This window comes from Exiguobacterium sp. s6 (genome assembly GCF_018618155.1).
GTDB classification, from domain to species: Bacteria; Bacillota; Bacilli; order Exiguobacteriales; family Exiguobacteriaceae; genus Exiguobacterium; species Exiguobacterium mexicanum_A.
The window spans coordinates 971429-1029099 of sequence record NZ_JACSLN010000001.1 but is presented as its reverse complement, the minus strand read 5'-3'; the positions used below and the strand labels follow the sequence as shown (position 1 = coordinate 1029099).

General features: G+C 52.2%; 55 protein-coding genes and 2 tRNA genes (2 of these 57 running past the window's edge). 9 read left to right on the top strand and 48 right to left on the bottom strand.

The window, feature by feature from the left end; all coding sequences use genetic code 11:
- Nucleotides 1–6, top strand: partial view of a DUF2626 domain-containing protein gene (locus KNP75_RS05265; protein ID WP_021067727.1) — the 3' end only. It extends 258 nt beyond the left edge of the window; only the last 6 of its 264 coding nucleotides appear in the window; its start codon lies beyond the left edge, outside the window; the stop codon is at nucleotides 4–6.
- A 38-nt stretch (nucleotides 7–44) separates the two neighbouring features.
- Here KNP75_RS05265 and KNP75_RS05260 read toward each other — a convergent pair whose 3' ends face one another.
- On the bottom strand, nucleotides 45–665 hold the full coding sequence (locus KNP75_RS05260) for an MBL fold metallo-hydrolase (protein WP_034778027.1): 621 nt from the start codon (nucleotides 663–665) through the stop codon (nucleotides 45–47).
- Nucleotides 666–823: 158 nt separating this feature from the next.
- On the opposite strand from KNP75_RS05260, the gene KNP75_RS05255 reads away from it, so the two are divergent.
- A complete protein-coding gene (locus tag KNP75_RS05255; protein WP_029595254.1) occupies nucleotides 824–1003 on the top strand; it encodes a DUF2759 domain-containing protein in 180 nt (59 codons plus the stop codon).
- 80 nt (nucleotides 1004–1083) lie between these two features.
- Here the strand turns inward: KNP75_RS05255 and KNP75_RS05250 are convergent, their stop codons facing one another.
- The 22 genes from KNP75_RS05250 to KNP75_RS05145 form a co-directional block, all read right to left on the bottom strand.
- Nucleotides 1084–3000: an LTA synthase family protein gene (locus KNP75_RS05250; RefSeq protein ID WP_214797256.1), complete on the bottom strand. Its 1917-nt coding sequence runs from the start codon at nucleotides 2998–3000 to the stop codon at nucleotides 1084–1086.
- Nucleotides 3001–3242: 242 nt separating this feature from the next.
- The gene (locus tag KNP75_RS05245) at nucleotides 3243–4205 is read right to left on the bottom strand and encodes an ROK family glucokinase (RefSeq protein ID WP_034778031.1); all 963 of its coding nucleotides are present in this window, start codon (nucleotides 4203–4205) and stop codon (nucleotides 3243–3245) included.
- A gap of 93 nt (nucleotides 4206–4298) precedes the next feature.
- Nucleotides 4299–4493, bottom strand: coding sequence for a YqgQ family protein (locus tag KNP75_RS05240; RefSeq protein WP_034778034.1), 195 nt, complete (start codon nucleotides 4491–4493; stop codon nucleotides 4299–4301).
- Nucleotides 4490–5512 carry a M42 family metallopeptidase gene (locus KNP75_RS05235; RefSeq protein WP_034778036.1) on the bottom strand — a complete coding sequence of 341 codons (1023 nt, stop codon included), beginning with the start codon at nucleotides 5510–5512 and terminating at the stop codon, nucleotides 4490–4492. Before KNP75_RS05235 ends, KNP75_RS05240 begins: the two co-directional genes overlap by 4 nt.
- A gap of 15 nt (nucleotides 5513–5527) precedes the next feature.
- Nucleotides 5528–6580, bottom strand: coding sequence for a rhomboid family intramembrane serine protease (locus tag KNP75_RS05230; RefSeq protein ID WP_138859253.1), 1053 nt, complete (start codon nucleotides 6578–6580; stop codon nucleotides 5528–5530).
- Between the two features lie 151 nt (nucleotides 6581–6731).
- Nucleotides 6732–7688, bottom strand: coding sequence for an L-lactate dehydrogenase (locus KNP75_RS05225; RefSeq protein ID WP_034778040.1), 957 nt, complete (start codon nucleotides 7686–7688; stop codon nucleotides 6732–6734).
- Between the two features lie 169 nt (nucleotides 7689–7857).
- Nucleotides 7858–8628 carry a DUF92 domain-containing protein gene (locus KNP75_RS05220; RefSeq protein WP_034778042.1) on the bottom strand — a complete coding sequence of 257 codons (771 nt, stop codon included), beginning with the start codon at nucleotides 8626–8628 and terminating at the stop codon, nucleotides 7858–7860.
- Nucleotides 8607–9161, bottom strand: coding sequence for a 5-formyltetrahydrofolate cyclo-ligase (locus KNP75_RS05215; protein ID WP_214753110.1), 555 nt, complete (start codon nucleotides 9159–9161; stop codon nucleotides 8607–8609). Before KNP75_RS05215 ends, KNP75_RS05220 begins: the two co-directional genes overlap by 22 nt.
- A 55-nt stretch (nucleotides 9162–9216) precedes the next feature.
- Complete coding sequence (rpmG, locus tag KNP75_RS05210; protein WP_255313299.1) at nucleotides 9217–9381, bottom strand: 50S ribosomal protein L33; 165 nt, start codon at nucleotides 9379–9381, stop codon at nucleotides 9217–9219.
- Nucleotides 9382–9465: 84 nt separating this feature from the next.
- Entirely contained in the window at nucleotides 9466–11667 is a 2202-nt protein-coding gene (locus KNP75_RS05205) for a 1,4-alpha-glucan branching protein domain-containing protein (protein ID WP_214753107.1), read from the bottom strand.
- Nucleotides 11668–11681: 14 nt separating this feature from the next.
- On the bottom strand, nucleotides 11682–12449 hold the full coding sequence (locus KNP75_RS05200) for a DUF4912 domain-containing protein (protein ID WP_214763225.1): 768 nt from the start codon (nucleotides 12447–12449) through the stop codon (nucleotides 11682–11684).
- A gap of 119 nt (nucleotides 12450–12568) precedes the next feature.
- Nucleotides 12569–13231: a phosphate signaling complex protein PhoU gene (phoU, locus tag KNP75_RS05195; RefSeq protein WP_034778050.1), complete on the bottom strand. Its 663-nt coding sequence runs from the start codon at nucleotides 13229–13231 to the stop codon at nucleotides 12569–12571.
- A gap of 15 nt (nucleotides 13232–13246) precedes the next feature.
- On the bottom strand, nucleotides 13247–14008 hold the full coding sequence (gene pstB / locus KNP75_RS05190; protein ID WP_052090224.1) for a phosphate ABC transporter ATP-binding protein PstB: 762 nt from the start codon (nucleotides 14006–14008) through the stop codon (nucleotides 13247–13249).
- Between the two features lie 103 nt (nucleotides 14009–14111).
- The gene (pstA, locus tag KNP75_RS05185) at nucleotides 14112–15023 is read right to left on the bottom strand and encodes a phosphate ABC transporter permease PstA (protein ID WP_034778052.1); all 912 of its coding nucleotides are present in this window, start codon (nucleotides 15021–15023) and stop codon (nucleotides 14112–14114) included.
- Nucleotide 15024: 1 nt separating this feature from the next.
- A complete protein-coding gene (gene pstC / locus KNP75_RS05180) occupies nucleotides 15025–15969 on the bottom strand; it encodes a phosphate ABC transporter permease subunit PstC (protein ID WP_138859246.1) in 945 nt (314 codons plus the stop codon).
- 83 nt (nucleotides 15970–16052) lie between these two features.
- Entirely contained in the window at nucleotides 16053–16991 is a 939-nt protein-coding gene (locus KNP75_RS05175) for a PstS family phosphate ABC transporter substrate-binding protein (RefSeq protein ID WP_215189984.1), read from the bottom strand.
- A gap of 152 nt (nucleotides 16992–17143) precedes the next feature.
- A complete protein-coding gene (locus KNP75_RS05170; RefSeq protein ID WP_215189983.1) occupies nucleotides 17144–19201 on the bottom strand; it encodes a peptidoglycan D,D-transpeptidase FtsI family protein in 2058 nt (685 codons plus the stop codon).
- A 165-nt stretch (nucleotides 19202–19366) separates the two neighbouring features.
- Nucleotides 19367–19975, bottom strand: coding sequence for a superoxide dismutase (locus tag KNP75_RS05165; protein WP_034778058.1), 609 nt, complete (start codon nucleotides 19973–19975; stop codon nucleotides 19367–19369).
- An 84-nt stretch (nucleotides 19976–20059) separates the two neighbouring features.
- The gene (locus KNP75_RS05160; protein ID WP_215189982.1) at nucleotides 20060–21529 is read right to left on the bottom strand and encodes an alpha-amylase; all 1470 of its coding nucleotides are present in this window, start codon (nucleotides 21527–21529) and stop codon (nucleotides 20060–20062) included.
- Between the two features lie 125 nt (nucleotides 21530–21654).
- Nucleotides 21655–21728 (bottom strand) — tRNA-Ile (locus KNP75_RS05155).
- Between the two features lie 4 nt (nucleotides 21729–21732).
- Nucleotides 21733–21809: transfer RNA gene (locus KNP75_RS05150), tRNA-Met, on the bottom strand.
- A 108-nt stretch (nucleotides 21810–21917) separates the two neighbouring features.
- Nucleotides 21918–23561, bottom strand: a complete 1644-nt coding sequence (locus tag KNP75_RS05145; RefSeq protein ID WP_034778062.1) for a Na/Pi cotransporter family protein — start codon at nucleotides 23559–23561, stop codon at nucleotides 21918–21920.
- 181 nt (nucleotides 23562–23742) lie between these two features.
- Here KNP75_RS05145 and KNP75_RS05140 point away from each other — a divergent pair, with 181 nt between their 5' ends.
- A complete protein-coding gene (locus tag KNP75_RS05140) occupies nucleotides 23743–24219 on the top strand; it encodes a hypothetical protein (protein ID WP_251128194.1) in 477 nt (158 codons plus the stop codon).
- Between the two features lie 15 nt (nucleotides 24220–24234).
- Here the strand turns inward: KNP75_RS05140 and KNP75_RS05135 are convergent, their stop codons facing one another.
- Nucleotides 24235–25866, bottom strand: a complete 1632-nt coding sequence (locus tag KNP75_RS05135) for a methyl-accepting chemotaxis protein (RefSeq protein WP_251128193.1) — start codon at nucleotides 25864–25866, stop codon at nucleotides 24235–24237.
- Between the two features lie 271 nt (nucleotides 25867–26137).
- On the opposite strand from KNP75_RS05135, the gene ispG reads away from it, so the two are divergent.
- Both ispG and KNP75_RS05125 read left to right on the top strand, forming a co-directional pair.
- Nucleotides 26138–27259 carry a flavodoxin-dependent (E)-4-hydroxy-3-methylbut-2-enyl-diphosphate synthase gene (gene ispG, locus KNP75_RS05130; RefSeq protein WP_021065716.1) on the top strand — a complete coding sequence of 374 codons (1122 nt, stop codon included), beginning with the start codon at nucleotides 26138–26140 and terminating at the stop codon, nucleotides 27257–27259.
- Nucleotides 27260–27330: 71 nt separating this feature from the next.
- Nucleotides 27331–27912, top strand: a complete 582-nt coding sequence (locus KNP75_RS05125) for a hypothetical protein (RefSeq protein WP_233004382.1) — start codon at nucleotides 27331–27333, stop codon at nucleotides 27910–27912.
- A gap of 31 nt (nucleotides 27913–27943) precedes the next feature.
- On the opposite strand, the gene KNP75_RS05120 is transcribed toward KNP75_RS05125, so the two are convergent.
- From KNP75_RS05120 to KNP75_RS05105, 4 genes are read right to left on the bottom strand one after another with little or no spacing between them, the layout of a single operon-like run.
- The gene (locus KNP75_RS05120; protein ID WP_215189980.1) at nucleotides 27944–29341 is read right to left on the bottom strand and encodes an NAD(P)H-hydrate dehydratase; all 1398 of its coding nucleotides are present in this window, start codon (nucleotides 29339–29341) and stop codon (nucleotides 27944–27946) included.
- Between the two features lie 59 nt (nucleotides 29342–29400).
- Nucleotides 29401–29811 carry a Fur family transcriptional regulator gene (locus KNP75_RS05115; RefSeq protein ID WP_034778069.1) on the bottom strand — a complete coding sequence of 137 codons (411 nt, stop codon included), beginning with the start codon at nucleotides 29809–29811 and terminating at the stop codon, nucleotides 29401–29403.
- Nucleotides 29798–30661, bottom strand: coding sequence for a metal ABC transporter permease (locus KNP75_RS05110; protein WP_034778071.1), 864 nt, complete (start codon nucleotides 30659–30661; stop codon nucleotides 29798–29800). Before KNP75_RS05110 ends, KNP75_RS05115 begins: the two co-directional genes overlap by 14 nt.
- Entirely contained in the window at nucleotides 30658–31416 is a 759-nt protein-coding gene (locus KNP75_RS05105; RefSeq protein WP_034778073.1) for a metal ABC transporter ATP-binding protein, read from the bottom strand. Before KNP75_RS05105 ends, KNP75_RS05110 begins: the two co-directional genes overlap by 4 nt.
- 189 nt (nucleotides 31417–31605) lie before the next feature.
- On the opposite strand from KNP75_RS05105, the gene KNP75_RS05100 reads away from it, so the two are divergent.
- From KNP75_RS05100 to KNP75_RS05090, 3 genes are all read left to right on the top strand, one after another.
- Nucleotides 31606–33138, top strand: a complete 1533-nt coding sequence (locus KNP75_RS05100; protein WP_214753098.1) for a Ppx/GppA phosphatase family protein — start codon at nucleotides 31606–31608, stop codon at nucleotides 33136–33138.
- On the top strand, nucleotides 33135–35300 hold the full coding sequence (locus tag KNP75_RS05095) for an RNA degradosome polyphosphate kinase (RefSeq protein ID WP_034778078.1): 2166 nt from the start codon (nucleotides 33135–33137) through the stop codon (nucleotides 35298–35300). Before KNP75_RS05100 ends, KNP75_RS05095 begins: the two co-directional genes overlap by 4 nt.
- A gap of 92 nt (nucleotides 35301–35392) precedes the next feature.
- On the top strand, nucleotides 35393–35563 hold the full coding sequence (locus tag KNP75_RS05090; RefSeq protein ID WP_021065708.1) for a DUF1427 family protein: 171 nt from the start codon (nucleotides 35393–35395) through the stop codon (nucleotides 35561–35563).
- Nucleotides 35564–35596: 33 nt separating this feature from the next.
- Here KNP75_RS05090 and KNP75_RS05085 read toward each other — a convergent pair whose 3' ends face one another.
- The 5 genes from KNP75_RS05085 to KNP75_RS05065 all read right to left on the bottom strand — a co-directional run bounded on the left by KNP75_RS05085 (nucleotide 35597) and on the right by KNP75_RS05065 (nucleotide 41249).
- Nucleotides 35597–36202 (bottom strand): hypothetical protein, encoded by a 606-nt coding sequence (locus KNP75_RS05085; RefSeq protein ID WP_235420206.1) that lies wholly within the window; start codon nucleotides 36200–36202, stop codon nucleotides 35597–35599.
- Complete coding sequence (locus KNP75_RS05080) at nucleotides 36162–37064, bottom strand: deoxyribonuclease IV (RefSeq protein ID WP_034778080.1); 903 nt, start codon at nucleotides 37062–37064, stop codon at nucleotides 36162–36164. Before KNP75_RS05080 ends, KNP75_RS05085 begins: the two co-directional genes overlap by 41 nt.
- A gap of 81 nt (nucleotides 37065–37145) precedes the next feature.
- A complete protein-coding gene (locus KNP75_RS05075) occupies nucleotides 37146–38498 on the bottom strand; it encodes a DEAD/DEAH box helicase (protein WP_353047329.1) in 1353 nt (450 codons plus the stop codon).
- 52 nt (nucleotides 38499–38550) lie between these two features.
- The gene (locus KNP75_RS05070; protein WP_034778085.1) at nucleotides 38551–39489 is read right to left on the bottom strand and encodes a sugar ABC transporter substrate-binding protein; all 939 of its coding nucleotides are present in this window, start codon (nucleotides 39487–39489) and stop codon (nucleotides 38551–38553) included.
- Nucleotides 39486–41249, bottom strand: coding sequence for a sensor histidine kinase (locus KNP75_RS05065; RefSeq protein WP_138859231.1), 1764 nt, complete (start codon nucleotides 41247–41249; stop codon nucleotides 39486–39488). Before KNP75_RS05065 ends, KNP75_RS05070 begins: the two co-directional genes overlap by 4 nt.
- A gap of 120 nt (nucleotides 41250–41369) precedes the next feature.
- Between KNP75_RS05065 and KNP75_RS05060 the strand changes: the two genes are divergently transcribed.
- Nucleotides 41370–42323, top strand: coding sequence for a 4-hydroxy-3-methylbut-2-enyl diphosphate reductase (locus KNP75_RS05060; protein ID WP_214753094.1), 954 nt, complete (start codon nucleotides 41370–41372; stop codon nucleotides 42321–42323).
- 47 nt (nucleotides 42324–42370) lie between these two features.
- Here KNP75_RS05060 and KNP75_RS05055 read toward each other — a convergent pair whose 3' ends face one another.
- The 15 genes from KNP75_RS05055 to KNP75_RS04985 form a co-directional block, all read right to left on the bottom strand.
- Nucleotides 42371–43483, bottom strand: coding sequence for a Nif3-like dinuclear metal center hexameric protein (locus tag KNP75_RS05055; RefSeq protein ID WP_215189979.1), 1113 nt, complete (start codon nucleotides 43481–43483; stop codon nucleotides 42371–42373).
- Complete coding sequence (locus KNP75_RS05050) at nucleotides 43483–44199, bottom strand: tRNA (adenine(22)-N(1))-methyltransferase (RefSeq protein ID WP_215189978.1); 717 nt, start codon at nucleotides 44197–44199, stop codon at nucleotides 43483–43485. The genes KNP75_RS05055 and KNP75_RS05050 overlap by 1 nt, the downstream gene beginning before the upstream one ends.
- 97 nt (nucleotides 44200–44296) lie before the next feature.
- On the bottom strand, nucleotides 44297–44635 hold the full coding sequence (gene cccA, locus KNP75_RS05045; RefSeq protein ID WP_021065699.1) for a cytochrome c550: 339 nt from the start codon (nucleotides 44633–44635) through the stop codon (nucleotides 44297–44299).
- Between the two features lie 132 nt (nucleotides 44636–44767).
- Nucleotides 44768–45862 carry an RNA polymerase sigma factor RpoD gene (gene rpoD, locus KNP75_RS05040; protein WP_034778096.1) on the bottom strand — a complete coding sequence of 365 codons (1095 nt, stop codon included), beginning with the start codon at nucleotides 45860–45862 and terminating at the stop codon, nucleotides 44768–44770.
- Nucleotides 45863–45897: 35 nt separating this feature from the next.
- Nucleotides 45898–47718 carry a DNA primase gene (gene dnaG / locus KNP75_RS05035; RefSeq protein ID WP_353049019.1) on the bottom strand — a complete coding sequence of 607 codons (1821 nt, stop codon included), beginning with the start codon at nucleotides 47716–47718 and terminating at the stop codon, nucleotides 45898–45900.
- A gap of 107 nt (nucleotides 47719–47825) precedes the next feature.
- Nucleotides 47826–48674 carry a pyruvate, water dikinase regulatory protein gene (locus KNP75_RS05030; protein WP_052090136.1) on the bottom strand — a complete coding sequence of 283 codons (849 nt, stop codon included), beginning with the start codon at nucleotides 48672–48674 and terminating at the stop codon, nucleotides 47826–47828.
- Nucleotides 48661–49290 carry a transcriptional regulator CcpN gene (ccpN, locus tag KNP75_RS05025; RefSeq protein WP_034778102.1) on the bottom strand — a complete coding sequence of 210 codons (630 nt, stop codon included), beginning with the start codon at nucleotides 49288–49290 and terminating at the stop codon, nucleotides 48661–48663. Before ccpN ends, KNP75_RS05030 begins: the two co-directional genes overlap by 14 nt.
- A 21-nt stretch (nucleotides 49291–49311) precedes the next feature.
- Entirely contained in the window at nucleotides 49312–51366 is a 2055-nt protein-coding gene (glyS, locus tag KNP75_RS05020) for a glycine--tRNA ligase subunit beta (RefSeq protein WP_215189976.1), read from the bottom strand.
- Nucleotides 51359–52252, bottom strand: coding sequence for a glycine--tRNA ligase subunit alpha (gene glyQ / locus KNP75_RS05015; protein WP_483299394.1), 894 nt, complete (start codon nucleotides 52250–52252; stop codon nucleotides 51359–51361). The genes glyS and glyQ overlap by 8 nt, the downstream gene beginning before the upstream one ends.
- A gap of 287 nt (nucleotides 52253–52539) precedes the next feature.
- A complete protein-coding gene (gene recO / locus KNP75_RS05010) occupies nucleotides 52540–53289 on the bottom strand; it encodes a DNA repair protein RecO (protein ID WP_034778111.1) in 750 nt (249 codons plus the stop codon).
- Between the two features lie 3 nt (nucleotides 53290–53292).
- Complete coding sequence (gene era, locus KNP75_RS05005; protein ID WP_029595225.1) at nucleotides 53293–54201, bottom strand: GTPase Era; 909 nt, start codon at nucleotides 54199–54201, stop codon at nucleotides 53293–53295.
- Between the two features lie 35 nt (nucleotides 54202–54236).
- On the bottom strand, nucleotides 54237–54587 hold the full coding sequence (locus KNP75_RS05000) for a diacylglycerol kinase family protein (RefSeq protein WP_034778113.1): 351 nt from the start codon (nucleotides 54585–54587) through the stop codon (nucleotides 54237–54239).
- On the bottom strand, nucleotides 54584–55060 hold the full coding sequence (gene ybeY / locus KNP75_RS04995; protein WP_034778115.1) for an rRNA maturation RNase YbeY: 477 nt from the start codon (nucleotides 55058–55060) through the stop codon (nucleotides 54584–54586). Before ybeY ends, KNP75_RS05000 begins: the two co-directional genes overlap by 4 nt.
- Nucleotides 55038–57119, bottom strand: coding sequence for an HD family phosphohydrolase (locus KNP75_RS04990; RefSeq protein ID WP_034778117.1), 2082 nt, complete (start codon nucleotides 57117–57119; stop codon nucleotides 55038–55040). Before KNP75_RS04990 ends, ybeY begins: the two co-directional genes overlap by 23 nt.
- Before the next feature lie 18 nt (nucleotides 57120–57137).
- Nucleotides 57138–57671: the 3' portion of a PhoH family protein gene (locus KNP75_RS04985; RefSeq protein WP_034779973.1), read on the bottom strand. It continues 423 nt past the right edge of the window; the window shows 534 of its 957 coding nt (coding positions 424–957); its start codon lies beyond the right edge, outside the window; it ends in the stop codon at nucleotides 57138–57140.

Below are 57671 nucleotides of genomic sequence, written 5' to 3'. Positions count from 1 at the left end.
ATGTAAAAAAAGATTGTCTCCTCGTGAGACAATCTTTTTTTGATTCATCGCTCGAAAAATGGATTTGTCCGAATCTCGGCCTCGAGCGTCGTCTTCGGCCCATGTCCGGAATAGAGCACGGTCTCGCCTGGTAACAGCTGTCGCATCCGATCGATCGATCCGAGCAAAGTGGCCTGGTCGCCACCGTATAAATCGGTCCGTCCGACCGACTGTTTGAAAATCAAATCCCCACAGAAGGCGATGCGTTCCGTCGGGATGTGGAGCGTGACGCTGCCCGGCGAATGACCAGGCGTGTGATGCAACTCAATCGTGAAGGCACCGATTTCGAGCGTTTTACCTTGATAGACCCGTTCGGCCGGACGCATCGATGCGCTCGGCAGATGGAACTTCGCCGCCCCGTTCTTCTCGTCGTCCATCAACCACGTCCGTTCCGCTTCATGGACGTACACCGGTACGGCGTAACGATCACGCAGGGCATCGATGCCACCGATATGATCAAAATGGGCGTGTGTCAACAAGATGGCGTTCAAGCCACCGAAGCGTTCGACCGCCTCAAAGAATTTCGGATCGTCCGTACCTGGGTCGACGATGAGGACCGTCCCGTCTTTCTCGAGCACGTATCCGTTCTCTTGGGCCAAGCCCGATGTGATTTTTACAATATTCATTCAGAACACCTCCACATCCCATTCTAATCGATATTGTGGCAAAATTGTAGCGGAGGCTTTCTTTGCTCGACAGCGTGTACATTATCGGATAAAATAATAATGATATTTCAGTGAAATTTTTATGAATTTCATGACGTATAATAAAGGGGGAACTCGTCATGCATTTGTATGAACCATTTGGATGGATCTCGCTCATCGTTGCACTCGTTGCAATCTGGGGAATGGCCCGTTCGTTTAAGAAACGCCAATTCTTTCCACTGGCTTTCGCCGCGGTCACTGTACTCGTATTTGGATTCTTCGGCGTCGCGACATTGATTTACGGTGGAATCCCAGGCTAATGAGCATGAAGACGACCTCGGTCGTCTTTTTTTGTATAACAAACAGCGCCGTCCCGGCTAAGCCGGGACGGCGCTGTTGCTTACTGTTCGGTCTGTTCTTTAAAACGAAGCAGATCCGAATAAATCAAGTCATCATTCATTTGGAGAATCTTTTCTGCTTCTTCACTATCTGGTCCACAAAGTGAAACGTCCTCAACGACTTCACCACTCGAGGCGTCATAGCATGTCGATTGCGTCCAGACATACTCCTCAGTGATAACGGTGCCGTCACGGAAGATGGCGCGGCTCGTCCGGTCTTCCGATAACAAGTCGCTACCGAATCCGACCGTGTCCGACGTGTCGATTCCGAGCAAGTGAAGGATCGTCGGTTTCATGTCGACATGACTGCCGATCGTGTCATGTACTTCGCCCTTGGCTTGTCCCGGTAAGTGGACCGCGAACGGGACCGCTTGGAGCTTGGCGACGTCGTATGGCGTCAACTCGTCTTTCCCGAGCAGGTCGGCCATCGCGTCGTTATGGTTCGTCGAGATGCCGTAATGGTCACCGTAGACGACGAAGATTGTGTCATCCCACATACCGTTCGCCTTCAACTCGTCAATGAACAACCCGAGCGCGTAATCTTGATACGCGAGCGCCTGCGGGAAGTTGTTGAGCGTCGTCGAGTTCGTCTCGAATTTCGGGACGAGCTCATAGTCTTCGCTCGGCATCGTGTACGGGAAGTGGTTCGTGAGCGTGATGAACTTCGCGTAGAACGGCTCCGGCAACTCTTCGAGCATCGGGATCGACTGTTCGAAGAAACTGTCGTCGAGAAGTCCCCACTCCGTCATATCCTCGGGGTTCCCGAGGTCATAACTTTTCTCGTCGAAGAATTGATCGACGCCGATATTTTTATACATCAAGTCCCGGTTCCAGAACGACTTGTTGTTGGCGTGGAACACGGCCGAGTAGTAGTTGTCTTCCTTGATCAATTCAGGAAGCGCCTGATACTCGTTGTCGGCGTTCGTGAAGTAGACGGCGCCGCGCGGGAGGCCGTAGAGCGAGTTATCGAGTGCGAACTCGGCGTCTGACGTCTTCCCTTGTCCGACCGTATGGTAATAATTCGGCCAGTAGTGTGACTCTTCGATCAATTTGTTCAAGTTCGGCGTGATGTATTCGCCGTTCGAGGCCTTCATGTTGTGCGTGAAGTTTTGGGCCGACTCGAACGAGACGACGATCACATTTTTCCCTTTATATTTCCCGAAGTAGTCCGGGTTCGGTGCCGCGTAATGTTGACGGGTATATTGCTCAACTTTCGCCAGTTCCGATCCATCGGCCATCGCTTTCTGGGCCGATGTCTTCGTTTGAAGCATCGCGTCATAGACGTGGAAGTTGAACGTCCCAATATTTTTGACCAACAGCTCCCGGTCGAACGAACGTGTCAATAGTTCAGGGCGTTCCGTTTCGGCGAGCGATAAGTTGAACAAGAAAACGACGACCGCCGTTGCGAACGTCACGAGCGCTCTCCGATGAGAGGCCGCCGTCGCCTTCGCATTGATGCGTCGTAAGATGAACGGCAAGGCGAGCACATCCCCAAGGATGATCAAGTCCTTCCATTCCAACAATGAGGTGAACGAGGTCGACAACGTCTCCATGTTCGAAGGTTGCAAGATGACCGGCATCGTCAAGTAGTCGGTGAACTCGCGGTAATAGACGGCGTCAGCGAACAAGATGAATGACGCCGCGGCATAGAGCATGTACAATACCCACTTCTGCTTATTTCCTTTAAAGAAGAAACTGAAGGCGAATAGGAATAGTGTGGAGCTGATCGGGCTGATCAGCAAGATGAATGCCTGGGCGGTGTTTTCAATCGGGATATTGAAGAAAAATTGGTAAACTACGTACGTCTTCGTCCAAAGTAATAGCGTGAAAATCCAAAATAACCGATATTCTTGAAACGAAGCGCGGACCGTATCATTCAGTCGCATAGTAAGCTTCGAAAAGCTCTGAGATGACTTCATCTGACGGCCTCCTCCTCTGTTCAACGGGCGACGAGATCAAACGAACTCGCTCCCCCTATTTTTTTATAAGTTCAATTGGCTTGTTATCCATTTCACGTACGATAACAGTCCGGTATCAAGTCCAAATCTTACCCCTTTTTTAACAAAAAATCAACTCTGTCATTACAAATTTTACATTATCCCATACCCGTTCCATATGAAAAACACGCCTGCGTCAAGACGCAGGCGTGCCTAGACAATCCTTATACACGAGTCGGCAAGAAATGTTTGCGGGCGAGCCAAGCACACCCGATGACACCGGCGTCGTTCTCGAGTTCCGCAATTTTGAACGTGGTCGAGGCGTAGACGCGTTCAAGCGCGAACCGTTTGAACTGCTCATCGAGCGGTTCAAGGAGCGCTTCACGCGCTTTCGAGACCCCTCCACCGATGACGATCATCTTTGGATTCAACGTGTTGGCGATATTTGAGATCGTTAGGCCGAGATATTCGGTCATCTCTTCGACGACTTCGGTGGCGACGGGATCGTTCGCCTTGAACGCTTCAAACACGTCACGTGCCGTCACTTCTTTTAACTCGTTCAACGACGTCGTCCGATTTTTTCGTTTTTGGAGCGCCAAGCGGGCGACACCTGTCGCCGAAGCGATCGTCTCGATGCAACCTTTGCGTCCGCAACCGCACATCACGGCTTTCGACTCGTCACGTTCAACAGTGATGTGACCAATCTCTCCAGCCATCCCTGCTGCCCCGTGGACGATGTTCCCATTCGTGATGACACCGCCACCGACGCCCGTGCCGAGTGTAATGGCAAGGAGTTCTGACGCGCCTTCACCGGCACCTTTCCACATCTCACCGAGTGCGGCGGCGTTCGCGTCGTTCTCTAGGACGGCCGGCAATCCCACGGCTTTCTCAAACTCGCTGACGAGCGCAAAGTTTTTCCAACCGATGTTCGGCGAGTATTCGACGACACCCTCGGAGAAGTTGATGAATCCAGGTGCCCCGATCCCCGCACCGGCGAACTCCTCTTTCGCTTTGCCCGATTTTTCTAGATAAGCCTCGAATGAAGCAGCGATATCAGTCGGAATATGTACCCCGTTTTCTCGAATGTCCGTCGTGATCTCCCATTTGTCAGAAATGATCCCGTTCATATCTAAGACGGCCATTTTCACCGTCGTCCCACCAATGTCGATTCCTAATAACCACTTCATCTGTTCCACTCCTCATCTCGATTAAATCGCTTTCATCTTATAGTTTACACTATTAAACCCCTAGTGCAAACCTTTGCACTAGGGGTTTTTCTGTCAATCTATTGAATTTTTCAATTCATGCGTCAAAATGATCTTGGCCGTGTCATACTCTCGTTGTTCAATCATCCCGCCGGCATGCAACTCGTCGAGTTCCATCATCATGAGGCCAATCTCGGCATCGCGTTCGCCGATATAAATGATCGTCCCGAATGATTTCAAGAATTGTTGGACATCATAAAAATTTCTCATCGTCCGTCTCCCATCGTCGTGAGCACATAACGATAGAGCAGTTCCCGTGTCGCTTCGAGCGATTTTGTATGCGTCCGCTCATAGCTATGGCTCGACTCGATGCCTGGTCCGAGGAGTGCATGGCGTACATCGTAGCCGGCACTGATTGCTGCCGAGGCATCGGATCCATAATACGGATAAATATCGACTTTATGGGCGATACCGTGTTCCCGGCACAACGCGGTGAACTGACGGCGTAATCCAAGATCGTACGGACCTGATGAATCTTTCGCGCAGATTGAAACCGTATATTCGTCCGAGTGCTGGCCGTCCCCGAGCGCTCCCATATCGACGGCGATATATTCGGTCACCGCTTCCGGGATCCCGGCGTTGCCCCCGAACCCGACCTCTTCATAGTTGGAGATCAAGTAATGGACCGGATGTGGCAAGTCGGCGCCGACGAGGTCTTTTGCCAAGTCGAGCAAAATGGCGACGGACGCCTTGTCGTCGAGGTGTCGAGATTTGATATAGCCCGCGTTCGTCTGGCGAAAGCGTGGATCGAACGAGACAAAGTCCCCGACCTCGATGCCTAGGGCACGCACGTCTTCAGCCGAATGAACGTCAGCGTCCAGTCGTACCTCGATATTTGATGCCGTCCGTTCGGCACTGTTCGTGTCTTTATACACATGGACGCTTGATTGATGGATAAGAATCGTTCCTTCGACAGGTTCACCCGCCTCCGCATGGACCAAACAGTTCTCCCCTTCAATGGCGGTCCAGGCGTAGCCGCCGACTTGTGTCAACCGTAGACGGCCACTCGGCAAAATCTCTTTCACCATCGCCCCGAGCGTGTCGACGTGAGCCGTCAACAGGCGCGCCCGATCCGATTTCCCGTCAAACGTCGCAAGGAGCGCTCCTTTATTCAAGCGTTTCGTGGCGACGCCGAGATTCGTGAGTTCTTGCTCCACGAAGCCGATCGCCTCATCCGTCATGCCGGACGGACTCGGAATTTCAACCAGTTGCTTCAACGTATTAATCATATCCTTACTCCTTTGTCATCGATTATAGCCGAACCAGAATAACGCTCCAGATGCCACGAGTACGATCACCGCAAACAACAGGCGGCGCTTCTTCGTATGCTCATCCGGCAAGCCGACCACTCCCGCCATCAGAAAGCCCCCGACCAGCCCCCCCGCATGTGCGGAATGGTCCAAACTAGCGCCAAGGACGAAAGCGAGTCCTACGTTTAATCCTAACATAATAAACAGCGGCGGACCGAGCGTCTTCATAAATAAGGAACGGTCTCGAAGGCCAAAATAGAGGAGTGCCCCGACGAGCCCGAACAGCGCCCCCGATGCCCCGGCCGATATGGCTTCGCTGAACGCGTAAGAGGCGACTGTGGCGATGACGCCGGCTAACAAATAAATGGTGACGAAGCGTGACGAACCGTACATCCTTTCAACGAGCGGACCGAGCGACCAAAGCGCGAACATATTGATTGCGAAATGGAACCAGCCGATATGAAGAAACATCGGTGTGACCAGGCGCCACCATTCCCCTTCGTCGATGAGCGGATTCACTTTCGCCCCGAAGCGGATGAGCGTATTCGGGTCGAGCGTCGACCCGATCGATTCGGCGAACCACATGACAAGAAACGTCACGAACATGAGTCCATAGACGAATTGTGGTTTCCCGAAGGAGAACCGTTGCTTTAGTTCGTTCTTCCGTTGTTGATCGAGCGCGACGGCCCGTGGTCGGTACGACTCTTCTGTTTGCCCACACGGTCTCATGCCGAGCTTCACTTTCGCCGCAATCGGGAACGTGAGGGACGATAGGCGCTCCTCATCGACAAGCGGATCGCCGTAAATGTGGACGTGTAACTTCTCACGACCGATGCGGGCCAATCGAAACGAGTTCATGACCGCCTCGACGTCCATGCCGACATGGTTCGCCCAGGCTTTGTCCGTCCGTATGTAGAGGTGATAGACGTCCCCCGCTTTCGTGTCGAACAATAAAAGTGCCCGCGACGGCTCTAAGATGCCCTCGATGCGCCCTCCCGATTCGACCGCACGATATACGTCTTCCCAAAAACAAGCTGGCTCTGACATCGATGGTCACCTCCTTCTATACTTTTATTTTAAAGGAAATTATAGCTGGCGACAAAAGAGAGCCTCTATGCAACGTGTCGAGAAGAGCGGATGACAAAAAAACCGTAGCGGCGTTAGCCGGCTACGGTGATGAGCGAAGGATTGCTCGGTTTTATAAGACAGGTTGCATCGTTTTCAAGAGCACTTCTGCCGAATGATGCATCTTTTGTTTTTCTTCTTCTGATAACTCGATTTCCACGACTTGACGGACACCTTGACGGTTGATGATCGCTGGTACCCCGATGTGGATGTCGTTCAAACCGTACTCACCGTCCAAGTGCGCGCCGACCGTCAATAACGTGTTCTCGTTGCGAAGCACGGCTTTGACAAGACGAAGGAGACCAAGACCGATGGCGTAGTACGTCGCCCCTTTACGTTCGATGATATGGTAGGCTGCGTCACGAACGTTGACGTAGATATCTTCGAGGTCTTCCCATGTGTACTCGTCATTCTCTTCAAGCAACTGTTCGACCGATTTTCCGTAAATACGGGCGTTGCTCCATGCCGCGAACTCTGTGTCGCCATGCTCGCCCATAATGTAAGCGTGGCAGTTACGTGGATCGACGTTGAAGTAATCACCGAGCATGTAGCGAAGACGTGACGTATCGAGTACCGTTCCTGAACCGAACACCCGATGCTTCGGTAATCCTGAATATTTCCAAGCCAAGTGGGTCATGATGTCGACCGGGTTTGAGGCGATGATGATGATGCCATCAAAACCAGATGCCATGATGTCCCCAATCATCGACTTCATGATTTTGGCGTTCTTTTCGACGAGGTCGAGACGTGTTTCACCTGGTTTTTGCGGTGCGCCGGCAGTGATGACGACGATATCTGCTGCACCACAGTCTGTGTAGTCTCCTGCCCAGACGCGCATCGGTGAAGAGGCGAACGAGACACCGTGATTCAAGTCCATTGCTTCCCCTTCAGCTTTCGATTTGTTGATATCGATGATCACAAGTTCCTCACAGAGACTAGCTGTCGTCAATTGGTAAGCAAAGCTGGCACCGACCGCTCCGGCCCCGACGAGCGCGACGCGTGTTACTTTAGCATGATTTAATGTTTCCATATTGATTCTCCACCCTTCGAACAATCTGTTTCATGTTTTTGTTTTGTCTGTTACATAAAGATTGTAACATCATTCACAAACACTCACTACAAGGGAAACCGTTTTCAGTTTGGCAATATTGTGACAATATTCACATTCATTTGAAACATCTTCACTGACTGTACTACCCTCATCGCAGCAAGAGGAAACTAATCGCCGCCGCCGAGGCGATCGCCAAAAAGTTGACGGCGTCATTGCCGAGAAAGCGCCAGCCTGAAACGTAAGTCGTCGGCTCGTGATGATGGACTTTCTTCTCGGTCAGCTTACCGCATACACGACAACGAAACTTGCGTTGAACCGTCGCCCCAAGGAGAGTGTCGACAACGCTTCCGGTCAACCCGAGAGCAATCAACAAGCCGGCGAACCGTAAGCTGATATCGATAAATGGCAACGAAGCGACGATAATGACCGTTGCCCCCGCGACCGACATGAACGTCCCGAACGGAGACACCCCGCCACTCGTTCCCGGTTCCACTTCGCGGAACGTCAAAATGGAGCGCGGTTTTTGTTTGGCGAGCACCCCGAACTCAGAGCCCCAAGTGTCGCTCGTCGCCGCCGCAATCGAAGCGATGTACGCGAATAACCAGGCATCGTTCGGTGTAAGCAACATACCGAGCGCCGTCGCCATCCCGATACCACCGTTGGCGAGCACTTGAACGAAGTCACGAGGTCCCGATTTTTCAACGATTTCATCGACAGGCTCTTTGTCGCGGGAACGGTATTTCGAGGCGAGCGATGACGTCGAAAAGAAGACACCGAGCAAATAGAGCCCGAACCAACCAAATCCGTACCCAATGACTGTACCCGTCACGACCGTCAAGACAGCCCCAGAACGGGTCAGTGAGCGCAGACGATAGCCGGCGAAGGCTACCAGACAAGTTACGAGAAAGATGGCGAGCATAGAATCGTTTCCCTTTCCGTCACGATAAATTCGACAGGAATGTCGTGTGGCTCGACCGGGATTTCATCGAGCAGTTGGACGTCATAGGCCAACGAGATGGTGACACCTTCATACGTCGCTAAAAAACGGTCGTAATACCCCCCACCCCAGCCGATCCGATACCCGGATCGGTCAAAGACACGTCCCGGCACGATACAGACGTCAATCGTCCGCGTCGTCGCGACCGTCGTCGGCTCTAAAATACCCATGACGCCCGGCTCAAGGTCTTCGAATGAATGAATTTCATGGAACGTAAGTCCCTGTTTTGTAACTTTCGGCACGAACACCGATTTTCCTGCCTGCCAAGCTAAGCGAATGAGTGGCAACGTATCAATCTCTAAATCGAGGGCGAGCGTGACGGCCACCGTATCCGCCTCTCGCCACGCCTTCAGTTCGGTCAATGTATGTATGATGACGCGGTCCCGGTCCGGTCGGTCGTCGAGTTCACGGATTTGACGATGTACATTTTGCCGGAGTAGTTTCTTTTCAATCACTTCAATTCCCCCTTGTTCAAAAAAAAGGCCGCCACATGAGTGACGGCCAGTCTCATTATTTCACTTCGCGGTAAAGCGTGTGACGACGGAGACGTGGGTTGTATTTGCGCAATTCGAGGCGCTCTGGGTTGTTACGTTTGTTTTTCTTCGTGATGTACGTGCGATCGCCTGTTTCTGTGCAAGCTAGTGTGATTTTAACGCGCATTTCTTTCACTCCCATCTTACTGATGTTGTATCAAGTGCTTTTGCTTTACAGTCTAAGCATACTCAATTATCCTACCAAGTTTTATTTGAAAAAGCAAGGTTATTTCGTGTTCTTTTTCAAACGTTTCTGCCCGTATGGCGAAGCATCGAGCGGCAGGCAGGTTTTTACGTTATCGCCAATCGGATAGCGCATTCCGACTTCCTCGGTCGACAGTTGTTCGCAAATAAAGACCGTATCGGCTTCAGCGAGGATGCTGCTCTCGATTCGATGGATTGCGTCGAACAGTCCGCCGTGTCCATGCGGATTGCGAGTCGTTTCAAATGACAACATAGTTGAGTATAACGGAACTTGTAGTGCTTTCGCAAGTGAACGTGCCGCTGTAATCGTCATCCAATCGAATTGATGGATCGCTTTGAAGGTGACTTTCGAGACAAGCTCATGTGCAAGTTTGACGTAGGCCACGTTTTGAGCCGCAACTTGGTTCATCACATGCTCCAAGAACGGGCTCGTCAGGCGAACGCGGTACACGTGAACACGGTTGTGGCGTTCATATTCCGGCAACCCTTCTTTGAACGGTGTCAAGACGTACACTGTCTCCCCGTCCGCTGCTCGTGCCTCGACCTCGTCGATGACGCGACGACCGAGGTCCCCGACGACGTTGCCTGTATATTCAGGCGTCAAGACGAGGATCGCCTCGTCCTCTTGGCCACGCTCCGTAGTCACATAATAGTCGTGTGGCGACAAGAACGTGTCGATGTCGATGTCCACATCGTCAAGGAACGGATACGCGCGATAATGTTCAGCGAGCAACTCGTCCGATAGCTTGTCTTGATAAAGTGCCGTCTCGAGTTCGGCGAACAATCGCGTATGCTCGCGGAACCGTTCTGCCGCATATTGGGCCGTGGTCTGCCCGTCGAGGATAAACGCCCAGTCACTCGACACAGCGAGTACGTAATGGCGAATGAGTTGGATCAGTGTCCGGTCGACGAGTGGCGACTTGTGACGATAGTCGGCCACGTCTTTGACGAGTTGCGTCTCCATCATGTGTAAGTGACGTAGCATCCATTCGTTGCGTTCGTTGATCCAGACGTCGCCGTACCCTTTACGTCCCCACGTGTTCATCGATACGTGGACCGTCTCGAGGTCTTGGAAGTGACGCTCGAGGAACAAGGCTGGCGTGATTGTCTCGATGCCAAACTCTTCGAGCCGTTCGGCGACTTTCCCGAGGAACTCGGGTCCTTCAAACCACCAGTGTCCGAACAGCTCAGCATCGAACGGTGCCGTCACGAGGAACGGCGGGAACATCTGTCCACCGTGGGCCTCGAGATGCCCTTCGAGCGTCTGTGCGAAATCGAGGGCGTGGTTGTCGATTTGATGTTCGGCCCAGGCGCGGACATAATAGTCTTTCTCATCCGAGTCGCCCGTGATGCGGTGCATCTTCAAGCCCGTATCGAAGCGAATTCCTTCCGGATGCATGAACTTTTCAATATACTCCCAGTCGCGATCGTAGGCGAGGTCACGATAAAACTCGCGATAGTCCGGATGGCCCGGATACCCGATCATCGAGCTCCAGATTTTTCCGGAGATGATTTGGTCACGCGGGAACAAGGCGACGCCATGTGGCGAGTAGACCGGAGCGCCAATGCCTTTCTCCGGCGTCGGATCAGCTTCGAGCAAGGCGTGCTCATCGACGAACGTATAGCGAATCCCTTCTTCATAAAGGATACGGTCGACACCTGGCGTGTAGGCGCATTCCGGTAACCAAATGCCGGTCGGACGGAACCCGTAATGACGTTCGAAACAGTTCAGTCCCGTCCGGATTTCAGCGCGAGCCGCCTGCTCAGTGAACAAGTGCGGGTTGAAGCCGTGCGTCGCCGTACACGTGACCATATCGATGAACCCTTGCTCACGATATGTACGGAACGCATGGTTCAAGTTTTTCTCCCAATGCAGGAACGTTGTTTTCAAATCGTTGTAGCGCCCGCGATAAAAATGGAGCGTCTCAACTTCCTGTTCGCTCCGTCCTTCGGCGAGCTCGATCTCAATCAATTCGAGCATCTCATCCAAGTGTTCCACGTAGCGGTCCTGAACGAGCGGGTCAGCGAGCATCTCGACGACTGGTGGTGAGATGCTGACCGTCCAATGGAGCGGTTTTTGTAGACGGTCGACTTGCCATAAAATCGGGATATAGGTCTCGGAGATGGCTTCATACACCCATCTCTCTTCTAATCGATGTTTCTCTTCATGTCGCACGTACGGAAGGTGGGCATGAAGGACGAGTGAAAAATAACCTGGTTTCATCTAAAAAATCCTCCTCAGCGCACGAATCGGTATGCGGAATATTTTGGTAACGTATCGAGTAATTCAGGAGCCTCGACTTCCCCGTACTGCCAACGGCGCACTGGTTCAGCGAAACGACCGTGCCCGGCCGGCTCAGCTCGTGGCGTGTCAATCGGCGATGTGGCGAGCAGCGGAAGGAATTCCCCTTCCATCGTCCGAATCCCGAACTCAAAGACGTATGTCGTATTCGGGTCGAGCGGACGGACGAACCAACTGTTCGTCATCTCCGGCAATTCGAACGTATACGCCCGGTTCGCATGCCCGCTCGCGTAATCAAGCAATGTGATGTCAAGGATGCGGAACGCTTTCGGCAAGTCTTCCCATGGACGCATAAATTGCATCGAGAGCGTCTCTTTGACGCTGTCCGACACTTCCCAGAAGACGTAGACGGCGTTCGGTGATTGGACGACCGCATGCATCAAATCTTGATCGTAGCGGTCCGGGAGCTTCCAGAACCCTTCTGGACCTTTGTCAAGAAGCGGTGATTGGGCAGGCTCCTCGTGTTGCAGCGTCGAAGCGACCTGCTTCACAGACGAGGCGGGTACTTGCTTCGATTTAGATGTCATTGCTTTCTTCCCTTCAGTCTTTCGTTTTGGTGCGGCTACCGGCTTCGCCGGCTCCCCGTGTTGGGAACGCCATTTACGCCAAGCGTATTGGACTTTCCCGATTGGCATATCTAATTGTTCTGCAATCTGTTTTAACGTCAGTCCTTGTTGTTTCAAGGAAACGATTTTCTCTTCCATATATGTGTGGCTCCCTTCCTAAAAAAAATCCATGTGTTCTACTATTCGCTCCTTATCCGTGAATTCCTGCACAAAAAAAAAGTAAAGAACAACTGGTCTGTTGTTCTTTACCACTCTTGTCACTGATTTAAATCATAATGTTTCCCTTTTTCAAGGAAAATGAGATGTTCTCCGAAATTGGTCACGTGATCACCCATCCGTTCTAAATAACGGGCGATGTTCGAAAACTCATACACGTCGTTCGTTCCAACCGTCATATTCGGAACGAATCCCATGTATTGTTTGATTGTCTGTAAGTTCAAATCATCGATGACTTTATCCATCTCATTCAATTCACGCACCCGGCTGACCTCGCCCTTCCGGTAAGCGCGCGTCGCGAGCTCGAGCATGTCGATCAACTGCTCGGCCATCTGTTTGAGCGGTTTGATGTCGAGGACGTACGGGACGTGCTCGATACGGCCGACGGCTTTGGCGATGTTCGTCGCATAGTCCGCAATCCGCTCAAGGTCCGTCGCCGATTTCATCGTCACGATCAAGCGGCGGAGGTCGGTTGCGACCGGTTGCTGTTTCGCGATCAATAGAATGGCTTCGTCGTTGATTTCGAGCTCGAGGTCGTCAAGCTCATTATCGTTGTCGATGACCGTCTGGGCGAGCTCGAGGTCACGTTTCTCGAGCACCTCGATGGCGGTCGCCGTCTGGCGCATCGTCAAGTTCGCCAAGCGAACGACTTTATCTTCTAATTCGTTTAACTTCATATCAAAGAATGTGCGATTTTGTGCCATGATTGTCTCCCCTTCTTAACCGAACCGGCCAGAAATATAATCTTCAGTCCGTTTATCAGTTGGATTCGAGAAGATTTTGTCGGTCGCATCGAACTCGACAACTTCTCCGTTTAAGAAGAACGCCGTCTTATCCGATACACGAGCCGCTTGTTGCATGTTGTGTGTGACGATGATGATCGAGTACTGCTCTTTCAACTCTTGGACGAGCTCTTCGACTTTAAGCGTCGAAATCGGGTCGAGCGCTGACGTCGGTTCATCCATGAGGATGACGTCCGGTTCGATGGCGAGCGTACGAGCGATACAGAGACGTTGTTGTTGACCACCCGAGAGGCCATAGGCGTTCTCGTTCAAACGATCTTTCACTTCATCCCAGATCGCCGCGCCGCGAAGCGAACGTTCGACGATTTCATCGAGCACTTTCTTGTTTTTGATTCCGTGCGTGCGCGGCCCGTATGCCACGTTGTCATACACAGATTTCGGGAACGGGTTCGGCTGTTGGAATACCATACCGACCGACGTCCGAAGATCTTCGACCCGATAATCGCGGTCAAAGATGTTGCGTCCGTGATAAAGAATCTCACCGTTCGTACGCACCGAAGGGACGAGCTCGACCATCCGGTTCAACGTCTTGATGAACGTCGACTTCCCGCAACCCGACGGACCGATGATGGCCGTCACTTCGTTTTGCTTGATGTCGAGATTGACGTCAATCAACGCCTGATCGTCACCATACCATAAGTTCAAGTTGTTCACGACATAGGCACTGTCTTTCTGCATCACCGTTTCGTTCGGTTGGGTCGTCGTTGTATTCACTTCATGATCTCCTTTGAGTTCTTTTTGTTTCATCATCTCGAGAGTCCTCCTCGTTTACTGCTACGACTTAATGTCGGTTCGTATATTTGTTACGGATATAGATGGCGGCCGAGTTCATGATGATCAACATCGTCATCAAAACGATGATACCGGCAGCGGCCAAGTTTTGGAATTCCGCTTGCGGACGGCTCGTCCAGTTATAGATTTGAATCGGGAGCGCTGTGAAGTCCGAGAACACGCTGCTCGGCGTCGTCGAAATAAACGTCGCCGCTCCGACCATGATCAGCGGAGCCGTCTCGCCAATGGCACGTGATACGGCCAAGATGATCCCTGTGATAATCCCTGGAATCGCCGACGGCAAGACGACGTTGAACGTCGTCTGCCATTTCGAGGCTCCGAGCGCGAGCGATGCGTGACGCAACTCCATTTTGACCGAGCGGAGCGCTTCTTGCGACGCGACGATGACAATCGGTAGACTCATCAGTCCGAGCGTCAAAGCTCCGGCCATAATCGAATTCCCGAGTTCCATGACACGTACAAAAATGGTCAATCCGAGCAAACCGAACACGATTGACGGCACGCCGGCCAAGTTCGAAATGTTCACTTCGATAAACGACGTGATGCGGTTCTTCGGTGCATACTCTTCAAGATAAATCGCGGCACCGACACCGATGACAAACACCATCGGGACGATGAGAAGCATCAACCAAAACGTCCCAATCAAGGCAGGGTACAGCCCGGCCTGTTCAGGACGACGGGATGGGAAGTTGCGGAGGAAATCTAAATTCACCCAGCCGCCACCTTTAGAAACGACGTCATAAATCAACGTCGACAAGACGAGCAGGGCGAAAACGAGCCCCGCTAAGAAGATATATTTAAAAATCTCATTCAATTGAAGACGGCGTTTGATTCGTTGTGAAACCGAATCACGATCCATCAAGTTCTTCGTATTCTTGAACTCACTGTTCGGCAATGCCATATTAGTACTCCTCTCTGAAGCGGCGCGTCACCCAGTTCGCGAATAGGTTCATCACAAGGGTGAAGACGAACAATAGCGCACCGACCGCATAGATACTGTAGTATTCGATTGTCCCGTATCCTGCATCACCTTTGGCGATTTGGACAATATACGCCGTCATCGTTTGAATCGCGTTGAGCGGGTTGAACTCGAAGTTCGGCTGCGACCCACCAGCGATCGTTACGATCATCGTCTCACCGATGGCCCGGCTCATCCCGAGGACGATCGAGGCGATAATCCCTGAGAGCGCGGCTGGCATGACGACTTTGATGGCGACTTCGAGACGTGTCGCGCCAAGACCGAGGGCTCCATCCCGAATCTTTTTCGGTACGGCGCTCATCGAGTCTTCCGAAATAGAAGCGATCATCGGAATAATCATGATTCCGACAACGATCCCCGGGCTGAGTGCGTTATAGATTTGAAGCCCTGGAATCAACGCTTGCAAAATCGGTGTAACGAACGACAAAGCGAAGAATCCGAAGACAATCGTTGGAACGCCAGCGAGCACTTCAAGAATCGGCTTCAAAATGGTGCGGGCACGCTCAGATGCGTACTCGCTCAAATAAATCGCCGATGCCAAACCGAGCGGGACAGCGACAATCATGGCAATGACGGTGATCTGGAGTGTTCCCATGACGAGGGCCCAGACGCCGAACCGTTGATCGGCACTAAGCGGGTACCATTCGGTCGAGCCTAAAAACTCGGCGACCGGTACGCGCTCGAAAAACTTGAACAGTTCAAAACCGAGTGTGAACGCGATGCCGACCGTCGTGACGACCGAAACGAATGCGCTCAAGAATAATAAGAACGGCATGACTTTATCAAACACGTTCGTCGTACTATATTTCTTTTTCTTATTGGCTTCAATCATCTCTCGAATTGACAGCCCTTTGTTTGGTTGATTCATCTCGTGTATCGCTCCCTACCTCTTCATACTAGAAAGCACGGCGAGAAGGCGAGAGCGACTCTCACCTTCTGCCTTCTGCGCTATTACTCGCCAGCGATCTCGTCGATCACTTCAGCGTTCTCATCGTATCGTGCTTGTTCCATTCCGACATATCCGACTTCTTCTGAAAGGGCTGCTGCATTTTCATTCAAGAAGCGCGTGTAGTCAGCGACTTGCGGCTTATCTTTCAACGACGCGTTGTTCACGTATGTGTAGATCTCACGTGAGAGCGGGTATGAAAGATCATTGATTGTGTCAGTCGTCGGCTCAATACCTTCGACGTTCAATGCGCGAAGCGTATCTTTGTTTTCAATGTAATACGCATATCCGAAGAATCCGATCGCACCTTTCGTACCGGCGACACCTGTTACGAGGACGTTATCGTCTTCTGACAATTGTGCGTCTTCGCGGATGTCTGTATCTTCAAGGACTGCTTCGTTGAAGAAGTCGTACGTTCCTGAATCTTTACCAGGTGAGAAGAATGAGATTTCTTCATCCGGCCAGTCTGAACGGACGTCCTTCCATGTCTTCACGTTCGAATCAGTCCACATTTTGTTCAATTCATCAATCGTGATATCTTGGGCCCAATCGTTCTCTGGGTTGACGACGAGCGAGAGACCGTCAAGCGCTACAGCGAGTTGTGTGTACTCAACGCCATTCTTCTCGGCTTCAGCCGCTTCTTCTTCTTTGATTTCACGTGATGCGTTCGAGAAGTCTGTCTCACCAGTGACGAAACGTTTGAATCCGCCACCCGTACCTGAAACCCCGACCGTCACTTCAACGTCTGGCTGTTCAGCTGAGTATTCTTCCGCTACAGCTTCCATGATTGGGAATACGGTAGACGAACCATCCATGACGACTTTACCTGAAAGTCCTTCACCTTCGGCTGCGCCGTTTCCTTCTTCATTGTTTCCACACGCGGCACCGATAATGGCCACCGAAGTGAGTGAAGCGACTAAAGCTGATTTTTTCATCCAAGACATTTCTGACGTCCTCCTTGAGTTTGCTTTGATTTGTGTTGTAGCTTCCTTGCTCTGTCCTACAATTAACATCCTAATAAACTACTATTAACGCGAAATAAACGGAACGTAAAAGAATTGTAAAGACAAAAAAAGAAGCCACCGAAGTGACTTCTTTACTGGAGCTGTGCTTGGACGTCTTCTAAATCAAAGTACGCCTTCATGATGTCGTGCGCGACACGGGTGTTGATCCCTTCCGCCTCGAGGCCTGGCATGATGATGGCCCAAGCGATTTCCGGGTCATCATACGGCGCCCAGCCGACGTGGTTCGAGTTGAGTGTCTTGATCGGTTCCCCGTTCGCGTTGCGCTTCGCTTGACCATCCGGCCCTTCTGCGATCGCTTGAGCGGTACCGGTCTTACCGGCCGCCGTGATTCCTGTCTGTTGCAGGATACGAGACGTTCCGCTCTCGACCCCTTGTCGGAAGCCTTGGCGCGCCCGTTGAATGAATTCATCACGGATGTCGACTTTATTGAGCGCATTCGGTTGGAACGTGCTGACGACTTGCTTGTTCGACTCGTCGAGCGAACCCGGTTCGATGATTTCTTTCAATAGGTGCGGTTGAATCCGGTATCCACCGTTCGCGAGCGTCGACGTATACTGCGCCAATTGAATCGGCGTGTACGAGATGAACTGACCGATCGACATGTCCATGAGGAGCGTGACACGGTCCGGTACACTACGGAATCCGATTGATTCATACGGGAGGTCGATCCCTGTCTCGATTCCGAGCCCGAACTGTTTGTAGTAATGTTCCATCGTATTGAACGCCTCGGTCACGTTGTCGCCGACGATTTGGCCGGTCGAGTAATAATCGGCGAGCCGCAGGGCAATTTGGAACATATAAATGTTCGATGACAAAGCGAGGGCATCCAGGTCGTTGATGTTCCCCATGTTTCGATACGACGACTTGAGTGACGAGCCGATGCGAATCGGCGTGTCATAAATGTATTCACCCGGTTGGATGACTTCTTCTTCAAGGCCGAACGCGACCGTCGCTCCCTTGATCGTCGAGCCGATTTGACTCGCTCGCAGGACCGTCCCGGTCGAGACATCTTTGAATTCGTTCGTTTCATAGTCGAGCTCTTGTCCCGATAGGGCGAGCAGTTCACCCGTCCGCGGGTTCATGACGACGACGAAAGCACGGTCAAAGTGTGGGCTGCCCGAACGGCCGGCTCGAATCGCTTTCTTCAAAATCTCATCGATTTCTTTTTGGAACTCGATGTCGGTCGACAAGATGATATCTTTCCCTGGGTTCCCGCTGACACGAGTCGGTTCTCCGACCGGTTCCCCTTTATACGTCGTAAAGACGTCATAGGCCGGGGTTCCGCGTAGCACGTCCTCATACTGTTGTTCGAGATAAGATGTGCCGACGCGGTCGTTCAAGCCATAGCCTTTCGCTTGATATGAGGCACGTTGCTCGGCAGGGATTTGACGATAACTTCCGAGGAAACTTTGGAACGTCTCACCGAACGGATAATCCCGCTGATAATACGGTTCGACGCTGACGCCAGGGAGCAGTTCCAAGTTTTCTTCAATCAGTGCCATCTCTTTCGGAGACGCCCCGATTTTGATGACTTGCGGGTCGAGGGCGTAACCCGACTCCATGTTATGTTTGATGGCGATGATTTCCTCGGTCGCATCATCGAACGTGATTTCCGCTTCTGTGATCGAATCGAGCAACAGTTGGTCGACATCTTGGTTCGACAAGGCGGCCCGCTCTTCTTCCGGGAGATCGGCCAATAGCTTTTGGACGCGTTCTTGCGAGCGCTCAGGATCGATGGCGATCCAATAATCCTTGCGGTCCCGCTCCGTCACTTTGCGGTCTTTCTCTGGGACGTCGACGATGTCTGCGAGCTTGATGGCGACATCGAGCCGTTCTTCCGTCTTTGTCACTTGCGAACGACGGTACATGACCGAATAGTTTGAGATAGTATCGGCGAGCACTTGCCCGTTCCGGTCGTAAATCTTGCCACGCGGCACCTCGTATTTGATTTTGCTCGATTCCGTCTTTTGCACTTCACGGGCGATCAACTCGCCGTTGACGATTTGAACGACGCCTAAACGAAAAATGAGCGTCGCGAACAAGATGAACACGATGAAAAACAATAAGTTCAATCGCAAGGGCAGGTGGTTGCGCCGTTTCTTCGGCACTTTCACACGGTGTCTGGCCAATTCAGTTGTCTCCTTCCTGACTCGTTCTTTCTATAAGTATAGGTGACGTATATGTCGATGATATTTCTATTTTTAGACTCGATTTTCACTATATCATAATTTGTTTACAAAATAATGAAATGTAGAAAAAATCCCGAGATTCAATAGAATCCCGGGACAGTGTCATTATTTTGCGTCTGCGTAGAGCTTCGCGACGTAATCCCAGTCGATGACATGGAAGAACGCTTGGATGTAATCCGGACGACGGTTTTGGTAGTTCAAGTAGTACGCATGCTCCCAAACGTCAAGACCGAGGATTGGCTGAACGCCTTCCATGATCGGTGAATCTTGGTTTGGTGTCGATGTGACTTCGAGCTTACCATTTTTCACGACGAGCCAAGCCCAACCAGAGCCGAAGCGAGTTGTTGCTGCTTTCGTGAACTCATCTTTGAAGGCATCAAAGCTACCGAACGCCTCATCGATGGCAGAAGCGAGTTCGCCTGTCGGTGCGCCGTTCTCGTTTTTCTTCAACAATTTCCAGAAGAATGAGTGGTTCCAGTGACCGCCACCGTTGTTGCGGACCGCTGTTTGAATGTCAGCAGGAAGCGAATCGATTTTTTGGAGCAAGTCTTCGAGCGAAGAGTATTCCACATCTTTTCCTTCGAGTGCATTGTTCACGTTCGTGACGTAAGTGTTGTGGTGTTTCGTGTGGTGGATTTCCATCGTGCGTGCGTCAATGTGTGGTTCAAGTGCATCGTATGCGTAATCAAGTTGTGGTAATTCAAATTTAGCCATAACTAAAATCCCCCTTAAAATTGGTTTGAACAACGTTCGTTTTAAATGTAACAGATTTGTGACGGCTGACTCAATTGTAATGCCTCACTCGACGTCTTGTTCCGGCAATGCCCATACGGAAATCGATCCTGCCGCCACTTTAAATACCCCTTTTCCGTCTTCGTCAATCTCGACGACCTCATCGACGGTCTGCGTCAAATCAACCCATTTCTCACCGGCTCGTTGTTCGCCGACGAACATCTGCTTCTCAGCTGCTTCGCTGTTCGAAATCACAACAGCACATCCTGAGCGCTCGATATCTTCACTGCCGTGACGGACCCAACCGATGACGTGCTCGTCATCGAAGTAGTCATCTTGCTGGCCGTATGCCTTTTCACGACGGGCATAAAGAAGCGGATCGATCGCCGATTTTTTCCCTTCGGCCGGATGCGGACCGTTGATCCCGTAATAGTCACCGTAGAACACACACGGATAACCGTCTTGGCGAAGCAAGATCAACCCGTAAGCAATCTGTTTGAACCAATCTTCGACCCATGACTCGAGCGCCTCTTCCGGCTGTGAATCGTGGTTGTCGACGAACGTCACCGAATGGAGCGGGTGGGACTGGACGAGCGTGTCGTCAAAGATGGTCCGCATATCGAACGATTCTCCTTCGGTCGAGGCGCGTTGCAAGTTGTAATGGAGCGGCACGTCGAACAAGTCGACATGATAGTCAATGTTGTCGAGGAACTCACGGCATGCCTCGAGCTCTGACTTCCAAAACTCACCGACCAAATAGAAGTTCTCACCTTTTTCAGCTTTCATCGTCTGACTGAACTCTTTGACGAAATCATAGTTGATGTGTTTAATCGCGTCGAGTCGGAACCCGTCACACTTCGTCTCTTCGATAAACCATTTGCCCCAGCTGAGTACCTCTTCCTTCACTTCTGGGTGATGATAGTCGATATTGGCGAACATCAAATAGTCATAGACGCCGAACTCGTCGTCGACGTTATCGTTCCACTTCTTATTCTCACCCATGATGAAGAAGATGCCGCTCTTGTCGTTCGCAGCGTCATAATCCGTCCCGTTGAAATGATGGAAGTTCCATTTAAATGAAGAGTATTTATCTTTGCGGCCTTCAAAATCGAATTTCGTCCATCCTTCGATCTCGAACGGCTCTTCTGAAAGTACGTTCGTACGGTCCTCCGGGTCGACCTCGAGCACATCGAACTTCTCGGTCGCATCGGCACCGGCTTTATGGTTCAAGACGACATCCATATAAATCTGCATGCCGAGCTCTTGCGCGTGTTTTGTCGCCTCGAGCAGTTCTTGTTTCGTCCCGTATTTAGTTGCGACGGTTCCTTTTTGGTCAAACTCTCCTAAATCATACAAATCGTACACGCCATATCCCGTATCCTCGTCGCTCTGGCCTTTCGTGACCGGCGGCAACCATAATGCGGTGATTCCAGCTTCATTCAACTCGGAAGCCCGTTCTTTCAATCGCTTCCAATGCTTCTGGTCAGCCGGGACGTGCCATTCAAAAAATTGCATCATCGTATGATTTCGTTCCATCTCGCTTCGCCTCATTTCATATTTTTCAAAAAACAAAATGCTAACGGATATTTACCCAGGACTTCGGATTTGAAAACTAAAAATGAAAACAAAAAAACAGCTTTCATCTGAAAGCTGTTCACAAATGGACCCTGTAGGACTTGAACCTACGACCGGACGGTTATGAGCCGTCTGCTCTAACCAGCTGAGCTAAGGGTCCTAATTGGTAGCGGCGGAGGGAGTCGAACCCACGACCTCACGGGTATGAACCGTACGCTCTAGCCAGCTGAGCTACACCGCCACGTTGTTATACAGTAATAATATACTGAATGCAGGCGTGACTGTCAATCAAAAGTCACATCTATACAAAAAGTCCCTCTGGCTCAACCGAGCCAGAGGGACTTTTTGATTAAACGATTCCTTCGTTTGCATCTTCAAGCGTGATTTCTGTGATGTTCATCGCGTGGTCACCGATGCGCTCCAAGTTCGAGAGCATATCGACGAAGAACATCCCGGCTTGACCGTCACACTCGCCTGTGTTCAAGCGGACGACGTGATTTTTACGGAATTGACGTTCAAGCATGTCGAGTTTCGCTTCCATCTCGATGACTTGACGAGCTTCGACCATGTCGCCGCTCGCAAGCGTTTGAAGCGACTTCTCAAGCGTGGAACGAGTCAAATCGTACATCTCCGTCAACTCTTTTTGAGCGTCGGCCGAGAGATTGACGCGCGTTGCCGTCTTATAGTCGATCAACTCGATGATGTTCTCGACGTGATCACCGATGCGTTCAATATCATTGATCGCATGCATGAGTGTCTTGTGTTCTTGTGATTCTTGTTCTGTCAAATCGACAGCGGCAAGCTTCACGAGGTAATCCGTGATTTTTGAGTTGAGTGAGTTGAGCGCGTCTTCGATGTGCGCCGACTTCTCAGCATGTTTCTTATCACCAGTTGCCATATATTTGCGTGCTTCATCGAGACCAAGTTTTGCGAAATCGCCCATGCGGATGACTTCATATTTAGCTTGCTCGACAGCAATTGATGGCGACTGTTGGATGAAGATTGGATCCAAGTGCTGTGCTTTCGTATCGACGATTGAATCTTCCCCTGGTACGAATTTCGTCACGATCCATGCGATCGTTCCGATGAACCAGAACTGGATGAACGTGTTGACGACGTTGAACGTCCCGTGAGCGAAAGCGATTTGCATCTTGTCTTCGATTGCTAAGAGATCTGTGACCCAGTAGATATACTGCGTGAACGGAATCAACAAGATCATGAAAATTGTTGTTCCAATCAAGTTAAAGATAACGTGCGCTGCTGCTGCACGACGGGCCGCGACCGAAGCACCAATCGAAGCAAGAATCGCCGTGATCGTCGTACCGATGTTATCCCCGAACAAGACCGGGAGTGCCGCGTCGAGTTGAATCGATCCACCAGAGTACAATTCTTGCAAGATTCCGATCGTCGCTGATGATGATTGGACGATGACCGTGAAGACCGTACCGACGACGACACCGAGGAACGGGTTGTCACTCATCGATTGCGTCAAGTCGATGAAGTATTCGCTCGAACGGAGCGGCTTCATCCCGCTGCCCATGAGTTCAAGACCGTAGAACAGCATCCCGAACCCGAAGAAGATTTGACCTAAGTGTTGCAACTTCTCTTTTTTAAAGAAGAACAGAAGAATCGCACCGATAGCGATAATCGGCAATGCATAGGCGCCGACGTCGAAACCGATGATGAACGCCGTCACCGTCGTTCCGATGTTCGCTCCCATGATGACCCCGATTGCTTGACGGAGTGTCATGAAGCCGGCACTGACGAGACCGACCGTGATGACCGTCGTACCTGACGATGATTGAATTAAGACCGTTACAATGATCCCGGCTAGTACTCCGAGGAACGGATTCGATGTATACTTATCAAGGATGTCGCGCAGGCGGTTACCTGCTGACTTTTGGAGGCCGTCTCCCATCGATTTGATACCGAAGAGGAAGATTCCTAATCCTCCAAAAAACATGAATAACATTTCTTGCAAATTGTATTCCACGATTTTTGTACTCCTTTTGATTGTGAATTAGTTGTGTTTGCTTGGTTTTTATTGCCCTACTCATTATGCCCGCATCACCCATTCGATGTAAACAGGTTTAATGTTAAGGTTTTATTAAACCACTGTATGATTTACGTGTGTTTTACTAGATTTGTACTATAACAGATTGGAGTTAGATTTTATGCTCAAAACAACGTCACAGTTTCTCCGCCATAGCCTCTTCCCGTCCAAGCAGGCGTTACGGTTGCGCCTCGCCCCACTCCACGCCTATATGTTGGCGAGTCTCGTCTTGACGGTTGTGGTCACGTTGCTCGATTACATCGTATTACAGCCCGATTTCTTTTGGCCGATGTGGATCTTTTTACATGGCTTCGCCATCCTCTTCTTCTATATGGGGTTCGTCGCGCTCAGTGCCCTTCTCGTCCAACTCGCCACAAAATGGCGCACTAAGAAAACGTGGCCGTATCGCCAGGCTTGGCCGTACGCAGTCGCGATGACGATGCTTCCAGTCCTCCTCCTGGTTATGTTGTACCATGCCGCACCTCCATTGACTTGGCTCGGAGTTCTCTTATCCCTCGTCTATTTGATTGTTCCGTTGCGTCATATCCCCGTCAAATCAAAGTCATTAAACAAGCCGGACAACGCACGTTTGCGTTGAACCGGCTTTCTATCGTTATAACGTCGGTGCCAAATCAGATAATACGGTTTGAAGCCGTTGACTTTGTTTGCCTAAGTCGACCCCTGCGCCTTGTAACGTCTGTTGCACGTCCGACCAACCCTCGACGCCTTCATATAATTCGTCTAATTTACGTTCGAGTGCCACGCCGACTTCTTTTAATTGCTCATTCGCTTCCGCCATATGTAGTAGTTGATGTCCGGTGGCCGTCGTTTGCTCGGTGATGGATTGGAACTGCGTCATTTGTCTTCTCATTTCCTGGTCAATGGTTTCAATCCCGCCTTCAACCCGGCGCAACGTCTCGCCTAAATAAAGGATATCTTCTTCGAAGCGTTTCATCTCATGGAAAATCTCGTCCCGCTCCAAGCGAATGGCTTCGATGGCAGCCACGGCCGACAGTGTCGATTCGTTCGTTACTTTCGCCAACTGGCCGACCTCATGGGCGACGACGGAAAATCCTTTGCCGTGTTCTCCAGCCCGTGCCGCTTCAATCGAGGCATTGAGTGCCAACATCTTCGTCGCAGCCGCGACAGACAAAATCTTCTGAAGTGCGTCATCCGCCTGTTCAGACGTCGCTTCACTTTCTAGCAACCGGTTCTGAACCGCACTCGCTTTTCTTGCGAATCGCTCGCTGGCTCCTTTGACAGTCGAGAATGATTCAATCTCTGTCTTAATCGTCTGTTTCAACGCCTCGGCCCGCTGATCAACCGAACCGATCTCTTGTTCGAGCGAACGGACGTGTCCCGCCAAATCTGTAAAGCGGTGCGTCGATTCGTTCGTGATCGACTGATAAGACTGACTCGTCGACGCGACGGTCGCGGCAACTTGTTTGAACCCTGTCACTTGCTCTTGATTCGCATCAAGTTGTTGCATGAAGACCGGTAGACTCGATTCGAAAGCGGTCGAGGTCTCGAGCATCGTCAACAACGAACGTTTCCATAGCCCGATAAACGTGTTGTACTCTCGTTCCAAACTTCGCATTTCAAACGATTTTGCGTGAAGTTCAACCTCTGAGAACGAACGCGTGGCGACTGATTCGCGAAGCCGGACCGCAAATGCCGTCAACGGCTTGATTTCACGCCGAATCATGAACGAGAATAAGCCAATCATCATAACGAGCATGACCGTGATTGCGACGAGAACAAGTTCTCTTAAATTCCACATCGTGCCGAGCACCGACTGTTTCATGACGACAATCGCATAATGGGCTTTCAACTCGGGAATCGGTGCCGTAACGATAAACACGTCTTTTTGTTCGCTGACACTCACATCGTTCGATATGATGTCGGCCATACGATTCATGAACCGATCCTCGACTTGTCGACCGCTCAATTGCTCGACTTCTGTGTCGCGCAATAAATATTGACTCGCTTCTAGACCATCCGCCGATAGAATGGAAGCCTGTTGCATATACATCGACTTCAACGCCCGATTCAACACTTTTTCATTCGCGACGTACGCCCCATACGTCGTCTTGACCGTTTCGCGGACGACGGTCGCTTCACGATGTAGCCGTTTCTCAACCTCGCTCGTCAACAACTGCTCCGCTTTCAAAGCGAACCAGCCGAACACGGTTAAAAACAGGACGAGCATGACCGGCATCAACGTCCATAGCAAACGTTGACTCATTTTTCTCTCCGGCTGATGATTCCTACTCCATATTCGTTTCATTCGTTCCAACATCATACATTCCACCTTTTCAGACGTCATTTCTTTGAATATATCGGTCCTGAGACGGTGGAAAATTATGAAGCATCTGTTAAGATAACGTTAGCGTTTCGTAAGAGCACACCGATCAAGCGCTTGCCGGGTGCTTTTTCACAAACATTTCGTTATGATAATAAGGAAACCACTCATCTTAAATCGATTGGAACCTTTCCAAAAGAAGGAGATTACGTATATGTCAGAAATTTTGCATCGTTCATTAACCCGTCCGATCCGTGTCGGTAACCTCATCATCGGTGGATCCAATGAAGTCGTCATCCAGTCGATGACGACAACAAAAACTCATGACGTCGAAGCAACCGTCGCTGAGATTTTACGTCTCGAAGAAGCGGGCTGCCAAGTCGTCCGCGTCGCTTGTCCTGACGAGCGTGCGGCTGACGCCCTCGCTGAAATCAAGAGCCGCATCAATATCCCGCTCGTCGTCGATATTCACTTTGACTATAAACTGGCGCTCAAAGCCATCGAGAGCGGTGTCGATAAGATCCGCATCAACCCGGGTAACATCGGTCGCCGCGAGAAAGTTGAAGCGGTCGTCAACGCTGCTAAAGCAAAAGGTATCCCGATTCGAATCGGTGTCAACGCCGGCTCGCTCGAAAAGCAGTTTCTCGAGAAATATGGTTACCCGACGGCCCAAGGGATGGTCGAGAGTGCCATGCACCACGTCAAGATTTTGGAAGATCTCGGCTTCTATAACACGATCATCTCGCTCAAGGCGTCTGACGTAAACCTCGCCCTCGAAGCATACACGCTCGCGGCCAAGACGTTTGACTACCCGCTCCACGTCGGGATCACCGAGTCGGGTCCTCTCTTCTCAGGCTCACTCAAGTCAGCAGCTGGCCTCGGTGCGATTCTCTCGCTCGGTATCGGTTCGACGGTCCGCGTCTCGTTATCGGACGATCCGGTCGAAGAAATCAAAGTTGCCAAAGAAGTGCTCAAATCGTTTGGTCTCGCGGCTAACGCAGCGACACTCATCTCATGCCCAACATGTGGTCGCATTGAAATCGACTTGATTTCGATCGCCAAAGAAGTCGAGGAGTATATCCAAAACATCAACGTCAACATTAAAGTTGCCGTTCTCGGCTGTGCAGTAAACGGACCAGGGGAAGCCCGTGAAGCCGATATCGGGATCGCCGGCGCCCGCAACGAAGGCCTTCTCTTCCGTCACGGGAAAATCATCCGGAAAGTACCGGAAGCCACGATGGTCGAAGAATTGAAAAAAGAAATCGACGCCATCGTCGCCGAAAAATTGGCCGCACGTGAACTCGAAGAGCAAGAGCTCGCCAACCAATCTAACTAATCCTTTGCCCGCTCGGTTGCAACCGAGCGGGCTTTTGGTACAATAAGGGTTATGAGCAAGGAGGGACGAATATGCACATTGGAATTGACCTCGACGGAACCGTCACGGATCCGCAAAGTTGTTTTCATTATATGAACGATGCGCTCGGATACGCCATCGATTATCATCAGGCGACCGAATACGAGCTGCACACTTATACAGATATGACACAAGAGGCGTTTTGGCGCTTCATGATTGAACAAGGTCATGAGGAAGCGATTTATCGTCGCTCACTTCCGCATTCCGAAGTGAACGCCGTCTTATGGAATATGCGCAAGTCGCACCGCCTCCATTACGTCACGGCCCGGAGCGAGGCCGTGCGCGCCGTTACCGAGGAGTGGATTCGACAGCATGAACTCCCACTCGACTCCCTCATCATGACGGGGAGTCATGACAAGGTCGGTGTCGTCAAACAGCTCGACCTCGACTTGTTTATGGAAGACCGCTATGAGAACGCGATCTCCATCCATGAACAGACGTCGATTCCGGTGCTGTTGTTCGACGCCCCGTATAATCGTAAGCCGTTGCCGACCGGCGTGAAACGCATCTCCACGTGGAGCGAGGCCCAGCACATCGTGCGTCACATCGAGACGACAAATTCAATCACCATCTAAAAAAGAGGAATCCACTCGGGATTCCTCTTTTTTAGATGCGTCCAATCGCTTCGATGACATCGGTCGCGAGCACGCTCGCCGGATGAACCTGTTCGCTCGCCTTTCTCGCCGCGAGCGCATGCCAGAGAACCGCTTGCTCATTCGGGGACTTGTCGGCATGGATTCGGTCCGTTCTCGCCCATAACGCGAGCAACATCCCCGTCAACACGTCCCCACTACCACCTTTCGCGAGCGCTGAAGCCTCGACCGTATTGACCGCCCCGGTACCATCCGGATTGACGATGAGGGTAAACGTCCCTTTCAAGATGAGATGGACCCCGTGCGTCCTCGCAAATTCTGAGGCAACCTGAAATCGATTCGCTTCGATCTCGTCGACTGATTTATCGATCAAGCGCGCCAGTTCACCCGGATGCGGTGTCAGCGTGAGCGGGCCAGATGCCTCGAGGCGCTCTTTCGTCAGCGCTCCGGCATCGACGATGAGCGGCGCGCTCACGTTGCTGATGAGTGCCCACACTCGCTTGAGACGCTCGTCATCGATGAGGCCAGGACCGATCGCCGTGGCAGCGTAGTCCTTGTCCGGTAACTCGTCGATGTCGTAATACATTGCCTCCGGCAAACTCGAGGCGAGCGCGAGCGCCTCATGCGGGATGGCCAGATCGAGCAGACCGACTCCCGTCCGGAGCGCCGACCGCGCCGCCAAGAACGGGGCGCCGATCAAATGACGACTTCCGCCAATCAAGCGACCGTGCCCATACGTATTTTTATGACTATAGGAATCCCGTTCGAGTAGGTTACGGTCAAAGTCTGATTCCGTCAGCACGCGCCATCTTGACGTATGCGGCAGTCCGATCTCAACGACCTCGACCTTGCCGTAATACGGCGCAGTCCGTTTTAAAAACGCGCTTCGCTTATAGCCGTGGAGCGAGAAAGTGACTTCTGCCTCGACCGCGTGCCCGTCAAAGTTGATTGCGTCGTCACTCGGGACTCCGGACGGGACATCGATTGCCACAACGGGTGCTTGTTGCTCGCGTATCCATGTGATCACGTCACGAGCCTTACCCGTGACCGGACCATGGAAACCGACTCCGAACAATGCATCGATGACGTGATCGGCGTCTTGCGGCTCATCGCTGACCGTGACAAACTGTCGCGCGTACTGTGCATGCCTGCTGCCTTCTGTCGATTTCGGTTCACCGAACGGGGCATAGACAGTGACGGCATGACCTCGTTGCGCCAATTCGCGCGCCACGACCCAACCGTCTCCCCCATTGTTGCCCGCTCCACAGACGACGAGGACGGACGTTCTCGACTTGAAGGTAAGACGTGCCGCCAAGGCCGAGGCCGCCCGCTCCATCAAGACGTCAGCCGGCATGCCATGTCGGAGCGCTGTCTCATCGGCCTGCTTGATTTCAGCTGCCGTGTAAATCATTCCGACTCCCCCTTTCGTGATTCGACAAAAAAGGGATTGCATGAACAATCCCTTTTTGGTCACTTACATTGTTTACAATACCCATAAATCTCAAATTTATGATCGACGACTTCAAAATCAGGGTCGAGCGTCTCGACGTAGCGCATCGGACAGAGTTCGAGCAACTTCGTCTTACCACAACCTCGACAAATGAGATGGTGATGGTGATGATTCGATCCGCAGGTGACACGGAACGCTTTTTCCCCGTTCAACTCGGTCGCCTCGAGCAGACCTTCTTCGGCGAACGATTTCAAGTTGCGGTACACCGTGTCAAAACTCATCGTCGGATGCTTTGAACGCATATAATCGAGGACGTCTTTCGCACTGACATAGCGTTCTTCCGCTGCGAGAAAGGCAAACATCTCGATCCGTTTCGGCGTCACTTTGAGCGACGAGGACTGCAAGCGGGCCAACTGTTCAGTTTCCTTCATAGCGAACCTCCTTTTTCCGGGCGATCCCGAATCGCTCGGCCAACATGACGACGGCCAAAATCAAGACGGCGAGCAAAACGATGACACCGCCTGGGGCGACATCAAGTTCATAGGCGAGCACGAGCCCACCGATTGTCGCGACCTCACCGAAGACGATCGACCAAAGAATCGTCTGTTTAAAGCTGTTTGTGAACCGGAGTGCAGCCGCGACCGGTAACGTAATGAGACTCGATACGAGAAGCGTACCGACGATGCGCATGCTGACGGCGATGACGAGTGCGACGACGAACATGAACAACACATGCAACATCGTGCTCGGCAAGCCGGACACTTTGGCTTGTTCCTCATCGAACGACAAGAACAACAGCTGTTTATAAAACATGACGATGACGAGCAAGGTGATACCGGCCACCGCCAAAATCAACCAAATATCCGACAGGCTGACCGCAGAAATCGATCCGAACAACAGCGTCGATAAATCAATTGAAAATCCACGCGATAGCGAGATGAAGATGGCACTAAGCCCCATCCCTGCCGACATCATGATGGGAATCGACAACTCTTGGAAGTGCACATATTTCCCGCGAAGCCAGTTCAGCCCGAGTGCTGCGAGGACGGATACGAGCGTCCCGAGGTAAAGCGGGTTCAACTCGTTGAACAGTAAAACGTACTGTCCGAGAAATAGACTGAACGATATTCCGGCAAGCGTCATGTGGGATAGCGCGTCGGCAATCAGGCTCATCCGTCTGACGACGACAAATGAGCCGATGAGCGGTGCGGTGAACCCGATGACGACGGCTGCGATGAACGCATAACGTAAAAAGCTGTACGTAAACAGATCCGCAATCATGACGTACCTTCATGGACGAGCACTTTGACCGGATATGGCTTGATCGCGGTCAATTCGCCGAGTTCACTATATTCTTTCAATCCACAGTTGCACGCCATCCGTCCGTGGTCGAGATGGACGACTTTCGTGACGAGGTCGGTGACGACGTTCAAGTCATGGGTGACCAGAATGAACGTACATGTCGTATGTTCACGCAACAGATGAAGCACTTCGTAGAAGTCGCGCAAATGCTTCTGGTCGACGCCGACCGTCGGCTCATCCAAGATCAGCAGGTCCGGCTGATTGACGATGGCCCGGGCGATAAAGACGCGCTGTTGTTGCCCACCAGACAAGCTACCGATCTTCCGATGCCGGAACTGCCACATGTTGACTGTCTCAAGGGCGTTTTGAATGGCCGCCTTATCCTCGATGTTCAAACGCTTGAACAAACCGAGCCGTCCATAGCGGCCCATGGCAACGACTTCCTCGACCGTCACCGGAAAACCCGAGTTAAACGATGCCGCTTTTTGGGAAACGTAACTGATACGGGACTTGTCTTTGAACTGGCCTTGAGGGCGTCCAAACAGTTCCACTGTCCCGGTTTGTGGGGATAACAGTCCGAGAATCGTTCGAATCAATGTCGATTTCCCGGATCCGTTCTCCCCGACGACAGCAACGAAGTCGCCTTGTTTGATATCGATGGACACGTCCTGTAGCGCGGCGGTCCCATCGTAGTGATAGGAAACATGATTTAATTTTACGACGGATGTCGTCATAAGCTACCCTTCTCTCGTGTTATAAATCGTAATCGTTTCTACTTGCTTGGCGTCTGTATTATACAGAATATCAGGCGAGGCTTCAAGTATGAGGCGATGAGAGAGGATGGTCGGTCCGTCCGTATGAAATGCATATGTCTTTTCAGGATCTTCGTTGTACACTAGAGATAACGCAGAGGGGGTTTTTCCGTGGAGAAAAAGCTAGCAGTCATCGATATCGGATCGAACTCGATTCGAAACGTCATCTTTGAAGTGAACGGGCACGGCCAATATTTCGAACGGCTGAACGTAAAAGAAGTGGCCCGGTTATCGAGTCATATTACCGACGACAATGAACTGTCCGATTCCGGCATCGAGGCGCTCATCGAGACGCTCAACCATTTCCGCTGGTTGAACGATCATCATGGAGTGAAAGAAGTACTGCCGGTCGCGACAGCCGCCATCCGTAACGCCAGCAATTCTGAAGCCATCTTAGAGGAAGTGCGACAGGCGACAGGGATGGAGATTCGACTGTTGAGCGATTATGAAGAAGCCTTTTACGGCTATTCAGCCATCGTCAATTCGACGTATATCGAGGATGGCTATTCGGTCGACATCGGCGGCGGTTCGATGGAAGTGACGTACTTCAAAGACCGTGAACTCGTCTTCTATCACAGTTTTCCATTCGGCGCCGTCACGTTGACCGAAGACTTCATGAAAGGTGACACGCTCTCAAAAGACGAGCGCAAGCAACTGACGTCGTTTTTGAAGAAGTCGTTCAAAGACATCGACTGGCTCGTGCCGCATGGCATTCCGCTCGTCGGAGTCGGAGGGACCGCTCGAAACCTCGTCCGGGTCGAACAGTCGCTGTCGTTGTTCCCGCTCGAAGGCATCCATCAATACACGATCGGAGCTGACCGCTTGCATGAAGTCGTCGATGAGCTCATCGATATGTCGAGTAAACAGTTGGGCCGGCTTGACGGGTTGTCGAAAGACCGAATCGATATCATCGCCCCGGCTGTGACCGCCATCGATGAACTGGCGAAATATTTGAAAGTGCCCGAGTTCATGATGAGCAACAACGGGTTGCGCGAGGGATTATTCTACGAATATTACTTAAAAGAAAACAACCGTGTCCGCTTCGGCGACGTCAAAGAGGAAAGTTTCCGTCACTTCGAGAAACAGTATGACGTCGACCCAATCCGGCACAAACATTTGATTCACTTGGCCCGTCAAATTTATACCGGCCTGATTGAAACAAAGACGATCAAACCGAAACCGTTCGAACCCGGCCTGTTAGAAGGGGCCTGTCGCCTCGCCTACGTCGGGGAATATATCGACCATAACAACAAGAGTGACCACACGTTCCACTTGATCACGACGAACGACTTTAAAGGGATGAACAATGAGGACCGGCTCGCACTCGCCTTGGTGACGTCATATAAATCGCGCCGCCTGCTCGAACAACACATCGAGGGCTTCCCGGAATGGTTCGACTCGAAGATGTTGAAGAGCTTAGAGCTGCTCGGCTCGATCGTCAAACTCGTCGATGCACTCGACTTGACCGAACGTCAAGTCGTCGAGGACATCGACGTCTCTTCGACGGACGAGGGACTCGTTTTCACGCTTCATACGCACAGCTCGCCGCGTTTTGAAGTCCAGCGCGGCATCCGTCATAAAAAACATTTGGAACGTGCCATCGACCAAACGATCGAGTTACGTGTAGAGGAGAGAGATTCATGACCATCTACTTACCCGAACATTTCAATAACCGCGAGCTCAGTTGGCTGAGCTTCAACGAACGCGTCCTCCAAGAAGCGATGGACGAACGCAACCCGCTCATGGAACGGTTGAAGTTTCTCGGCATCTTCAGCTCGAACCTCGACGAGTTTTACATGGTCCGTTTCGGCGGATTGAAAGATGAAGTGCTCGCCGGCTTCAACCGTCCGGAAGACAAGGCCGGATTGACACCGAAACAGCAAATCAAAGCCATCTCTATCAAAGCTCAGGAACTAGTGGAGGTCCAGTACGCGACATATAAGAAAATCGTCAAACAGCTCGCCTCGGAGAACGTCCGCTTCCTACGGCCGAAACATTTGAACAAAGAACAGCTCGACTTCGTCAAGTTATACTTCCGGACCCACGTCTTCCCGGTGTTGACGCCGATTGCCGTCGACGCTTATCGACCGTTCCCGATGCTGTTGTCCAAATCACTCAATATCGCCGTCGAGATCGCCTCGACCGATGAAGGCAAAAAACGGCTCGCCCTCGTCCAAGTACCTGCCGTGTTGCCGCGTTATCTCGAATTGCCGACAGAGGACGAGGACCATACCGATTTGATGTTGCTCGAGGACGTCATCATCCAGTTCATCGACTCGCTGTTCAAAGGTTTTGAAGTCGAGTCGACGATGCCGTTCCGGATCACACGGAACGCGGATATGCCGTTCCATGAGGAAGGAAGCCGCGACGTCCTTAAACAGATTGAAAAAGAGTTGAAGAAACGGCGTTATGGTGTCGCGATACGCCTTGAGGTTCAGCAACGGTCGCTCAGTAAAGAGCTATTGTTCATGCTTCAGGACGTGCTCGACTTGCATGACCGCGACATCTTCCTCGTCGACGGCCCGATCGATTTGACGTTCCTGTTTGGGGTGTATAACAAGATTGGTATCGAATACGATGACATGATCAATGAGACGCTCATCCCGTTCGTCCCAGAAGGACTCGAGCCGGGGAAAGACTTGTTCCAAGCGTTACTCAAACGCGACTATTTGCTCCACCACCCGTACCATTCGTTCGACCCGATCGTCCGCTTCATCGCCCAAGCCGCCAAAGACCCGAACGTGCTCGCCATCAAGCAGACGCTCTATCGTGTCTCTGGTGACTCACCGATTATCAAGGCGTTGACCGACGCCGCCGAGAGCGGGAAACAAGTGACCGTTCTTGTCGAATTGAAGGCCCGGTTCGACGAGGAGAAGAACATCCAATGGGCGAAACAGCTTGAGAAGGCCGGCGCCCACGTCATTTATGGCTATAAGGAGTTGAAGACCCACTCGAAGATCACGCTCGTCGTCCGCATCTTAGAAGGCGGGGTGCTGCAGCGGTTCGTTCATCTCGGTACCGGCAACTATAACGACTCGACCGCCAAACTGTACACAGACATCGGTTTGTTGACGACAAATGAAGAACTCGCCGAAGATGCGACCAACTTCTTCAACTGGCTCTCCGGTTACGGCGAACGCCCGTCATGGCACAAGTTCGAGACGTCACCGGACGACATGCACGACTTCTTCCTTCAAAAGATTGACGAAGAGATTAAACTGCATGAGAAATACGGGAACGGTCGCATCGTCGCCAAGATGAACTCGATCACCGACAAACCAATCATCACAAAACTGTATGACGCCTCACAGGCCGGGGTCAAAATCGATTTGATCATCCGTGGCATCTGTTGTTTACGTCCCGGGATTAAAGGCATCTCGGATAATATCCGCGTCGTGTCCATCATCGACCGGTATTTGGAGCACTCGCGCATCTTCTACTTCTATCAAAACGGGAAAGAAGACTTGTATTGCTCATCAGCCGACTGGATGACGCGCAACATGCGCAAACGGATCGAGATCCTCTTCCCGATTCTTGACGCGGGACACAAGTCATACATCAAAGATATGCTCGCGCTGCAACTCGTCGATAACGTGAAAGCGAGAATCCAGCGTGCTGACGGCAGTTACGTCTATTTGAAACAAGAGGCCGGACAAGAGCGCATCCAATCACAAATCATCATCCATCAATACACGGGCGGACGTTGGAACAACATTCCGAGCGTGTTTGAGCGCGAACCGTCGAACTGGGCCGAACGGGAAGTCCTCCGCTTGCGAGCCGAAAACGAGAAAATGACAGATGACTGATGTTAGACTTCTCAAACGAGAATGAACATTGTATAATGAACTCGGTTACCTGTTAGTTAAGCGTTTTCATTTCGATTATGGAGGAATCATTCATGCAAGAAATCTTATTGTCATTGCTCGCTGGTCTCATTTGTGGCATGATTTTCACGGCCTTGAAGTTGCCGCTCCCTGCCCCGCCGGTCTTACCGGGCGTCATCGGCATCTTCGGTGTGTTTCTTGGGATGAAAGTATATCAATTCGCACTCGCGAACTGGCCCTTTTAATTCAAAAAACGAAGCCCGCGGGCTTCGTTTTTTTTATAGATTATAATGTCTCGCTTTGTGACACGTCGGGCAGAGCCACGTGCCGCTCCCTGCTTCGAGATGATACTCCATCAAACGAATGCCGGTCGGCCCGAAACGGTTCATGTCATCCCCGCACGCTTCACAGATGGCCGTCGGGGCGAGCTGTGACACTGCCTGCTCTTCGGTCAAGTGAGCAGTGAACGTCTCCCGGGTCCACTTGGCAGACGGGACGCGGTACCCTTGCTCCCATTTGGTACGGATGACGGCGTCCGTGTCTTCCTCGTACATACCTGATTGAAGCAACGGATGATGGAAATCAAGACCGACCACGTCGACGAGGCTATACGCCTTCGCCTCTGGTACCGCCTCCGTCCGCCAATAGCGGTCGGCCGGGCGCTTGGTCATCTCGACGAGCATGACTTCGACTTCAGCCACGATACCGTATCCGAGAATCTCAATCCAAGCTGTCCCCTCTTCGAGCCGGCCTTCCACATAGAACGGGCTCGCTTCCTGAAAGTAGATCGGGAGCGCGGACCAGACATCATACTCGTTCGGATCGATTCGGATGATGTTCATCTTACTGGTGCGCGAGCGTGAACTGTTCGCGCCATTCGGCATCGAATCGGTTCGCCCGGAACATCTCGATCTCTTGTTTGTATGGTGCCACTTTCGTCTTCTCACTGATCGGGATATACGGCGTCTCCAAAATTTTTGGCAAGTGGGTGAACGCCTCGTGGTGGATAATCCGGTTCAACGTGTCGAAGCCGATTTCGCCATAGCCGATATTCTCGTGACGATCTTTTTTCGCGCCGCGCACGTTCTTCGAATCGTTGACGTGGATGACGCCGAGACGGTCCAGTCCGACGATTTGGTCGAACTGTTCAATGACACCGTCCAAATCGCCGACGAGGTCATAACCCGCGTCATGAACGTGACATGTGTCGAAACAGACCGAGAGCCGGTCGTTGTGTGTCACCCCGTCGATGATCGTTGCCAGTTCTTCGAACGTCTTGCCGAGTTCGCTGCCTTTTCCAGCCATCGTCTCAAGTGCGATTTTCACGGTCTCGTCACCGGTGAGCACCTCGTTCAAGCCTTCGATGATGCGGGCCAAGCCGACGTCTTCCCCTGCACCGACATGCGCGCCCGGGTGAAGGACGACGTGACGTGCGACTTGGAGCGCTTCGGCCCGTTTGATTTCGGCGGCCAAAAACGAGACGGCGAGTTCGAACGTCTCCGGTTTCGTCGTGTTGCCCAAGTTGATGATATAAGGGGCATGGACGACGATCTCATCGATGTCGTGCGCCGCCATATGGGCGAGCGCCGCCTCGATATTCAAATCCTCGATTGGCTTGCGCCGTGTGTTTTGGGGCGCACCCGTATATACCATCATCGTGTTAGCGCCGTATGAGACGGCTTCTTCACTGCCAGCGAGCAACATTTTCTTACCGGATACAGAAACGTGGGAACCAATTTTTAACATAGTCATTTCTCCTTCATTCTCATCTGTCCTTAGTGTACACAAAAAGAAGAATCGACTCCACGAAGTCGATTCTTCTTTTGCTTAGCGTCGGTTCTTTTTACGAACTTCGCGACGTTCCTTACGTTGGCTCTGCATATGCTCACGTGAGGCCGTCTCTTTCAATTTATACTTGAACTTCTTCTTGTAACCAGGTTTGACCTTTTTCTTCGCCTTCTTGATTTCGCCCGCCATCCGGCTGTGCGCCGTTTGCGAGACTTTCATCTTCCGGTCGGTCGTGCGGCGTTTGCGTGTCTTGATCTCTTGAAGCGATCCGTTCTTCAAATCGACGTGCTTGAACGTGAATCCACGCTCTTCGAGTCGATTGATTGGACCGTTCTCGTGATCTTCATACAGCGTGTACGCTTCGCCAGTCTCACCAGCGCGGCCCGTCCGGCCGACACGGTGCGTATAGAAGTCGAGGTCTTTCGGAATGCCGAAGTTGATGATGTGCGACACACCTTTAATATCGATGCCGCGCGCCGCCAAGTCGGTAGCAATCACGAACTGATATTTCGCGTCGTTGATGTCTTTGATCGCTTGCTTCCGGCGACGGGCTTGCATGTCCCCATGAAGCGTGCCGACGTTGAGTCCCGCCTCGCGGAACGACGTCTCCAACTCATCCGCATCTTGTTTCGTGTTCGTGAACACGAGACAGACGAACGGGTTGATTGCTTTTGCGATGTCGACCGTCAATGCCTTGCGGTCCCGGTGACGGACCGGGATGACGTGATGCTTGATTTTCGGAACGACGCGGTGCTCTTCACTCGCTTCCGCGTAACGCGGGTCATGCAAATATTTCTTCAAGAACGGTTGTAGCTTCTCAGGAATCGTCGCTGAGAAGACCATCGTTTGAAGTTTCTCTGGCAACGACTGCGCGATGCGGTCGACTTCAGGCAAGAAGCCCATGTCGAGCATTTGGTCGGCTTCATCGACGACGAAATGCGTGACTTTGTGCGGGAATAACGCTTGGACTTTCATCAAGTCGAGTAGACGACCTGGTGTCCCGATGATCAGTTGTGGTGGGTTTTTCATCTTGTCGATTTGTCGTTCCCGGTCAGTTCCTCCGACAATCAGACTTGTTTTAATGTAGTCCGGCTGTTTGACGAGGAGTGTTTTCAACTCTTCGTGAATCTGCCAAGCGAGTTCGCGCGTCGGTGCGACGACGATGGCTTGGACCGATTCTTCTTTCGGATCGATTGCTTCTAAAATAGGTAAGAGGAACGCAAGCGTCTTCCCCGTCCCGGTTTGTGATTTCCCAATGATATCGCGGCCATTCATCGCAGCCGGAATAATCCGGGCTTGAATGTCCGTCGGTACTGTGATGCGCTTTTCTGTCAAGGCATCGACGATAAACGGTAACAATTTGAACTGTTGGAAGCTGTTCAATCGATACACCTCCTGTTTCTTTCCACTTTTCCTAGCATAGCGGAATCTAATCATTTGTCAATTAATCTTTTGCGAGCCCTTCGTATAAATAGCTCGACGAATAGTAGTGTGACGCAATTTTCTTGCCGTTCAAATGATGTTCGAGCGCCTTGAATCCGACCTCGATCATTTCGTTCGGTGATTGGACGACGGTCGCATCGACTTTCCCGCTATGAATCAGCGGATAAATGCCGGTCACACCGTCGACCGATACGAGCGTTTTGTCACTGAGGCCATGGCTTTCGAGGGCCCGGACGACACCGAACGTATTGTCATCATTGTGAGAAAAGACGGCATCGAACGGAATACCGGCATCGAGCCACCGAGACATCTCGATCTCGGCTTGGAACGTGTCGTAATTACCCGTGATCGAGGCGACGACTTGCAGGTTGTCGTTGGCCTTGTCATATTCCGTCAACCCGAGGCTCCGGTCGATCGTCGAACGAACTTTGGCGGTCCCTCTCACTTCGACGACACGAATCGGACGGTCGAGCCCGGCGTGTTGGGCGGCGATATGGTTCGCTGCCATCCGGCCGATCTCGACGTTATCGGACATGACCGACGTCAAGACGCTGTCATGGTCGATCATCCGATCGATGGCGATAATCGGAATACCCTCCCGTTCGGCCCGTTCGAGCGATGGGCGGATGAATGCTTCATCGAGCGTCGTCACGAAAATCGCTTCGACCCCGCGGTCGATCAGCGCGTCCAATTTTTCTTTCTCCAGGACACGGGAATCCTCACTCGTCGTCGGGACAGGGATAAAGCCTTTTTGATTCGCCGTCCGGACGAACGCGGCCAACAGTTTATTGGCATGCTCATGCTTTTCACTGACGAATACGAAACCGACTTCATTATTTTCTCTCGCCCGTTCCGGTAATTGGATTGACGTAATCAATAGAATCGATAGCGCCCAGACGATCGGCAGCCAAAGCCAGTAATGTTTGAACCCTTTCGTCATGGGTGCGACCGCCTTGGGATTTTAATCATCATGGCCGTACCTTCTCCTTCAACACTTTCAATTTCCATGTGACCGTTCACGGCTTTCAAGTATTCCCGAATCATGTAGAGCCCTAAGCCGTTGCCGTTCTCTTTCGTTGTATAAAACGCGGACCCGACCGACTTGACTTGAGATTCGGTCATCCCGATCCCATTGTCTTCGATCAAGAAGCGGTAGTCCCGTTCCGTGAATTGAATCGTGACCGTCACGACGCCGTCGGCACCTTTCGTATCGACGGCCTCGACCGCGTTTTTGAACAAGTTATAGATGATTTGGACGAGCATGTCGTTCGAACAGTAAAACGGCGGCATGTCGTTCGGGACGTTCAACTCCCAGTTCGTGACCCGCTTATAGCATTCGGCGTCGAGCAAGAATTCGAGACGTTTCGCAAACTCGGTCATGTCGAGCCACTCTTCTTGTAGCTTCGCCTGGTCGGGCTTCGCGAGCGTGAGCATCGTCGTGATCAAATGGTTGGCCCGATCAAGTTCTGAAAGCGCGAGATCGAGCATGTCGCTGCTACTGTGCCCTTCTTTCACCATCTGCAACGTGATTTGGACCGGCGTGAGCGGATTGCGAATCTCGTGGGCAATCCCTGCCGCGAGCTGTCCGAGCGAGGCGAGCTTCTCTTGCTGCAACAATAGTTGCTGTTGACTGAGCTGTTCGCGTCGGGCCGTCTCCATACGGCGGGAATAATCGTTGTACGTATCGAGCAGCGTCTCGACTTCTTTGGAGCCGGTCCGTTCGAGTTGGATCGGTTCGAGCGACTGTTGTTTCTTGATATTTTGCACAAGTTCAAGCAGCGGACTTGTCAACGTCTTCGACAACAGTAGACCGACCATGATACTCAAGAAGAATGTCACGAGCGTAATCATCAAGTATTGCCAACGCGTCGCGTACACCGCTTCGTAGACCGAATCGGTACTATGCTTTGCAAGGACGCTCCATCCGTTGACACGCGCATCGGGCTCAAACATGAGGACATCGTCTTTCGTACTGAACACCGAACGGACGTCGTAGGCGTCCGTCGCTTCGATGATGGACCGGGACAAACGCCGTTCTGCGTCCGTGACGAGATTGAACGAGGTCGACAATACTTCGCCCCGTTCATTCAACAAGTAGAGAATCATGTCATCATTCGCCGATTCAAGCATCCGACGATATAAATCTGAATTGAGCACGCTGATACTACCGCCGAACATCCCGATCATCCGGTTGTCTTCAAGCACCGGTACGTATAAATACGTCCCGACGTCACCCGAGATCGAAATCGGGTCACTCATAAACAAGTCGTTCCTGCCGCCGGTGAGCACCTCTTTAAATTTCGGATCACTCTTGAGCGTCAGCGCCGGTACTTGGCGTTGCGAGTACCACGTGAACGCATCGCCTTCTAAATCGTAATAAAAAATCGAGGTGAAGCTCGTCCGCTGATTTAAATAACCGGTGCGGATCCGCTCTTCGATATACGTCTCATTCCCGACGTAAGCACCGAGATAGACCAAGTCTTCGTATAGTTTACCGAGCCGCGTCTCCAGGTTTTCAATACTCCCGTCAATCGCGTAGTCGAATTGTTCTTTCGCCAGTTCTTCCGCGCGGGACACCGTCACGCGGTCGGCAGAGAAGGCTAATGAAGAGATGACAAGTCCTAGTATAATGAAGATAATGAATGTAATCTGAAAGAAGTACGATTTTCGAACTTCAAGCAATGTTCTTAGGCGTTCCACGGTGTCCCTCCTTTCTAACCTTAAGATTATAGCATGAATACACGGAAATCTTTTCGTATTTTCGAAACAATGTTAGACTAATACGTATGAAAGCATCGCGAAAGGAGCGTTCCTTACAAAATGAAAGTTAAAAAAATTAGTCCACGCGGATATTGCTACGGCGTCGTCGATGCCATGAAGCTCGCCAACGAAGCTGTGGCCAACCCAGATTTACCGCGTCCTATCCATATACTCGGCATGATTGTCCATAACCGTCATGTCACCCAAGCATTCGAGGAACTCGGCGTCAAGACGGTCGATGGTGAGGATCGAATGAAAGCGCTCGAGACAATTGATCGTGGAACGGTCGTCTTTACCGCCCACGGCATCTCGCCGCTCGTGCGTAAGCGTGCCATTGAGAAAGGCTTGACGATTGTCGATGCCTCGTGCCCGGATGTACTGGTCACCCACGATTTGATTCGCGAAAAGACAGCTGTCGGCTATGAAGTCATCTACATCGGCAAGCATGGCCACCCGGAACCGGAAGGCGCGATGGGCGTCGCTCCAGGAAAAGTTCATCTCGTCCAATACGAGAGTGACTTCGAGGCGCTCCCGGCTCACCTGTATGATGCAAAAATTCTCGTCACGAACCAGACGACGATGAGCCAATGGGACGTCTCGGCCTTGATTGAGATGATTCAAGAACGGTATCCTCATGTCGAGGTCCACAACGAGATCTGTAACGCGACCCAAGTCCGGCAAGAAGCTGTCGCTGAACAAGCCGGTGACTGTGAACTATTGATCGTCGTCGGTGACCCGAAGTCGAACAACTCGAACCGTTTAGCCCAGGTATCGAAAGAGATTGCAGGCACGAACGCCTACCGCATCGGCGACTTGAGCGAACTCGACCTGGCTTGGCTCGAAGGTGTCGAAACGGTCGCCGTCACGTCAGGCGCGTCGACACCGACACCAATCACAAAAAAAGTCATCGACTTCTTGACCCAATATGACCCGCTCGATTTGAGCACGCACGATAAGACGCCATATCTTGAACTGCGCAGCATTCTTCCGAAAGTGAAGGCGCTCCGTAAATGACATGAACCCCCGTCCTCTCCCGAGGACGGGGGTTTTTCGTTTAATCATCAGTAGAAGCGGAACGGGTTTGTATCGGCTTCCGAAACAAACAATTCGACATCGAGTTTCGCACGTTCACACTTCTCGCGCATCACGTCGACGACGCCTTGCTTCATCACGCTCTCCACGTGATGACCTGGATCGACGACGGAAAGTCCGAGCGCCATTGCATCGTGGGCCACATGGAAGTACAGGTCGCCCGTCACATACGCATCCGCACCTTTGAAATGGGCTGCCGATACGTATTTATTCCCGTCCCCGCCGAGCACCGCCACTTTCTCGATGATCCGGTTCGGATCGCCGACGACACGGACGGCTTCGACGTCAAAGCTCGTCTTGACGTGTTCTGCGAACGCGGCGAGTGTGAGAGGCACCTCGAGACGTCCGATACGACCGAGGCCGAACACGGGCCCGTCAATGTCGTCACGAATCAAATCGTAGGCCACCTCTTCGTATGGATGCGCGTCCGTCATCGCCTTAAGCACTCTTTTCTTTTGGCTCTCCGTGACAATCGTCTCGATTTTCACTTCTTCGACACGCTCCGTCTTGCCATGCTGACCGATGTACGGGTCGGACCCGGCAAGCGGAGTAAACTGCCCTTCTCCTGAAACAGTGAACTGGCAGTCCCCATAATCCCCAATTCGGCCGGCGCCGGCACGTCCTAGCGCATCCGAGACGGCGGTCCGATGGGTCACCGGAACGAAGACGGACAGCTTATACACCGGTTCTTCATACGTTGGAATGAGTACCATCGGGTCGACGAGTCCAAGTGCCTGACTCATCCAATCGTTGACCCCGCCCTGACAGACGTCCAAGTTCGTATGGGCGACATAGACGGCAATGTCATGCCGAATGCATTTCATGACGATCCGGCCAGCGGCACTGCGATCGTTCACTTGCGCAAGCGCGCTGAAAATGGGTGGGTGGTGGGCGATAATCAAATCGACGTCTCGCTCGATCGCTTCATCAACGACCGACTCGAGCACGTCTAGCGTCACCATGACTCGTCGTACCGGTTTATTCAACGTACCGATTTGAAGACCAATTTTATCGCCCTCGACCGCGAGATGTTTCGGGGCGAACTCCTCAAACAATTGAATGACATGATTTCCGTTCGCCATCAGTTGCTCACCTCTCTCATTTTGTCACGTAGCGTCTTGAACTCCTCCTGTTTGCGGATGAGCGCTTCGGTTTGGGCACCTGCCGCCATCTGACCGAGCACGTAATCGAGCTTGTCCGCCTCGCGGCCCCATTTCATTTTGAACGCCTCTGGGCGTGTCGTGAGCAAGTACGGTCCGAACATGAGCTGCCACGCGCGTTCTGTGTCATCTAGGCTATAGCATGTCTCCGTGCCACGTTCTCCGACGAGAATCTCGTATACTTTGCCATTCTCTTCAACGATTGATTCCGCGACTAGGACGAATCCTGCGTCGAGCAACCATTCGCGGACGTGTTGCCCGTCCACGTTCGGTTGCAGGACGAGCCGTTCGACCGCACCTAACTTGTCACGGCCGCTCTCTAAAATCGACCGAATCAAACTTCCGCCCATCCCGCAAATCGAGATGCATGTCGCCTCATCTGCTTCGAGGACGGCGAGCCCGTCACCGAGACGGACGTCGATGTTTTCGGTCGCTCCGATGAGCTCGACTTGAGCTTTGGCCGCTTCCATCGGTCCACGGTTCACTTCGCCTGCGATGGCGCGGTCGACGATGCCTTGCTGAACGAGATAGCATGGCACGTAGGCGTGGTCAGAGCCGATGTCCGCCACTACACTGCCTTTCGGAATGAAATCGACGACTTGCTTCAGTCGGCGGTCTAACGTCACTTGTTCTTGCATAGGGACAACTCCTTTTTCTACTTCTTCACTATTAGGGTAACGAATATTTATATCCAGGACAATAAAAAACGTACCCCAGAAGGAGTACGTTTCACCCTTATTGTTCGAGCAACCAAGTCGCGAGTACGTCTGCTTCTTCGGCAGTCGCGAGACCGGCTGGCATTGCACCTTTACCGTTGACGATGATGTTTGTGATCTCTTCCGCCGATAAACGTTCGCCGACGCCTGTCAACGCAGGACCGACGCCACCTTCGAGATTTCCACCGTGGCAACCTGTGCAGCCTTTCGCCGCATACAAGTCTTCCGGGTTCATCTCAGTGACCGACGGACCTTCAGCAGCCTGCTGAGCTTGGTTCACGCCAAAATACGATAATGAGACCATGGCAATGATTGCGACGATTGCGATCGCTGCAAACGGTAACAATGGATTACGCATTGTATTTCCCCCTCATGTTCATTCCAAATTTCTACCCATCACTATTTTACTCAAAAAATAATAAAGAAGGAAGGAAAATCACTCATTTTCCTTCCTTTCTTCTAAAACTTCACATTTTATTCAAAAACACAATTAATCAAGGAAGTCTTTCAAGCGTTTCGAACGGCTCGGGTGACGGAGCTTCCGGAGCGCCTTCGCCTCGATTTGACGAATCCGCTCGCGGGTGACGCCGAACACTTTCCCGACTTCTTCGAGCGTGCGCGTACGGCCATCATCGAGACCGAAACGGAGACGGAGTACGTTTTCTTCGCGGTCCGTGAGCGTGTCGAGCACGTCTTCGAGTTGTTCTTTGAGTAGCTCATAGGCAGCGGCGTCTTGCGGTGCCATCGCATCTTGGTCTTCGATGAAGTCGCCGAGGTGCGAATCATCCTCTTCCCCGATTGGTGTCTCGAGCGAGACAGGCTCTTGGGCGATTTTCAAGATTTCACGCACTTTTTCAGGTGTGAGTTCCATCTCTTTGGCGATTTCTTCAGGTGCCGGTTCGCGCCCGAGGTCTTGCAACAGTTGACGTTGAACACGAATCAACTTGTTGATCGTCTCGACCATGTGGACCGGGATCCGGATTGTCCGAGCTTGGTCGGCGATGGCGCGGGTGATAGCTTGACGAATCCACCACGTCGCGTACGTCGAGAACTTGAACCCTTTCATGTAGTCGAACTTCTCGACGGCTTTAATGAGGCCCATGTTTCCTTCTTGAATCAAGTCAAGGAAGAGCATACCGCGCCCGACATAGCGTTTCGCGATCGATACGACGAGACGGAGGTTGGCTTCGGCAAGACGTTTCTTCGCCTCTTCGTCCCCTTGTTCAATCCGTTTCGCGAGTTCGGTCTCATCTTTCGCACTGAGGAGATCGACGCGGCCGATCTCTTTCAAATACATGCGGACCGGGTCGTTGATCTTAATACCTGGCGGGACGGACAAGTCGTTCAAATCGACCTCTTCGTCCTCTTTTTTGGTTGGTGTTTCTTCGGCATCGGCCGCATCTTCTGTGACGCGGATATCTTTACCTTCTAAGTCTTCAATGAAGTTATCGATAAAGTCCGAATCCACCTCGAAATGGCTGAGGCGATCTTGGATTGCTTGCATGGATACGACGCCTTTTTTCTTACCTAATTTCTCGAGTTCGTCTATGGCGTTAAATAAATCCTCTTTTTTCTTCTCTGCCATCTAGCAGTTCAACTCCTTCCAAACTTCCTTCACGTTCATCGTTCACGAAGACGACGACTCCGGGTAATCAATTCTTGTAACTTGGATGCCTGGTCTACTATACTTTCGGCATCTTGTCCGATTTCCCTTTTCGCTCGTTCGATTTGACGCTGTTCCTCATAACTGTTTATGACCTTAATGTATTCATCTAAAACCTCTTCGGTCAGTTCGTCCGGTGCGGACATGAGCCGAATCTCGGCATACCGATTCGCATAGTCCGGACGTTGGTCACAATACCGTTCCATGAACGGGGGCGCCACTTGTTCGAATTCTTCATGCGTCATGTCCTCCGAGACGATCTCATAGAGGGCCGTCGCCAGCATGCGATGCACTTCGTCCTGATAGGCTAGCCCGAGGCGGTCCCTGACGAAGCGGACCAGCTCCGGACCACTCAGCATGGCCCGAAGCAACAGCTTTTCGGCTTTGACATAACGCGGTTCATTCGTCTTAGATGAACGCCGGCGAACCGGTTCAGCCTCCGGCACTCGTTGGGGTGCGATTTCTTTCGGTCTTGTCGAGGGCATCCGTGACAACAATGTCTCGACTGGAATCTCAAATTCGTCGGCCAACTTTCTCACATATAAATCACGTCGAATCGAATTGTCCGTTTTACTGATTTCCACAAGCATAGATTCAATAAATCGAATCCGTTCTCCTTCTCGATTCATGTTTTTCCCACGCCGTAGCGTCCGGTTCATGAAATCGAGGACGGATAAACGCTCCGATTCGACAAGTCTGTGCCACTGCTCCGCCCCGTTCGTCCGAATATAATCATCCGGGTCGGTCTTCTCAGGTAACATCAGCACCTGGACATCGAGCGGGTAGCCCTCGAGCAAGCGGACGACTTTCATCGTCGCTTCTTGTCCGGCCGTATCACCGTCATAACAGATGATCACTTCTTCGACCATGCGTGCTAACGCACGGGCATGCTGCGTCGAAAACGCCGTCCCGAGCGACGCGACGACTTCCTTCGTCCCGGCTTGCGCGACTTGCAAGACGTCGACGTTCCCTTCCACGAGCACGACCCGTTTTTGCTTTCGCATCGTGGCCCGTGCCTGTGAAAAGCCGAAGAGGAGTTCGCTCTTGTTGAACAAGGGCGTATCCGCCGTGTTGACGTACTTTGGCTGTCGCTCATCGATCGCCCGTCCGCTAAATCCGACGATGGTGCCGTCTCGATCCGCAATCGGAAAGACGACTCTGCCTTCAAACCGGTCAAAATATTCACCGGACCTTGACTTAGAAATCAACCCCGCCTCCACCATGACCTCGAGGTCGAAACCTCTTCGTTCCAGTGAATCAACGGTAAAACGGCGATGATCAGGCGCGTACCCGATCTTATACTGACCGATCGTCGTCTCCTGTAGACCGCGCGCTTGCAAATACGTCAATCCGACTTCGCCCGCTTCGGTCTTCATCAACACTTCATGATACAAATCCGCCACGACACGATGGGCATCGCGCATCTGTTTACGAATGACTTGGTCTCGTGACAACTCCTCATCGCCAGACACCCCGCCCTCGATGGCGATGTTCGCCCGCGTCGCGAGACGTTCAATCGTCTCAGGGAACGACAGACCTTCTGTCTCCATGACGAACGTAAATACGTTCCCGCCGGCTCCACATCCAAAACAATGGTACATCCCTTTTTCCGGGGACACGGAGAACGATGGACTGTTCTCCGAGTGGAACGGACAGAGACCAACGAGGCGATGGCCTTGCTTCTTCAATTCAACGCGTTCACTGATTAAATCAACGATATCTGTGGCTTGTTTCACTTCCGCAATGACTTCATCCGGTATTCGCGGCAACTCGACCACTCCCTATCCAAACTCGCAACGAAACGGAACGCTCACCACGTTCCGTTTCACTGTAATGTCAGTACTCTATTATACCGTTAACACCAGTCGATTACTAATCCGAGTACTCAATCGTCTTTCGATTGGTCGAGCATCCGTAAAATGATGCCTGCCGTCTCTTCGACGGCTTTGTTCGTCACGTCGATGACCTCGCAACCGATTCGTTCGTAAATCCCTCGGGCATACTCGAGTTCACGATTGATGCGTTCGAGTTGGGCGTAGTCGGCCTCCGGTTTCAAACCGAGCGACTTCAACCGTTCCATCCGAATCGAAATCAACTTATCCGGCGAGATGATTAACCCGACGCACTTGTCAGGCGGCAAATCGAACAGTTCTTCCGGCGGGCGTGATTCCGGCACGAGCGGTACGTTGGCGACCTTATACCGCTTCAACGCCAAATATTGTGAGAGCGGCGTCTTGGATGTGCGTGATACGCCGACGAGGACGATATCAGCTTTTTTCAAGCCTCTTGGGTCACGTCCGTCGTCGTACTTGACCGCGAACTCCATCGCTTCGATTTTCCGGAAGTAATCCTCATCGAGACGATAGATGAGTCCCGGTTTCTCGCGCGGACTCTCTCCGAGTTGACCGGCGAGCACGTCGAGTAAGTCGCCGAGCAAGTCGACCGTCTTCACGTCATGCGCTCGTCCGAGTTGGACGAGGAGGGCCCGATGCTCTTCGTTGACCAACGTGAAGGCGATGACTGCTCCTTGGGCACGCGCTTGTGTCACGACATCGTGAATCGTCTGTTCATCTTCCACGAACGGAATTCTAAGCGTCTCAATCGCATTCTCGTGGAACTGGATGCTCGCGGCGCGGACGACGAGTTCACATGTCTCCCCGACCGAATCGCTCACGACAAATACGAGTTGTTTTTGTGTCAGTGTCAAACCAGATTCCTCCTCAGAACGACTCATCGTTGGCGAGTGCGATCAATACTTTCGTCATGTTCGTCTTCGTCATGCGACCGAGCACGATCAGCTTGCCGTCTTTCTCTTCGACGACTGGCATGGCATCGATTTGTTTCTCGATCAGCTTCATCCCGGCCCGAATCAACGTCTCACTCTTCTCGCACACCGTGATGTTCGGCATGCGGGTCATGATGACGTTGACCGGCAATTGATCCAAGTCTTGATTGCCGATGGCGGCCCGAAGTAAGTCTTTACGTGACAAGACACCGACGAGCTCGTTGTCCTTGCCGACGACGAACAGCGAACCGACGTCTTCTAAAAACAAGGTCACGACGGCGTCATACACCGTCATCTCGTCACTGACGACTTTCGCGGACGACATGAAGTCGCCGACCGTCAATGAATCCAATTTTTCCCGAAGCAGGGATGAGTTTCGTTTGCCGACGAACGTGTAGCCGACACGTGGCCGGGCTTCTAGTATTCCAGTCATCGTCAAGATGGCCAGGTCCGGGCGGAGCGTGGCGCGAGTGAGCGACAGCTCTTGCGCGATCTGCTCACCCGTGATCGGTCCGTTGACCCTGACGATCTCAACGATCTTCTGTTGGCGTTCATTCAGCTGCATAGCCAACCCCCTCAAGTTTGGTCAGAGTACGAGCGCGCTAAAGTCGGCGACGCTCTCGATCGTCATGGCGAGTCGTTTCATCTCGCGCAGACGGTTCTCGCGAATCGCTTCAACGTCGCTCATGACCATTGTATTTTCGAAATAAGCGCTAATCGGTTGTTCCAATACGCGCAATGACGCGATCGCTTGATGATAATCCCCATCCTCGACGGCTCGCTCCGTTTCCGGTAGCGTCGCTTCGATGGCGACATGGAGTTCGTTCTCTTCTTTGTTTTCGAACAATGCCGGATCGACCTCTCCAGCCTCACCTTTCTTGGCGATATTGACGACACGCGTCAATTGCTCAATGAGTAGTTTCGCATCGTTTGCGAGCATGGCTTGAACCGCGTCCGCTCGGGCATCGAGCCGGTTGATGGCGAGCTCTGTCGTCAATACGGCGTCGATGACGTCATAACGGACTTGCCGTTCTTGGAGACGATACTTCAGGCGAAGCATGAAGAAGTCTTTTAGTTGCGCCTTGACTTGTTCTTTATCGGCATCATAAAGTCCTGCCTGAAGTTGCGAATCGACAACTTGTGAAAGTAATTTGTCGAGTGGGAGCGCAATCTTCCAATCCGCTAGAATTTGGACGACCCCTTGGGCTTGACGACGAAGCGCGAACGGGTCTTGCGAACCGCTCGGAATCATGCCGATTCCGAAGAATGCAGCGATCGAATCCAATTTATCGGCGAGTGCGAGAACCGCACCCGTTGGCGTCGATGGTGACGCGTCGCCCGCAAAGCGTGGCATATAGTGTTCACGGATGGCCGCGGCCACTTCTTTGTCCTCACCTTGTTGGAGCGCATACTTCTCACCCATCACCCCTTGGAGTTCTGTGAACTCATACACCATTTGGCTGACGAGGTCGAACTTATGGATGGCACCAGCCCGGGCGACTTTGGCTGCATCCGCATTGAACAATGGCGCCAGCGTTCCGGCGAGTTGTTCTACGCGACGGACCTTGTCTCCCGTCGTGCCCAACTTCTCATGGAAGACGATGCGGTCGAGACGGACGAGTTGATCGTCAATCTTCGTCTTTTGGTCTTCCTCATAGAAGAAGACGGCGTCTGCCAAGCGGGCCCGGATGACCTTCTCGTTCCCTTTGGCCACGTTTTGAAGATGGTCTGCGTTCCCGTTACGGACGGTCACGAAATAGTTTTTAAGCGTTTCACCGATATAGACCGGGAAATAGCGTTGGTGCTCTTTCATCGTCGTGATCAATACTTCTTCCGGAAGTTCGAGATAGCTTGCATCGAATTCACCGAACAGCGCAGTCGGCCATTCGACGAGGTTCGTCACTTCCTCGAGCAATGAGGCGTCGAGCGGAACCGTCCACCCTTGTTCTGAAGCCAACTCGTCGATTTGACGCTCGATGCGGGCCTTACGGTCTTCATATGACGCGACGACGAATTCGCGTTCGAGCGTCTCGGCGTAGGCGGCCGGCTCGGCGATCGTGACGTCACCTTTACTCAAGAAGCGGTGACCACGTGTCACGTTTCCTGTTTTTACGCCTTCGATTTCAAAATCGATTTGCTCGGCACCGAACAACGCGACGAGCCAACGAATCGGACGCATGTAGCGGAGACTGCTCGTGCCCCACTTCATGTTTTTCGGGAACGTCATACCACGGACGACGTCTTCGAGTGCCGGAAGCAGCGTGCTCGTCGCCTGACCTGACTCGTGACGGTCTGCGAACACGTACTCGACACCTTTCTCTTCAGCGAAGTACAAGTCGTCGACCGAGAGACCGCGGCCACGGGCAAACCCAGCGGCTGCTTTCGACCAGTTTCCTTCAGCGTCTTGAGCGATCTTTTTCGCCGGTCCGCGAAGCGTCTCCGTCAAGTCTTGTTGCTTCTCTTCGACGTCTTTGACAAGAACGGCGAGACGGCGCGGTGTTGAATAGACGGTCAATGTCCCGAACTGGACACGGGCGTCCGTCAAGAAGGCGGTCACACGCTCTGCCAATTGTTTCTCCGAACGGAGGACGTATTGCGCTGGTAATTCTTCAAGTCCGATTTCTAATAAAAGGTCACGCATCAAGGTCACCTGCTTTCTCTTGGTTCAAAAGTGGGAAACCGAGACGTTCCCGCTCTTCGATAAATTTGGCAGCACACGCACGGGACATGTTGCGGACACGTTGGATGAAACCGGTCCGTTCCGTCACCGAGATGGCGCCTTTCGCATCGAGTAGGTTGAACGTATGCGAACATTTGAGGATATAGTCGTAAGCCGGGAAGACGAGGTTCTCGTCAAGGGCACGCTTCGCTTCTTTTTCGTACGTATCGAACAACGTGAACAACATGTCGACGTCTGAAAGTTCGAACGTATATTTTGAGTGTTCATACTCGGGCTGGTAGAAGATGTCCCCATACTTGAATCCGTCCGTCCAGACGAGGTCAAACACGCTCTCGACTTCTTGGATGTACGACGCGAGACGTTCGAGACCGTATGTGATCTCGACGGCGATCGGGTCACACTCGATACCACCGACTTGTTGGAAATACGTGAACTGGGTGATCTCCATCCCGTTCAACCAAACTTCCCAACCTAGACCGGCCGCGCCGAACGTCGGGTTTTCCCAGTTGTCTTCGACGAAACGGATATCGTGCTCGAGTGGGTTGATTCCGATCAACTCTAAACTTTCTAAGTAAAGCTCTTGGATGTTGCTCGGTGACGGCTTCATGATGACTTGGAACTGATGATGCTGATACAAACGGTTCGGGTTTTCTCCGTACCGTCCATCCGCCGGACGACGTGACGGCTCCGTGTAACAGACGTTCCACGGCTCTGGTCCGAGACTCCGTAAGAACGTCATCGGGTTCATCGTACCGGCCCCTTTCTCAACGTCATACGCTTGCATTGTCAAGCAGCCTTTCGACGCCCAGAAATTTTGTAACGTCAAAATAATTTCTTGCACGGTCATGTGCTTCATATGTGACACCTCCAAAAGTATTGAAACGACAAAAAACGCCCCTATGTGCCATGCACATAGGGACGGGATTACCCGCGGTTCCACCCTACTTGCCTCGAGATGAGGCCACTCTTTGGATTGTGGGCGCTCCGGAATTGCCATTCACTTCCCCCTGGCGTTCGGCTCCCACCTCCCCGAACTCGCTGTACCCATGGCGTAAAAGCTACTCGTTCCCTTCATTGCGCACGCTATTTCATTTGTCTAATCGTAGATTATGGTATCGAATCTTGTCGAAAAAGTCAATCATCGTTCAAGTAAAGGCGCTGCATTTGATCGAGGACACGTTTCGTCTTCAGCCGCAAGCCACTGTATGATTCCATATAGGCGTCGAACAGCTGCCTGAGCAGAATCCGCGTCTCTTTTGTGAGCGGGACGTTACTGAATTCGGACAGCTCGTGTCGGCTCATCAAATAGAGGAGCTTCGCTAGACGTTCGCTCATGCGGGCCGACCCTTCTTCTTGGTGACGCGAGCAAAGAAAACCACCGGCCGCCACTGAAAAATACATCGGGTCGGTCACATCGTTGCAACGGATGCACCCGGTCAAAACGGGTGCGACCCCGAGCAAGTGCAAAATGCGCAGTTCAAAGTGGTGCGTGATCACATCCGGGTCCATCCCTGCATTGAGCGCCTGCAGGGCGTCATTCAAGATGCGATAGAGCGGGCGGTTCGGCACCCGGTCCTCGACGGTACGGTCGACGAGCTCGAGCCAGTACATGGCGTACGCCATGCGCTCGACGTCTTTCCGGATTTCCGGATAGGACGTGATCACATCCGACGACTTCAGTTGACCGAGGCCACGGCTCGCCGGGAAAATATACACCGCCTCGACGAAAGGCTGGCTCGACGCATGCAGGCGACTGCCCGGCTTTTTCGCACCGCGCGCCATGACGGCGACTTTCCCGAGTTCTTCGGTGAACAACGTGACGACTTTGTTCGATTCCCCGTAATTGACCGTCCGAATGACGATTCCCGTGACCTTTTGCAACATGGCTTAATACTCGTCGTCGCGGAAACCGAGGTCGCGGAGTTGACCCATCTTGTTACGCCAATCTTTTTGTACTTTCACCCATAGGTTCAAATACACTTTTGTCCCGAGGAGTGCCTCGATGTCGTGGCGTGCTTCTGTCCCGATTTCGCGGAGCATCGCACCTTTTTTGCCGATGACGATTCCTTTTTGCGAATCACGCTCGACCATGATCACGGCCTCGACATCAATCATTTCCGAGTTTTCCCGTTTCTTGATCGATTCAATGGCGACCGCGATTGAGTGCGGCACTTCATCACGCGTCTTATGGAGCACTTTCTCGCGAATCAATTCAGAGATGATGAACCGTTCCGGGTGGTCGGTCACTTGGTCGGCCGGGTAATACATCGGTCCTTCCGGGAGCAACTTTTTGATTTCTTTAAGAAGCGGTTCGACGTTATTGCCTTGAAGTGCCGAGATCGGGACATACGCCGCGAAATCGAGTTGGTTCGTATACTGCTCGATGACAGCCGGAATCTCGTCCGGATGAATCAAATCGATTTTGTTCATGACGAGGATGATTGGCGTATCGAGCCCTTTTAACTTCTCGATGATGAACTCATCGCCGGCGCCTCGCGGTTCCGTGACGTTGACCATGAAGAGGATCGCGTCGACTTCACGGAGTGCGTTCGTCGCGACTTTCATCATGAAATCGCCGAGACGGTGTTTCGGCTTATGAATCCCTGGCGTGTCGATAAAGATGATTTGCGAATCATCCGTCGTATATACACCTTGGACCTTGTTGCGCGTCGTCTGCGGCTTGTCTGACATGATGGCAATCTTTTGTCCGATGACCCGATTCAAGAACGTCGATTTCCCGACGTTCGGACGACCGATGATGGACACAAACCCTGATTTAAAATCTTCTTGATACATAGTGCACCTGCTTTCTAAATTTCCAATACGTTCAATCATATAACGAATTTGTCGATTACATAAGGGCCAAAAATGAAAAGTGCCGTGATGGCGGCCCCGATGGCGGCAACGAGCACTGATCCGGCTGCGACGTCTTTCGCTTGCTTCGCTAACGGTTTAATGTCTTTCGTGACGAGGTCGACCGTGCGCTCGACCGCCGTGTTCATCAGCTCGAGAGCGATGACGAGTACGACCCAACCGAACAGAATCAAGTTCTCGAGTTTCGTCGTTGGGAGCCACCAGGCAAATACGACGACGAGCAGGCTCGATGCGAGATGAATCAGCATGTTGCGTTCGGTCCGCACTGCGTGCACGATACCGTGCACGGCGAACCAGAACGGTTTCACACTTCGCCTCGTTTCAGCTCGAAGTGAGCAAGCACTTGTTCTTGGCGCGCCGTCATTTCCGCTTCTTCCTCAGGCGTCATGTGATCATAGCCGAGGAGATGTAAGAAGCCATGAATGGCCAAAAATCCGAGTTCTCGTTCGAATGAGTGGCCATAGTCGGCCGCCTGTTCGCGGCAACGCTCGACCGAGATGAGTAAATCGCCAAGGAGACGAGGCTCGTCTTCATCGAGCATGAAATCCATCTCTTCTTCGCCCATCTCGTCAAAAGCAAAACTGATCACGTCGGTCGGCGCATCTTTCCCGCGCCATTCCCGATTGATTGCTTGAATCTCGTCGTTCGTCAAAAAGGTGACCGACAGTTCGCTCGGTTCTTCAATGTCCTCTTCGAGCGCTGCGTGCATCAAAATAGATTCGACGAGCTCGACTTGAGCATCGGTCAACAACCCGTGCTCATCGTTCGAAATGATTTGCATGTAATTCGCCTTCTTTCTTCAGTTCTGGGTACTCGATCCGTTCATGGAACAAGCCGGTCAACGTCTCACACGCGCTCTCCCCGACCCGCCATACTTCTTTCGTCGTCAACTCGCAGTCTTCGAACTGTCCGTCTTGCAACTTGTCACGGATGATCGCGCTGACAAGCTGCCGGATCCGTTCTGGTGTCGGCTGCTTCTGTGACCTTACCGCCGCCTCAATCGAATCGACGATCATGACGACCGCCGCCTCGCGCGTCTGCGGTTTCGGTCCCGGGTAACGGAAGCGCGACTCAGTGACATCTCGTGTCTCTTTCGCTTTCACATAAAAGAACTTCAACAATGACGTGCCGTGATGTTGCTCGGCGATATCGATGATTTCTTTCGGTAGCTTGTAGCGGCGCAACAGATCAGCACCGTCATACGGATGGGCCATGATGATGTCGGCCGATTCTTCCGGCGTGAGCCGGTCGTGCGGGTTGACGCCGCTCTGTTGGTTCTCGATGAAGTGGAGCGGCCGCTCGGTCTTCCCAAGATCATGGTAATAACTAGCGACCCGGGCGAGCAATCCGTCGGCTCCGATCGCCTCACAAGCCGATTCAGCCAGATTGGCGACCATCATGCTGTGATGATACGTACCCGGTGCCTCCATCAATAATTTCCGCAACAGCGGGTGCGTCGGGCTCATCAATTCGATTAAGCGACCCGATGACAAGACGCCGAACCACGGCTCGAGAAACGGCAGGAATCCGAACGTGAGCACGATTGATAACAGGGCACTCGTAATCGCGAAGCCTGACAGATACGCGACCATCTCCCATGTCACTACCGTGTTACGCAGGAACAAGAGCGCGAGCACCATAATGATGTTGATGATGCCGAGCAAGACACCTGACAAGAATAACCGTTTCCGCTGAATCTTCGGTTCGACGAGGAAGACAGCCAGGAAACTACCGGTCGCAAAATAGACGACCGTCATGAAGCTCGTGTTTTGCCCGAAACTCGCCACGATCGATCCGGCGATCATCGTAATGAGTGCCGAGGCGAGCGCGACCCGTTCATCGACGAGGATACGTAGCAAGAGGACAACGAACGCCGTCGGTGCGAGCACGTATGCGTACGTCGTAAACTCGATGCCGATATAGCCGACCCCGAAAAAGATGCCGAGTTGAAGCAGTAACAACCCGTACACGGTAATCAAAATTTTAGGACGAAGCAACAACTGTTGAATCTTCGACCGGATCAACATGAACAGAAATCCGGTCGTCAACAGTCCGCTCAGTAAGTAAGCCCCGAACAGCGGTGCGAACGAACGGTTCGGGTCGATCGCACCGGTCAATTCGAGCTTCCGATAAATCTCACGTGTCACGACCTCGCCTTGATTGACGAGCAATTGTCCTTCTTGGATAATGACCGGCTCGACCGCGTCGAGCGCCTGCTGTTCTTTCTCGCGCGTCGCCTCAGAGTCGAACACGTAGTTCGGGACGATCAATTGATCGCTCAGGCTGTTGGCGATGGCCCGGAACTCGAGTGAGAGCGGGGATTGGTCGACGAGCGTCTCGGCCCGGTCTCTCGCTTCTGAGATCGACTGTGAGCTCGTCTCGATGCGGTTGCCCATTACTTCTTGGAGCGCCGTCACGGTGACGTCTTCGACCGTTCGACGCGTGTTCTCACTCGCCTCGAGCAACAGATTCAACTCATCGTCACCGAGAAAGCCATTCACTTCGGTCGAGTTCAACCGGTTCTTAATATCCGAGAGTTCGGTCTCTTCTCCCGTCTCCTCGAACGCCGCGAACAATTGCTCGACTTTGGCGATTTGTTGATCGGCAAACTCGCGTCGGAGCGAAAATTGACTACCGACGCCATTGACGGCTTCTTGTTGCAACCGTTCCGTCGCCGTTCGGTCCTCGACCGTGATGGGCGAGCGGATATCCTGTTCGGCAATCCCGAGCGGTTCGACGCTAATAATCGATGGGCGCACCGTAAAATAGAGAATCGCGCCTAGAATGAGAAAAAAGAGGACGGAGATTGTCGCGACCGTCCAATGACGTGCTTGCTGCATCAGTGCCCCCCCTTTTTGTTATGTGAGTTCGGTACTATAGGCGTTAATAATTTTCTTGACGAGCGGATGTCGAACGACATCGGACGACGTGAAGTGTTCGAAATGAATCCCTTCGACTCGCTCGAGCAGGTGTAACGCCTCTTGAAGACCTGACGCCTTCCCTTTAGGTAAATCCACTTGCGTCAAGTCGCCGGTGACGACCATTTTCGACCCGAAACCGAGTCGCGTCAAGAACATTTTCATCTGCTCTTTCGTCGTGTTCTGCGCCTCATCTAAAATGACGAACGCATCTTCAAGCGTGCGTCCTCGCATATAGGCGAGCGGGGCGACTTCGATTGTGCCACGTTCGAGCAACCGATTCGTCTGCTCGACGCCATAGACGTCAAACAAGGCGTCATAGAGCGGACGTAAGTATGGATCGACTTTCTCTTTCAAGTCGCCTGGCAAGAAACCCAAGTTTTCCCCTGCTTCGACGGCTGGACGCGTCAAAATAATCCGTTTGACTTGTCCTTCTTTCAATGCCCGTGCTGCCAAAACGACGGCCAGATAGGT

What these genes read in the sequence shown, in the direction of transcription:
- KNP75_RS05260 (WP_034778027.1), bottom strand. Translation starts at nt 665, where the DNA reads ATGAATATTGTAAAAATCACATCGGGCTTGGCCCAAGAGAACGGATAC.
- KNP75_RS05255 (WP_029595254.1), top strand. Translation starts at nt 824, where the DNA reads ATGCATTTGTATGAACCATTTGGATGGATCTCGCTCATCGTTGCACTC.
- KNP75_RS05250 (WP_214797256.1), bottom strand. Translation starts at nt 3,000, where the DNA reads ATGAAGTCATCTCAGAGCTTTTCGAAGCTTACTATGCGACTGAATGAT.
- KNP75_RS05245 (WP_034778031.1), bottom strand. Translation starts at nt 4,205, where the DNA reads ATGAAGTGGTTATTAGGAATCGACATTGGTGGGACGACGGTGAAAATG.
- KNP75_RS05240 (WP_034778034.1), bottom strand. Translation starts at nt 4,493, where the DNA reads ATGAGAAATTTTTATGATGTCCAACAATTCTTGAAATCATTCGGGACG.
- KNP75_RS05235 (WP_034778036.1), bottom strand. Translation starts at nt 5,512, where the DNA reads ATGATTAATACGTTGAAGCAACTGGTTGAAATTCCGAGTCCGTCCGGC.
- KNP75_RS05230 (WP_138859253.1), bottom strand. Translation starts at nt 6,580, where the DNA reads ATGTCAGAGCCAGCTTGTTTTTGGGAAGACGTATATCGTGCGGTCGAA.
- KNP75_RS05225 (WP_034778040.1), bottom strand. Translation starts at nt 7,688, where the DNA reads ATGGAAACATTAAATCATGCTAAAGTAACACGCGTCGCGCTCGTCGGG.
- KNP75_RS05220 (WP_034778042.1), bottom strand. Translation starts at nt 8,628, where the DNA reads ATGCTCGCCATCTTTCTCGTAACTTGTCTGGTAGCCTTCGCCGGCTAT.
- rpmG (WP_255313299.1), bottom strand. Translation starts at nt 9,381, where the DNA reads ATGGGAGTGAAAGAAATGCGCGTTAAAATCACACTAGCTTGCACAGAA.
- KNP75_RS05205 (WP_214753107.1), bottom strand. Translation starts at nt 11,667, where the DNA reads ATGAAACCAGGTTATTTTTCACTCGTCCTTCATGCCCACCTTCCGTAC.
- KNP75_RS05200 (WP_214763225.1), bottom strand. Translation starts at nt 12,449, where the DNA reads ATGGAAGAGAAAATCGTTTCCTTGAAACAACAAGGACTGACGTTAAAA.
- phoU (WP_034778050.1), bottom strand. Translation starts at nt 13,231, where the DNA reads ATGGCACAAAATCGCACATTCTTTGATATGAAGTTAAACGAATTAGAA.
- pstB (WP_052090224.1), bottom strand. Translation starts at nt 14,008, where the DNA reads ATGCAGAAAGACAGTGCCTATGTCGTGAACAACTTGAACTTATGGTAT.
- pstA (WP_034778052.1), bottom strand. Translation starts at nt 15,023, where the DNA reads ATGGCATTGCCGAACAGTGAGTTCAAGAATACGAAGAACTTGATGGAT.
- pstC (WP_138859246.1), bottom strand. Translation starts at nt 15,969, where the DNA reads ATGAATCAACCAAACAAAGGGCTGTCAATTCGAGAGATGATTGAAGCC.
- KNP75_RS05175 (WP_215189984.1), bottom strand. Translation starts at nt 16,991, where the DNA reads ATGTCTTGGATGAAAAAATCAGCTTTAGTCGCTTCACTCACTTCGGTG.
- KNP75_RS05165 (WP_034778058.1), bottom strand. Translation starts at nt 19,975, where the DNA reads ATGGCTAAATTTGAATTACCACAACTTGATTACGCATACGATGCACTT.
- KNP75_RS05160 (WP_215189982.1), bottom strand. Translation starts at nt 21,529, where the DNA reads ATGGAACGAAATCATACGATGATGCAATTTTTTGAATGGCACGTCCCG.
- KNP75_RS05140 (WP_251128194.1), top strand. Translation starts at nt 23,743, where the DNA reads ATGCTCAAAACAACGTCACAGTTTCTCCGCCATAGCCTCTTCCCGTCC.
- KNP75_RS05135 (WP_251128193.1), bottom strand. Translation starts at nt 25,866, where the DNA reads ATGAGTCAACGTTTGCTATGGACGTTGATGCCGGTCATGCTCGTCCTG.
- ispG (WP_021065716.1), top strand. Translation starts at nt 26,138, where the DNA reads ATGTCAGAAATTTTGCATCGTTCATTAACCCGTCCGATCCGTGTCGGT.
- KNP75_RS05125 (WP_233004382.1), top strand. Translation starts at nt 27,331, where the DNA reads ATGCACATTGGAATTGACCTCGACGGAACCGTCACGGATCCGCAAAGT.
- KNP75_RS05120 (WP_215189980.1), bottom strand. Translation starts at nt 29,341, where the DNA reads ATGATTTACACGGCAGCTGAAATCAAGCAGGCCGATGAGACAGCGCTC.
- KNP75_RS05115 (WP_034778069.1), bottom strand. Translation starts at nt 29,811, where the DNA reads ATGAAGGAAACTGAACAGTTGGCCCGCTTGCAGTCCTCGTCGCTCAAA.
- KNP75_RS05110 (WP_034778071.1), bottom strand. Translation starts at nt 30,661, where the DNA reads ATGATTGCGGATCTGTTTACGTACAGCTTTTTACGTTATGCGTTCATC.
- KNP75_RS05105 (WP_034778073.1), bottom strand. Translation starts at nt 31,416, where the DNA reads ATGACGACATCCGTCGTAAAATTAAATCATGTTTCCTATCACTACGAT.
- KNP75_RS05095 (WP_034778078.1), top strand. Translation starts at nt 33,135, where the DNA reads ATGACCATCTACTTACCCGAACATTTCAATAACCGCGAGCTCAGTTGG.
- KNP75_RS05090 (WP_021065708.1), top strand. Translation starts at nt 35,393, where the DNA reads ATGCAAGAAATCTTATTGTCATTGCTCGCTGGTCTCATTTGTGGCATG.
- KNP75_RS05085 (WP_235420206.1), bottom strand. Translation starts at nt 36,202, where the DNA reads ATGCCGAATGGCGCGAACAGTTCACGCTCGCGCACCAGTAAGATGAAC.
- KNP75_RS05080 (WP_034778080.1), bottom strand. Translation starts at nt 37,064, where the DNA reads ATGTTAAAAATTGGTTCCCACGTTTCTGTATCCGGTAAGAAAATGTTG.
- KNP75_RS05070 (WP_034778085.1), bottom strand. Translation starts at nt 39,489, where the DNA reads ATGACGAAAGGGTTCAAACATTACTGGCTTTGGCTGCCGATCGTCTGG.
- KNP75_RS05060 (WP_214753094.1), top strand. Translation starts at nt 41,370, where the DNA reads ATGAAAGTTAAAAAAATTAGTCCACGCGGATATTGCTACGGCGTCGTC.
- KNP75_RS05055 (WP_215189979.1), bottom strand. Translation starts at nt 43,483, where the DNA reads ATGGCGAACGGAAATCATGTCATTCAATTGTTTGAGGAGTTCGCCCCG.
- KNP75_RS05050 (WP_215189978.1), bottom strand. Translation starts at nt 44,199, where the DNA reads ATGCAAGAACAAGTGACGTTAGACCGCCGACTGAAGCAAGTCGTCGAT.
- cccA (WP_021065699.1), bottom strand. Translation starts at nt 44,635, where the DNA reads ATGCGTAATCCATTGTTACCGTTTGCAGCGATCGCAATCGTCGCAATC.
- rpoD (WP_034778096.1), bottom strand. Translation starts at nt 45,862, where the DNA reads ATGGCAGAGAAGAAAAAAGAGGATTTATTTAACGCCATAGACGAACTC.
- KNP75_RS05030 (WP_052090136.1), bottom strand. Translation starts at nt 48,674, where the DNA reads ATGAGTCGTTCTGAGGAGGAATCTGGTTTGACACTGACACAAAAACAA.
- ccpN (WP_034778102.1), bottom strand. Translation starts at nt 49,290, where the DNA reads ATGCAGCTGAATGAACGCCAACAGAAGATCGTTGAGATCGTCAGGGTC.
- glyS (WP_215189976.1), bottom strand. Translation starts at nt 51,366, where the DNA reads ATGCGTGACCTTTTATTAGAAATCGGACTTGAAGAATTACCAGCGCAA.
- glyQ (WP_483299394.1), bottom strand. Translation starts at nt 52,252, where the DNA reads ATGACCGTGCAAGAAATTATTTTGACGTTACAAAATTTCTGGGCGTCG.
- recO (WP_034778111.1), bottom strand. Translation starts at nt 53,289, where the DNA reads ATGTTGCAAAAGGTCACGGGAATCGTCATTCGGACGGTCAATTACGGG.
- era (WP_029595225.1), bottom strand. Translation starts at nt 54,201, where the DNA reads ATGTATCAAGAAGATTTTAAATCAGGGTTTGTGTCCATCATCGGTCGT.
- ybeY (WP_034778115.1), bottom strand. Translation starts at nt 55,060, where the DNA reads ATGCAAATCATTTCGAACGATGAGCACGGGTTGTTGACCGATGCTCAA.
- KNP75_RS04990 (WP_034778117.1), bottom strand. Translation starts at nt 57,119, where the DNA reads ATGCAGCAAGCACGTCATTGGACGGTCGCGACAATCTCCGTCCTCTTT.